The organism is Rubrivivax sp. A210 (assembly GCF_904426505.1).
Lineage (GTDB): Bacteria > Pseudomonadota > Gammaproteobacteria > Burkholderiales > Burkholderiaceae_C > Rubrivivax.
Window position 1 is genome coordinate 386,618 of the sequence record NZ_CAJGBN010000012.1, and the last position, 57,671, is coordinate 444,288.

Sequence of the window (57,671 nt, forward strand, 5' to 3'; positions counted from 1 at the left end):
CTCGATCACCGCCAGGCGTTCGCCCGCCTGCACCTTCTGGCCCGGCTTGACGGTCACGTCGACGAGCAGGCCCGGCATCGGCGAGAGCAGGAAGCGGCTCATGTCGGGCGGTGCCTTGAAAGGCATCACGCGCAGCAGCTCGGCGGCGCGTGCGCTCATCACCTGGGCCTCGATGCGCAGGCCGTTGTGCTCGACGCGCATCCACAGGCCATGGCGCTCGACCTGGGCCGTGAAGCTGCGGCCATTGCAGTTGCCCTGGGCGCGGATGCCGCCGAACTGCCAGTCGTTGTTGATGGCGTAGCGCTTTTCGCCCATCTCGACCGTGATGACGCCGTTGGCAGTGACGTGTACCGGCACATAGGTGTGCAGGCCCTGCTGGCCCTTGACGACGACGACGAAGTACTCGCCCACCACGGCGCGGTGGCCGGCGAGCTGGCCGCTGATGCCGGCGGCGCGCTCGCGGTAGCGGCGGTAGGCGGCTGCGGCCAGCGCGACCAGGAAGTCGGGGTCGTCGTGGGGCACGTCCTCGGCGCGGAAGCCGGGGCCGTAGTGCTCGGCGATGAAGCCGGTGTTGAAGTCGCCCGCGACGAACTTGGGGTGGGCCAGCAGCGCCGCCTGGAAGGGGATGTTGCTGGAGACACCGCGGATCACGAAGGCATTGAGCGCCTCGCGCATGCGGGCGATGGCCTCGGTGCGGTCCTTCCCATGCACGATGAGCTTGGCGATCATCGAGTCGTACTGCATCGGAATCTCGCCGCCCTCGTAGACGCCGGTGTCGACGCGCACGCCGCCATCGGCCGGCATCGGCTTGGAGGCTTCCATGGTCTGCGTGGGCGGCAGGTAGCGCACCAGGCGGCCGGTGGAAGGCAGGAAGCCGCGGAACGGGTCTTCGGCGTTGATGCGGCACTCGATGGCCCAGCCGTTGCGGGGGATGTCCTTCTGCTCGAAGGGCAGCTTCTCGCCGGCGGCCACACGGATCATCTGCTCGACCAGGTCGACGCCGGTGATGCTCTCGGTGACCGGGTGCTCCACCTGCAGTCGCGTGTTCATCTCCAGGAAGTAGAAGCTCTGGTCCTTGCCGACCACGAACTCCACCGTGCCCGCGCTCTGGTACTTCACGGCCTTGGCCAGTTGCACCGCCTGCTCGCCCATGGCCTTGCGCGTGTCGTCGCTGATGAAGGGCGAAGGTGCCTCTTCGATGACCTTCTGGTGGCGGCGCTGGATGCTGCACTCGCGCTCGTGCAGGTAGACGGTGTTGCCGTGCGAATCGGCCAGCACCTGGATCTCGATGTGGCGCGGGCTCTCGACGAACTTCTCGATGAAGACGCGGTCGTCGCCGAAGCTGTTGCGCGCCTCGTTGCGGCAGGTCGAGAAGCCCTCGTGCGCCTCCTTGTCGTTGTAGGCCACGCGCAGGCCCTTGCCGCCGCCGCCGGCGCTGGCCTTGATCATCACCGGGTAGCCGATGTCCTGGGCGATCTTCACCGCCTGCTCGGGCGTGTCAATGGCCGCGTTCCAGCCCGGGATGGTGTTGACCTTGGCTTCGATCGCGAGCTTCTTGGATGCGATCTTGTCGCCCATGGCCGAGATGCTGTAGTGCTTGGGGCCGATGAAGACGATGCCTTCTTCCTCGAGCCGCTTGCAGAAGCCGGCGTTCTCGCTCAGGAAGCCGTAGCCCGGGTGCACGGCCTCGGCGCCGGTGCTCTTGCAGGCGGCGATGATCTTGTCGGCCACCAGGTAGCTCTCGCGGCTGGGCGCCGGGCCAATGAAGACGGCCTCGTCGGCCAGCGCGACATGGCGAGCGTCGCGGTCGGCGTCGGAATAGACGGCGACGGTGGCGATGCCCATCTTCTTGGCCGTCTTGATGACGCGGCAAGCGATCTCACCGCGGTTGGCGATCAGGATTTTCTTGAACATGGTGTCGATCTCCGGCCCGATCAAAGAGGAATGTTCCCGTGCTTGCGCCACGGGTTCTCGAGCTTCTTGTCCTTGAGCATGGCCAGGCTGCGGCAGATCCGCTTGCGCGTCTCGTGCGGCTGGATCACGTCGTCGATGAAGCCGCGTGCGCCGGCCACGAAGGGATTGGCGAAGCGCGCCTTGTATTCGGCTTCCTTGGCCGCGAGCTTGGCCGGGTCGCCCTTGTCTTCGCGGAAGATGATCTCCACCGCGCCCTTGGCGCCCATCACCGCAATTTCTGCGTTGGGCCAGGCGAAGTTGACGTCGCCGCGCAGGTGCTTGGAGCTCATCACGTCGTAGGCGCCACCGTAGGCCTTGCGCGTGATCACCGTGACCTTGGGCACCGTGCATTCGGCATAGGCATAGAGCAGCTTGGCGCCGTGCTTGATGATGCCGCCGTACTCCTGCGCGGTGCCGGGCATGAAGCCGGGCACGTCTACGAAGGTCACGACCGGGATGTTGAAGGCGTCGCAGAAACGCACGAAGCGCGCCGCCTTGATGCTGCTCTTGATGTCCAGGCAGCCGGCCATCACCATGGGGTTGTTGGCCACGATGCCCACGCTCTGGCCATCCAGCCGCGCGAAGCCGATGACGATGTTCCTGGCGTGCTCGCGCTGCAGCTCGAAGAAATCGCCGTCGTCGACCACCTTGTAGATCAGCTCCTTGATGTCATAGGGCTTGTTGGGGTTGTCGGGCACCAGGGTGTCGAGCGACATGTCCAGGCGCTCGGCGGCGTCGCCGCTCATGCGCACCGGCGGCTTTTCCTTGTTGTTGAGCGGCAGGTAGTTGAAGAAGCGGCGCAGCATCGCGATCGCCTCGACGTCGTTCTCGAAGGCGAGGTCGGCGACGCCGCTCTTGCCGGTGTGGGCCAGCGCGCCGCCCAGTTCCTCGGCCGTCACTTCCTCGTGCGTCACGGTCTTCACGACCTCGGGGCCGGTGACGAACATGTAGGACGAATCCTTCACCATGAAGATGAAGTCGGTCATGGCCGGGCTGTACACCGCACCGCCGGCGCAGGGGCCCATGATCATGCTGATCTGCGGGATCACGCCGCTGGCCATGACATTGCGCTGGAAGACCTCGGCATAGCCGCCCAGCGACGCCACGCCCTCCTGGATGCGCGCGCCGCCGCTGTCGTTGAGGCCGATCACCGGCGCGCCCACGCGCATGGCCTGGTCCATCACCTTGCAGATCTTCTCGGCATGCGATTCGCTGAGCGCGCCGCCGAAGACGGTGAAGTCCTGGCTGAAGACGAAGACCAGGCGGCCGTTGATCATGCCGTAGCCGGTGACCACGCCGTCGCCCGGGATCTTGTTGTCGGCCATGCCGAAGTCGGCACAGCGGTGCTCGACGAACATGTCCCATTCCTCGAAGGTGCCTTCGTCGAGCAGCAGCTCAATGCGCTCGCGCGCCGACAGCTTGCCCTTGGCATGCTGGGCGTCGATACGGCGTTGGCCGCCACCCAGGCGCGCCGCGGCGCGCTTCTTTTCGAGCTGTTCGATGATGTCGTGCATGGGGGCTCTCCTCTCGTCCTCGATCAAACCGTCAGATCCAGCAGCCGCCGTGCGGCCACCGATGCGGCCAGGCGGCCGGCGGCCACCTCGCCCGTGATGGCCGGCAGTGCTTCGCGCACTGCCGGGTGTTGCCTGAAGCGCTGGCGCAGGCCGGCCTCGATGCGCTCCCACATCCAGGCCTGGTCCTGGCCGTGGCGGCGCGCCGCAAGGCGGCCGCTGCTTTGCTGTGCTTCGCGAAAGCGGCTCACCGCCTGCCAGAACTCGTCCAGACCGCTGCCCTTGAGCGCGCTGAGCTGGATGACCTGGGCCGCCGGCGCCGCATCGGCATGGCCGTGGAAGCCGAAGATGCGCAGCGCGCTGGTGATCTGGGCGCGCGCCCGCGTCGCCGCGTGTACGTCGATGTCGGCCTTGTTGATGACCACCAGGTCGGCCAGCTCCATCACGCCCTTCTTGATGGCCTGCAGGTCGTCGCCGGCGTTGGGCAGTTGCAGCAGCACGAACATGTCGGTCATGGCGGCCACCGCGGTCTCGCTCTGGCCGACACCCACGGTCTCGACGATCACCGTGTCGTAGCCGGCCGCCTCGCACACCAGAAGGGCCTCGCGCGTCTTCTCGGCCACGCCGCCCAGGGTGCCGCCGGCCGGACTGGGGCGGATGTAGGCGGCCTCCTGCACGCTGAGCTGCTCCATGCGCGTCTTGTCACCCAGGATGGAGCCGCCGCCCAGGCTGGACGAGGGGTCGACCGCCAGCACCGCCACGCGCTGGCCGCGGGCGATGAGGAACATGCCCAGGGCCTCGATGAAGGTGCTCTTGCCGACGCCAGGCACGCCGCTGATGCCCAGGCGGAAGGCGCGGCCGGTGGCCGGCAGCAGGGCATTGAGCAGGGCATCGGCGCGCAGGCGGTGGTCGGCGCGCGTGGATTCGAGCAGGGTGATGGTCTTGGCCAGCGCGCGGCGCTGGGCCATGCCGGGGCCCGCCAGCACGGCCTGGGCGAGCTGTTGGTCAGTGGCTGGCAAGGTGTCTGCGCTCACGGCTGGCGCGCCCTGGCGTCGTCGCGCGGGGCAATGGCGGTGAGGCCGGCAAAGGCCTGCGGCGTGCGCCAGGCCGGCGGCGCCTCCACCGTGGCCCAGTACTCCTCGACGGCGGCGATGCAGCCGTCGTCGACGCGGAAGAAGGAGGTCGCAAAGTAGGTGGCTTCGCCGTGGTCCACCCGCACCAGCGACATCACGCGGCCATCCTGCAGATGGGCCAGTTCGATGAGGTGGATGGTCCAGCCTTCGGGATAGCCGGCCTGCAGCGCGATGAAGGCATCGGCGCCGGCGATGTGTTCGCCGCTGCTCCACCACACGGCTTCCAGGTCATCGAACAGCAGCGCCCTTGCGGCCTTCCAGTCGCGCCGCTGGAAGGCGGCCCACAGCGAACGCACTGCGCGCAGGCTGGGCGAGGTGGGCATGCGCAGGTAGTCGTGGTCCCAGTCGCCGTCGCCCGTCATCGCGAAGCCGTGGTGCAGGTAGAAGCGGTTGGCCGCGCTGCCCTTGAGTGCGCACAGTTCCACCGGCAGCAGCTGCGCGTCGGCCTGGTCGCAGACCCAGCGCAGCACCGCGCTGCCGATGCCGCGGCGCTGGGCCGGCGGGTCGATGTAGAAGTGGTCCAGCCGCAGCGCGTGCGAAAGCTGCTTGAGCACGATGAAGCCGACGCGCGCACCGTCCACCACGATGTGCTGCGTGTGCTCGGGCACGAAACCGGCGGCCAGGCGCTCGCGCGCCCGCGCCTCGTCGTAGCGGCCGATCTGGGCCAGGCTGTCGTGCATGGCGCGCAGGCGCAGCGCGAGCAGCGACTCGAAGTCGCCCGCGCTTGCCGGCTGCAGCGCAAAGGCGGCGGCTTTCTGCGGCTTCACGGCTTCAGCGTGACGGGGCTATCAGGCGGGGCTCAGGGCTGGGCGGCGCGGATGTGCTCGAGCACATCCTTGGCGCTGGCCGGGATGGGCGTGCCGGGGCCGTAGATGCCCTTGACGCCGGCGGCATAGAGGAAGTCGTAGTCCTGGGCCGGGATCACGCCGCCGACGAACACGATGATGTCGTCGGCGCCCTGGCGCTTCAACTCGGCAATGATGGCCGGCACCAGGGTCTTGTGGCCGGCGGCCAGCGTGCTGACACCCACCGCATGCACGTCGTTCTCTATGGCCTGGCGCGCACATTCCTCGGGGGTCTGGAACAACGGGCCCATGTCGACGTCGAAGCCGAGATCGGCAAAGGCCGTGGCCACCACCTTGGCGCCGCGGTCGTGGCCGTCCTGGCCCAGCTTGGCGATCATCACGCGCGGGCGCCGTCCTTGCGCCTCGCCGAAGCCGGCGATCTCGCCCTTGAGCTTGTCCCAGCCCTCGGCGCTGTCGTAGGCGGCGGCGTAGACGCCGGTGACCTTCTGGATGTCGGCGCGGTGGCGGCCGTAGACCTTCTCCAGCGCGTCGCTGATCTCGCCCACGGTGGCGCGCAGGCGCACGGCGGCGATGGCCAGCGCGAGCAGGTTGCCCTGGCCGCTGCTCGCCGCATCGGTGAGCGCGTCCAGCGCCGCCGCGACCGCCTTGCCATCGCGGCTGGCGCGGATCTGCGTCAGCCTGGCGATCTGGCCTTCGCGCACCTTGACGTTGTCGACCTCGCGGATCTCCAGCGCGTCGGCCTTGGCCAGCTTGTACTTGTTGACGCCGACGATGACGTCCTTGCCCGAATCGATGCGCGCCTGCTTCTCGGCCGCGCTGGCCTCGATCTTGAGCTTGGCCCAGCCGCTGTCCACGGCCTTGGTCATGCCGCCCAGCGCATCGACCTCCTCGATGATGGCCCATGCCTTGGCCGCCATCTCCTGGGTCAGGCTCTCCATCATGTAGCTGCCGGCCCAGGGGTCGACGACGTTGGTGATGTGGGTCTCTTCCTGGATGATGAGCTGGGTGTTGCGGGCGATGCGAGAGCTGAACTCGGTGGGCAGCGCGATGGCCTCGTCGAAGCTGTTGGTGTGCAGGCTCTGCGTGCCGCCGAAGACTGCCGCCATGGCCTCGATGGCGGTGCGCACGACGTTGTTGTAGGGGTCCTGCTCGGTCAGGCTCCAGCCGCTGGTCTGGCAGTGGGTGCGCAGCATCAGGCTCTTGGGCGCCTTGGCGTCGAAGCCCTGCATGATGCGGGTCCACAGCAGGCGGGCCGCGCGCATCTTGGCGATCTCGAGATAGAAGTTCATCCCGATGGCCCAGAAGAAGCTCAGGCGACCGGCGAATTCATCGACATCCAGGCCCTTGGCGATGGCCGTCTTCACGTACTCCTTGCCATCGGCCAGCGTGAAAGCCAGCTCCAGCGCCTGGTTGGCGCCGGCTTCCTGCATGTGGTAGCCCGAGATGCTGATCGAGTTGAACTTGGGCATGTTCTGCGCCGTGTACTCGATGATGTCGGCCACGATGCGCATGCTGGGCTCGGGCGGGTAGATGTAGGTGTTGCGGACCATGAACTCCTTGAGGATGTCGTTCTGGATGGTTCCGCTCAGCTTGTCCTGCGCCACGCCCTGCTCTTCGGCCGCCACCACGTAGCCGGCCAGCACCGGCAGCACGGCGCCGTTCATGGTCATGCTCACGCTCACCTTGTCCAGCGGGATGCCGTCGAAGAGGATCTTCATGTCCTCGACGCTGTCGATGGCCACGCCGGCCTTGCCCACGTCGCCGGTGACGCGCGGATGGTCGCTGTCATAGCCGCGGTGGGTGGCCAGGTCGAAGGCCACGCTCACGCCCTGCCCGCCCGCGGCCAGGGCCTGACGGTAGAAGGCATTGCTTTCCTCGGCGGTCGAGAAGCCGGCGTACTGGCGGATGGTCCAGGGCCGCACCGCGTACATCGTGGCCTGGGGGCCGCGGATGTAGGGCTCGAAGCCAGGCAGCGTGTCGGCGTGCGCCAGCGCGGCGGTGTCGGCCGCGGTGTAGAGCGGCTTGACCGTGATGCCCTCGGGCGTGACCCAGTTCAGCGCCGCCACATCGCCAGCGGGCGCCGACTTGGCGGCGGCCTTGGCCCATTGCTCGAGGCTGGCGGTCTTGAACTCGGGGGTCTGGCTCATGGTGTTTCTCCTCGTGCGGTGCCGGTCATCGCCGAGCTTGCCGGCAACCTTTGAACTGGATCAACGGCGCTGGGCTTGCCGCCGATCTCACATTATGCATAATTATGAATTCAAAACCAACGCCCACCTGACAGCTTGAGTCTCCTGGCCGACCCCGCCCAACCGCTGGCCCGCCGCGCCCTGTACCAGGACGTGGCCGACCGGCTGCGCCAACAGATTTTCGCGCGCCGGCTCGAGCCGGGCAGCTGGATCGACGAGATGAAGCTGGCCGCCGAATACGGCATCAGCCGCACGCCCATGCGCGAGGCGCTCAAGGTGCTGGCGGTGGAAGGGCTGGTGACCATGAAGCTGCGCCGCGGCGCCTATGTCACGGAAGTCTCGGGTGACGACGTGACGCAGGTTTACCACCTGTTGGCGCTGCTGGAAAGCGATGCCGCGGGTGCCGTGGCGGCGCGCGCCAGCGCGGCCGAGCGCGCCCGCCTGGCCGAGTTGCACGAGCGTCTGGAGCAGCAGGCTGGCCAACGCGACGCCTTCTTCGCCACCAACGAGCAATTCCACATGGCCCTGCTCGAGATCGCCGGCAACCGCTGGGCCCTGCACATCGCCACCGACCTGCGCAAGGTGATGAAGCTCAACCGCCACCACTCGCTGTTCAAGGCGGGGCGGCTGGATGAGTCGCTGCAGGAGCATCGCGCGCTGATGAAGGCCATCGCCGCCAGCGACACGGCGGGCGCGACACGGCTGATGCGCGAGCATTTCCAGAGCGGGCTCGAAGCAGCGTCCTGATAGGGCCCGCGCGCCGCGCTTGCTATGCTTGGCCCATGAGGCCGCCCGCAACGTCACAGCACACCCGGCGGCGTATCGCCGGTCTGCTGCTGGGCGGCCTGCTCCTGCTGCTGGCCCAGTCACTGGGCCTGCTGCATGGCTACAGCCACGGGCATGGCGCGGCATCAGTTGCACTGACCCCGGCGGTCAGCGCTGACGATCTCGCTGCGCACGGCCACCGTGCGCCGGGCTTGTTCGACGGCCACGAGGACGACAGCGCCGAGTGCCGGCTCTTCGACCAGTTGCTGCACGCCGACAGCCTGCTGACCGACGCCACGGCCCTGGCCGAGCCCCCTGCGGCGGCGCCGCCGCAGCCCTCACGCCATGGCGTACGGCTCGCTTCCCAGGCCGCGGGTTATCTGGCGCGAGGCCCGCCGGCAGGCTGAGACCCGGCGGCCCGCTACACAGGTCCACGCGGCCCTGGCCCCGGTCGCCCACCCCTGACGCCCCGACTGCGCACCGCCGGTCCGTGACCGCGCGGCGCGCAAACCTCTTTTCGTCCACCCCTGCCCGCAGCGCGCTGCGCTGGGCTCGTGTGGGCCCGTGCTAGGACTTTGTCATGGACACCCCCCTTCCCTCCTCCTGCTCAAGTACGCACCACGCCGGGCCGCCCCTGCTGCTCTGGGCCCTGGCCTGGGGCCTGTGCCAGCCCGCCTTCGCGCAGACCCCGGCAGCTTCGCCGACCCCAGCGGCCGAGGCCATCGTGGTCATCACCGGCAACCCGCTGGGCAGCCCGCGCATCGCCGCGCCGGTGTCGGTGCTGAGCGGCGACGCCCTGGTGCAGCGCCGCGCCGCCACCCTGGGCGAGACGCTGGACGGCCTGCCCGGCGTCTCGTCCACCCGCTTCGGCCCCAACGCCAACCGGCCGGTGATCCGGGGCCTGGACGGCGACCGCGTGCGCATCCTCACCAATGCCGGGGCCTCGCTCGACGCCTCGGCGCTGAGCTACGACCACGCGCTGCCGCTGGACCCGCTAATCCTGACCCGCATCGAGGTGCTGCGCGGGCCCGGCGCGCTGTTCTACGGCGGCAGCGCGGTCGGCGGCGTGGTCAACGCCATCGACAACCGCATCCCCAGCGCACCACTCCTGCAGTTCGGCGGCAGCACCGAACTGCGCCTGGGCGGCGCGGCGCGGGAGCGCGGCGGGGCGGCGGTGCTGGAATCCGGCAACGGCACGCTGGCCTGGCATGCCGACGCCTTTGCCCGCGACACCAGCGACCTGCGCGTGCCTCAGCACACGCCGGTGGCCGACGGCGAGGCCTTGCCGCCCACCCACACCGTGCGCAACTCGGCCAGCCGCACGCGCGGCGGGGCGCTGGGCGGCACGCTGTTCCTGGGTGCCGGCCGCATCGGCCTGTCGCTGGACACCTACGACAGCCGCTACGGCGTCGTCGCCGAGCCCGACATCACCATCAGCATGCGGCGCCACCGCCTGGGCCTGGCCGGTGAACTGCGCGATCTGGGCGGGCCGCTGAAGGCACTGCGCTTCAACGCCAACCACAGCGATTACCAACACCAGGAGATCGAGGGCGACGGTGCGGTGGGCACGGTGTTCACCAGCCAGGGCAGCGAGCTGCGGATCGAGGCCGAGCACGGGGCGCTGGGCCCGCTGCGCGGCGTGATTGGCTTGCAGCTGGAGGACTTCGACTTCTCGGCGCTGGGCGATGAGGCCTTCGTACCCGACACGCGCACACGCAAGTCTGCGTTGTTCGCACTGGAGGAAATGTCATTGGCCGGCGGCACGCTGTCGCTGGGCGCACGATTGGAGCGCGCCCGCGTCGACTCCGGCGGCGACGCCGACCCGGCGGCCCCCAAGTTCGGCACCGCGCAGCACCGCAGTTTCGACTTGCGCAGCCTGTCGCTGGCCTACATACAACCCTTGAACGCCGCATGGACACTGTCGGGCAGCCTGGGGTCCAGCGAGCGCGCGCCCAGCTATTTCGAGCTGTATGCCAACGGCGTACACGCAGCCACCGCCGCCTTCGAACGCGGTGACGCGGCGCTGCAGCATGAACGGGGCAACCAGGCCGAACTGGCGCTGCAGCTGAAGACGGAGAAGAGCCAGCTGCGCGTGGGCGTCTTTGGCACGCGCTTTTCACGTTTCATCTCGCTGCAGGCCAGCGGCGACGAGGTCGACGACAGCGGCACCGTGGTCGCGCCCGGCACGCCGGAGTCGGTGCCGCTTTACCTGTTTCAGGCGGTGCGGGCGCGCCTGCAAGGCTGGGAGATCGAGGGCCGCAGCCGCCTGCTGGAGCGACCCTGGGCGCTGGACGCCACTTTGCGTTTCGACACCACCCGCGCCAGCAACAGCGACACCGGCGAGCCCCTGCCGCGTGTCGCCCCCTGGCGCCTGGCGCTGGGCCTGGAAGCCGAAAAAGGTCCCTGGAGCCTTCGCGCCGAAGTCGACCACGCCGCGCGCCAGAGCCGCGTGCCGATCAATGACCAGCCCACCACCGGCTGGACCCAGCTGCACCTGGCGCTGGCCTGGCGCTTTGCCCTCGGGTCAGCCGATGGGCTGTGGAGCCTGAAACTGGGCAATGTGGGTGACCGCCTGGCCTACAGCGCCACTGCTATCCAGACGCTGCGCGGGCTCTCACCCTTGCCCGGCAGGGCCTTGAGCACCGCGTTGCGCTTGAACTGGTAAGGCCGCAGGGAAGCGAAAAGGCCACCCGAAGGTGGCCTTGCGTCACGGCGCCCGGGGGGCGTGCGGCGGGGATCAGCGCTGCCCGATAGGCTTCACGTCGCGGGCCGGCGAGCCCACGAAGAGCTGGCGCGGACGGCCGATCTTGTACTCGGGGTCGGCGATCATCTCGTTGAGTTGGGCGATCCAGCCCACCGTGCGGGCGAGCGCGAAGATGGCGGTGAACAGGCTCACCGGGATGCCCAGCGCGCGCTGCACGATGCCGGAGTAGAAGTCGACGTTCGGGTAGAGCTTGCGGGCGACGAAGTAGTCGTCTTCCAGCGCGATCTTCTCCAGAGCCATCGCCAGCTTGAAAAGCGGGTCGTCGTGCAGGCCCAGGGCGGTGAGCACCTCGTGGCAGGTCTCGCGCATCAGCTTGGCGCGCGGGTCGTAGTTCTTGTAGACGCGGTGGCCGAAGCCCATCAGCTTGACGGTGGAGTTCTTGTCCTTCACCTGCTTGATGAACTCGCCGATCTTCTCGACGCCGCCGTTCTTCTGGATGTCGTTGAGCATGCTCAACGCCGCCTCGTTGGCGCCGCCGTGCGCCGGGCCCCACAGGCAGGCCACGCCGGCCGCAATCGCCGCGAACGGGTTGGTGCCCGACGAACCGCACAGGCGCACGGTGGAGGTGCTGGCGTTCTGCTCGTGGTCGGCGTGCAGGATGAAGATGCGGTCGATGGCGCGCACCAGCACGTCGTTGCTCTCGTACTCCTCGCAGGGGTTCGCGAACATCATGCGCATGAAGTTCGCGCTGTAGCTGAGGCTGTTCTTCGGGTAGATAAAGGGCTGGCCGATGCCGTACTTGTAGGCCATGGCCACCAGCGTGGGCATCTTGGCGATCAGGCGGATGGCGGCGATCTCGCGGTGCTGCGCGTTGTTGATGTCGGTGCTGTCGTGGTAGAAGGCCGACAGCGCGCCGACCAGGCCGGTCATCACCGCCATCGGGTGCGCGTCGCGGCGGAAACCACGCAGGAAGTACTGCATCTGGTCGTTGACCATCGTGTGGTTGCTCACCAGCTTCACGAAGTCGCCCTTCTGCGTCTGGTTGGGCAGGTCGCCCTTGAGCAGCAGGTAGCAGGTCTCGAGGAAGTCGCACTTCTGCGCCAGCTGCTCGATGGGGTAGCCGCGGTACAGCAGTTCGCCCTTGTCACCGTCGATGTAGGTGATGGTGCTGTTGCACGAGGCCGTGCTCAGGAAGCCGGGGTCATAGGTGAACTTGCCGGTCTGGCCGTAGAGCTTGCGGATGTCGATCACATCGGGGCCGATGCTGCCCTTGTAGATCGGCAGATCCATGCTCGGGCTGCCGTCCGAGAAGGACAGGGTGGCTTTCACGTCGGAGGGGGTCATGTCGCGGGCCTTTCGTCGGTTCTGGATGTTTGGTTCGGGCGCACTGAACCGCCCGGCACGGTCCTCAGCATCGCCAGCACCTCGTGGACTTCAGGAATGTCTATCTCGCCTTCGGGCTCCCGGCGGGCCAGGAAAAGATCCAGCAGGTCGTTGTCTGCAAGGTCCATCAGGGCTTGCAACCCCGTGGCCTGCCTTGTCGTGAGCGTGTCTTCGTGTTGACGGAAGAAGCGCTCGATGAACAAATCGTTTTCTAGCAGACCGCGGCGGCAGCGCCACTTGAGCCGGCTCAATGAACGTTCATCGATGCGCACGGTGCTCAGATGGCCCGGCGGACCATCAGCTCCTTGATCTTGCCGATGGCCTTGGTCGGGTTCAGGCTCTTCGGGCACACATCCACGCAGTTCATGATGGTGTGGCAGCGGAACAGCCGGTAGGGGTCTTCCAGGTTGTCCAGGCGGCCCGCCGTGTCCTGGTCGCGGCTGTCGGCGATGAAGCGGTAGGCCTGCAGCAGGCCGGCCGGGCCGACGAACTTGTCCGGGTTCCACCAGAAGCTGGGGCAGCTGGTGGAACAGCTGGCGCACAGGATGCACTCGTAGAGACCGTTGAGCTCGTCGCGCTCCTCGGGGCTCTGCAGGCGCTCCTTCTCGGGCGGCTGGCTGTCATTGACGAGGTAGGGCTTGATGCTGTTGTACTGCTTGAAGAACAGCGTCATGTCGACGATGAGGTCGCGGATGACCGGCAGGCCCGGCAGCGGCTTGAGCACGATGGTGCCCGGCAGCGTGAGCATATTGGTCAGGCAGGCGAGGCCGTTCTTGCCGTTGATGTTCATCGCGTCCGAGCCGCACACGCCCTCGCGGCAGCTGCGACGGAAGCTCAAGCTCGGATCGACCGCCTTGAGCTTCATCAGCGCATCGAGCAGCATGCGCTCGTGGCCGTCGAGCTCGACCTGCAGCGTCTGCATGCGCGGCTTTTCGTCGGTGTCGGGGTCGTAGCGGTAGATCTGGAAGGTACGGAGCGTCATGTGCGGGAGCCTCGGCGACGACGGGTGATCAGAACGTGCGGACCTTGGGCGGGACCGATTCGACGGTGAGCGGCTTCAGCTGCACCGGCTTGTATTCGAGGCGGTTGCCTTCGGAATACCACAGCGTGTGCTTGAGCCAGACGTCGTCGTTGCGGCCATTGGGGTACTTCGGCGAGTCGCCGTAGTCGTTGACGGTGTGGGCGCCGCGGCTCTCGTGGCGCGCGGCGGCCGAGATCATCGTGGCCTGGGCCGCCTCGATCAGGTTGTCGACCTCGAGCGCCTCGATGCGCGCGGTGTTGAAAACCTTGCTCTTGTCCTTGAGGCCGATGTGCTTGACGCGCTCGGCCACCGCCGCGACCTTCTTGACGCCCTGGTCCATGATGGCCTGGGTGCGGAAGACGCTGGCGTGCTGCTGCATGGTGTTGCGCAGGTCATTGGCCACGTCTTGCGAATACTCGCCGTCCGTGGCGTTGTCCAGGCGCGCCAGGCGCGACAGCGAGCGGTCGGCGGCGTCGGCCGGCAGCGCGCGGTGGGCGTGGTCGTCCTTCTTGAAGGCATTGACGATGTGGTTGCCCGCAGCGCGGCCGAAGACCAGCAGGTCGAGCAGCGAATTGGTGCCGAGGCGGTTGGCGCCATGAACGCTGACACAGGAGCACTCACCCACCGCGTAGAGGCCGGGAATGACCTCGTTGGGGTTGCCGTTCTTGGGTGCGACGACCTGGCCGTTGATGTTGGTGGGGATGCCACCCATCTGGTAGTGAATGGTCGGCACCACCGGAATCGGTTCCTTGGCGATGTCGACGTTGGCGAAGTTGTGACCGATCTCGAACACGCTGGGCAGGCGCTTGAGGATGGTTTCGACGCCCAGGTGGGTCATGTCGAGGTTGATGTAGTCCTTGTTGGGACCGCAGCCGCGACCTTCCTTGATCTCCTGGTCCATGCAGCGCGAGACGAAATCGCGCGGCGCCAGATCCTTCAGCGTGGGCGCATAGCGCTCCATGAAACGCTCGCCATTGGCGTTGCGCAGAATCGCGCCCTCGCCGCGGCAACCCTCGGTCAGCAACACGCCGGCGTTGTGTACGCCGGTGGGGTGGAACTGCCAGAACTCCATGTCTTCGAGCGGGATGCCGGCGCGTGCCGCCATGCCAAGGCCGTCGCCGGTGTTGATGAAGGCATTGGTGCTGGCGGCGAAGATGCGGCCGGCGCCGCCGGTGGCCAGCAACGTGGTCTTGGCCTCGAGGATGTGGACCTCGCCGGTCTCCATCTCGATGGCGGTGACGCCGACGACGCTGCCTTCGGCGTCGCGGATGAGGTCGAGCGCCATCCACTCAACGAAGAAGTTGGTGCGCGCCTTCACGTTCTGCTGGTAAAGCGTGTGCAGCATGGCGTGGCCGGTGCGGTCGGCCGCGGCACAGGCGCGCTGCACCGGCTTCTCGCCGTAGTTGGCGGTATGGCCGCCGAAGGGGCGCTGGTAGATGGTGCCGTCCGGGTTGCGGTCGAAGGGCATGCCGAAGTGCTCGAGCTCGTACACCACCTTGGGTGCTTCGCGGCACATGAACTCGATGGCGTCCTGATCGCCGAGCCAGTCGGAGCCCTTGACGGTGTCGTAGAAGTGGTAGTGCCAGTTGTCCTCGGCCATGTTGCCCAGGCTGGCGCCGATGCCGCCCTGGGCCGCCACCGTGTGCGAGCGCGTCGGGAAGACCTTGGACAGCACCGCGACGTTGAGGCCGGCCAGCGCCAGTTGCAACGAGGCACGCATGCCGGAACCGCCGGCGCCGACGATGACGACGTCGAACTTGCGCCGCGGAAGAGAACCGATAGCCATGAGTGAATTCCTTGCGAGCGAGCGCGCGTTTACAGACGCCACAGCACCTGGATCGCCCAGCCGATGCAGCCGACGAGCCAGACGATGGAGGCCACTTGCAGCACCAGGCGGAGGGCCGCCGGCTTGACGTAATCCATCCAGATGTCGCGCACCCCGACCCAGGCATGCCAGCCAAGTGCGATGAAGACGACGAAGGTCAGCACCTTCATCCACTGTGCCGAGAAGATGGCGGCCCAGCGGTCGTAGCCGAGCGGCCCGCCGAAGAGCAACTGAGCCAGCAGCACCACCGTGAACAGCGCCATCAGCACCGCGGTGACGCGCTGGCTGAGCCAGTCGCGCATGCCGTAATGGGCGCCGACGACGACGCGCTTGGAACCGTAGTTGACCGTCATGGGGCTAGCCTCAGTACAGACCGAAGAGCTTGGCGCCGAGCGCCAGCGTGAGAACCGCGCTGGACGCCAGCGTGAACAGCGCCGACTGGTGGCCCTGCTCCTTGCTGACGCTGTGCGTGGCATCCATCCAGAGGTGGCGCACACCGGCGATGAAGTGGTGCAGGTAGCCCCAGATCAGGCCCAGCACCGCCAGCTTGACGAGGCCGCCGGGCACGAAGCCTATGCCCGCGGTGAAGGCCGCCGCGAAGCGCTCGAAGGAGATCTCCGAGGTGACGCTGGTGTCGAACATCCAGATGATGAACGGCAGCAACACGAACATGATCACGCCACTGACGCGGTGCAGGATGGACACCACGCCGGCGGGGGGCAGCCGGTACTGGGTGGCGTCGGCCAGCCGCATCGTGCCGGGTCTTTGCTTCTTGATTTCGGGCATCGTCTCGCTCTCGGAACCGGGTGTAACCCAGTGAGTTTATTGCAACGCAACAGGCTTACGCGGAACTGGTGGGCGCGCACTCCGTCACCGGCCGGCCCGCCTCAGCTCAGCACATTGCGGTAGTGGTGGGCCGCCGTGTGGTAAAGGCCGCGCCGCAGTTCGACAGGCCGCTCGCCATAGGTGTGGGTGAGGCGCTCCACCGACAGCAGCGGCGCGCCCGGCGCCACCTCAAGCAGCGCGGCCTCTTCGGCGCTGGCCGCGACGGCACGTATCTTCTCTTCGGCGCCTATGGTCTGCACCGCGAACTCGGCTTCGAAGAGGCGATAGAGCGGCCCCCGCCATGCCGCCAGGCGCTCGGCGGTGAGGCCCTTGAACAGCGTGCCGGGCAGCCAGAGGTCGTCCAGCACCACCGGGCGCGGCGCTGCTGCCGCCTCGGCCGGCGCCAGCAGCAGGCGGCGCACCTGCACCGCGGGCTCGCCGGCCTTGAGGTCGAGCAGCCGCGCCACCTCGGCCGGCGCGCGCATGCGGCGGCAGTCAAGCAGACGGCGCTGCAGCGGCGTGGCGCTGCCGTCGTCGGGCTGCAGGCGCAGGAATCGGTACTGCGTGGCCTGCTCGGCATGGCTGGCGACGAAAGTGCCCTTGCCCTGGCGCCGCACCAGCAGGTTGTCGGTGGCCATCTCGTCGATGGCCTTGCGCACCGTGCCCTGGCTGACGCGGAATCGCGCCGCCAGCACGAGCTCGCTGGGAATCGCCTGGCCGGGCAGCCACTCGCCCTCCTGGAGTCCGCGCACCAGCAAAGCCTTGATCTGGCGGTACAGCGGGCTGAACGACGGCGTGGCCTCGACAGCCGTGCCGGCACCCGCCTCGGTGGCGGGCAGGTCGGAGAGGGTGGCGCTGGCGGACATGCGCCCATTCCACCACGGCCGCGCCCGCCGCGTCCATAGCTGCGCTGTCTTATATAAGACAAAAGAGCAATCGCCGAGACCCGGCGCTGTCAGGCTGGCGCCAAGAAGCTGCCGCTAAACTGCCCGTTGCCGTTCCCGCACCACCCCCATACCCAGGAGATCGTCCATGAGCAAGAAGCCCGTTCGCGTGGCCGTTACCGGCGCCGCCGGCCAGATCGGATATGCCCTGCTGTTCCGCATCGCCAGTGGCGAAATGCTCGGCAAGGACCAGCCGGTGATCCTGCAGTTGCTGGAAGTGCCGGTCGAAGGCCCGCAGAAGGCGCTGCAAGGCGTGATGATGGAACTGGAAGACTGCGCCTTCCCGCTGCTGGCCGGCATGGAAGCCCACAGCGACCCGGTCCAGGCCTTCAAGGGCACGGACTACGCCCTGCTCGTCGGCGCCCGCCCGCGCGGCCCCGGCATGGAGCGCGCCGACCTGCTGGCCGCCAACGCCCAGATCTTCACCGCCCAAGGCAAGGCCCTGAATGCCAGCGCCAGCCGCGACGTCAAGGTGCTGGTGGTCGGCAACCCGGCCAACACCAATGCCTATATCGCGATGAAGAGCGCGCCCGACCTCAAGCGCGAGAACTTCACCGCCATGCTGCGCCTGGACCACAACCGCGCCGCCAGCCAGATCGCGGCCAAGACCGGCAAGCCGGTGTCGTCCATCAAGAAGCTGGCCGTCTGGGGCAACCACTCGCCCACGATGTACGCCGACTACCGCTTCGCCACCATCGATGGCGCCGGCGTGAAGGACATGATCAACGACCAGGTCTGGAACAAGGACACCTTCCTGCCCACCGTGGGCAAGCGCGGCGCCGCCATCATCGCGGCGCGTGGCGTGTCGTCGGCGGCCAGCGCCGCCAACGCCGCCATCGATCACATGCACGACTGGGCCCTGGGCACCGGCGGCGAGTGGGTCACGATGGGCGTGCCCAGCAACGGCGAGTACGGCATCCCCAAGGACGTGATGTTCGGCTACCCGGTCACCTGCGAAGGCGGCAAGTACAAGATCGTCGAGGGCCTGCCCATCGACGAGTTCAGCCAAAGCTGCATCGACAAGACCCTCGCCGAACTCACCGGCGAGCAGGACGGCGTCAAGCACCTGCTGTGATCCTGTGACCACCTCGCCGCGCAGCGTGCTCTTCGGCGCCGGCGAGGCGCCGCCGGCCTTGCCGGTGTGCGACCACTATGCCGGCGTCGAGCCGCGCATGACCAAGAGCCTGCAGCTGCAGGCCGAGCTGGGGCCCGTCTTCGATGTCACGCTGGACAACGAGGACGGCGCGCCGGTGGGCGGCGAGATCGAGCAGGCCCACCTCATCGTTTCGCTGCTGAACGGGCCGGACAACCGCTTCGGCCGCGTCGGCGTGCGCCTGCTGCCGGTGGAACATCCGCGCTTCGGCGACGTGGCCGCCATCGTGCTCAAGAGCCCGCGCGTCCCAGCCTACCTGATGCTGCCCAAGCCCGAGGGCCTGCCCGACGTGGAACGCGCGGCCCTGGCCATCGATCAGATGGGCGGCGGCGCCATCCCGCTGCACGCCCTGGTCGAGACCCACGGCGCACTGCGCGAGGTGGCGGCCATCGCGGCCCACCCGCGCCTCGAATCACTGTCCTTCGGGCTGATGGACTTCGTCTCGGCCCACCGCGGCGCCATCCCGCAGTCGGCGATGGGCGCGCTTGGGCAGTTCGAGCATCCGCTGGTGCTGCGCGCCAAGCTCGAGATCGCCGCCGCCTGCCATGCCTGGGCGAAGACGCCGTCGCACTGCGTTGTGACCGAGTTCAAGGACGTGCAGGCACTGCAGGCCAGCGCCGAGCAGGCCTGCCGACGCCTGGGCTATACGCGCATGTGGAGCATCCACCCGGCGCAGATCCGCCCCATCGTCGCCGCCTTCTCGCCCAGCGCGGCCGAGATCGAGCAGGCGCTCGAGATCATCGTCGCCGCCCAGGCGGCGCAGTGGGCGCCCATCCAGCACCGCCACACCTTGCATGACCGCGCCAGCTACCGCTATTTCTGGCACGTCGTCGAGCGCGCGCAGCGCACCGCCCCCGACAGCCTGCCGGCCGACCTGCGCGCCGCCTGGTTCGGCTGAAGCGCCAACTGTTCACGCTGGCGCCTGCGTCAGGGCGGCGCGGTTTGCGCCTGGTTGCACTCGCCTACGCCTGCACACCCCGGGGTTTCGAACAATGGCGTCATCGTCAGCCCCCGAAGATCAGGATCACGCCATGCGCCGCACTTCCATCGCCCTCGCCTTCATCGCCACCCTGGCTGCCCTGCCGGCCCTGGCCGCCGATCCGCAACTCAGCGCTGCCCAGCTTGAAGCCGCCGAACGCGTCTTCACCGGCACCGCCGCCTGCGAGCTGAACAACTCGGTCAAGCTGGCGCCCATCGAAGGCAAGCCGGGCCACTTCAAGCTCGAGCACAAGAAGGTCAGCTACACCATGGTGTCGCAGGAAACCAGCACCGGCGCCGTGCGGCTGGAAGACGCCAAGTCGGGCATGGTCTGGCTGCAGATCCCGAGCAAGTCGATGCTGATGAACGCCAAGCGCGGCCAACGCGTCGCCGATGCCTGCCTGATGGACCCGCAGCGCGAGGTTGCTTCGCGCTGACAGGCCCCGGCGCCTTCAGGGCGCCATCATGAAGCCTCGGGCGCGATGCCCTCGGCGTAGTCGTAAAGCGCCTCCAGCAGGGCCTGGCCGCGCTCGTCGGCGGTTTCGGCCAGCGCATCAATGCGCTCGAAGAAGGCCGCCAGCGTCGTTGCCCCACCGGCGCCGCCATGCAGGCGCTCGGTGCAATGCTGCTGCCAGCGCTGGCGATCGGCCTCGTCCAGCAGTTCATTGAAGTTGCGCGCACGGTAGCGGAACAGCAGTTCCTCCAGCCGCCCGTCGTGAAAAGCCGGCCGCCTGGCCACCAGCTGATCCGGCGCCAGTTCGCGCAGGCGCTGCAGCGTGCGACGGTCCTCGTTGCCGACGAAGCCGCCGTAGAGATCCTCGTCGACATCCGGCGTGCCTGCTTCGGCCTCGCGCGCATAGACGGCGGGCCACAGCGGCTGCATTACCCGCGCCACAGCGGCGGCGCCGGTGGCATGGCGCTGGGCCGCGGCCAGATCGATCTGCCAGCGCTCGGCGGCCGCACCCAGGGTGCGCAGATTGCCGATCACGATGGGCGACTTGTTGATGTGGATGGTCTTGATGGGCAGGCGCTGCTCGCCCTCGGGCAGCTCGGCCTGGCGCGTGAAGATGCGCCGCCGCAGCGTGGCCGCATCCAGCCCCGCCAGTTCAGCCGGGTCGTGCGCCAGATCCCAGACGATGAGCTCGTTCTTGTTCACCGGATGCGGCGCCAGCGGCCACACCACGGCCAGGCAGCCGCGCTCCACCGGGTACATGCCCGACAGATGCAGGAAGGGGCGGGCCACGCCGATCTCGGCCATCACCGCGTCCTTGCGGCGCAGGCCCAGGCAGAAATCCCACAGCCGCGGCTGGCGTGACTTGATCAGGCGCGCCAGCGCCAGCGTCGCGCGCACGTCCGACAGCGCGTCGTGCGCCGCCTCGTGAGCCAGGCCGTTGGCGGCCGTCAGCTGCTCGAGCCTGAACGACGGCCGGCCGGCCATCTCGCCCGCCTCGTGCCGCGGCCAGGCGATGCCCTCGGGCCGCAGCGACCAGGTGCAGCGCACCACATCGAGCAAGTCCCAGCGCCCGCAGCCGTTCTGCCATTCGCGCGCATAGGGGTCGATGAGGTTGCGCCAGAAGAGAAAGCGTGTGACTTCGTCGTCGAAGCGGATGCTGTTGTAGCCGACGCCGATGGTGCCGTCCTGCCCCAGCGCCTGCTCCACCGCGGCGGCGAAGGCGTGCTCGGGCAGGCCCTGCTGCAGCGCGTGCTGGGGCAGGATGCCGGTGAGCAGCACGCTTTCGGGGTCGGGCAGGAAATCGGGCACCGGGCGGCAGTGGATCATCAACGGCTCGCCCACCTCGTTGAGGTCCATGTCGGTGCGCACGCCGGCAAACTGCGCCGGACGGTCGCGCCGCGGCACGCGGCCAAAGGTCTCGTAGTCGTGCCAGAAGAAGGTGGTTTCAGCCATCCACCGCACGATAGCGCAGCCCTCGTCAGGCGGATGCGGGGGCGGCGCGGGTATCGTCTCCCTCCCCTGTCATCTTCCTGTCGCCGCCCCATGCGTGATTCCGCCCGCCGCCTCGGCGCCTTGCTGGCCGCCTGCACCCTGGTCGGCGCAGCGCGGGCCGAAGGCTTGGGCGCCTGCAGCGATTTCGACGCCCATGTCAACGGTCGCTGGCTGGCCGGCGCCGAGCTGCCGGACAGCCGTGCCCGCGTCGGCAGCTTCGACACGCTGCGCATCGCCGCCGACCGCCTGCTCGAATCGGCCCTGGCCGAGCTGGTGCAGGAGCCGGCGCGCCAGACCAGCCCAGGGCTGCGCCTGCTGGCCAGCTATTACCGCAGCGGCATGGACGTGGTCAGCATCGAGGCCCGCGGCCTGGCGGCGCAAAAGCCGCTGCTGGCGCAGATGGCGGCGCTCACGCGCGACAAGCTGCCGGCGTTGCTGGGCGAGCTGGCGCGGCTGCAGATTGCCGCACCGCTGACGCTGGCTGTGGGCACCGATGCCAAGGACGCGACCCGCCATGTGCTGGCCGTCTCGCAGGCCGGCCTTGGCCTGCCCGACCGCGACGACTATTTCCGCGACGACGATCTCGCGCGCCGCATCCGAAAGGCCTACCGCGACTACGCGCGCAGCCTGTTGGCCGCCGCCGAAACCCCGTCCGACGAGGCCACGCTGGATGCGCTGATGGCGCTGGAAGCCGAGATGGCGCGCGCCTCGCCGCCGCGCGTGGAGCGCCGCGACCCCATCGCGCAATACAACCCGATGGATGCCGCCGCGCTGCAGGCACGCGCGCCCGGCATCGACTGGCGCGCCCTGCTCGCCGCCTACACCGGCGGCGGCGCCGGCGTAGAAGCCCTGCCCCTGGTGGTGGGCCAGCCGGCCTTTGCGCAGGCCCTGGCCCGGCTGGCCCAGCACACGCCGCTCGAGGCCTGGCGGGCTTACCTGCGCCTGCGCCTGCTCGACGCCACCGCCGAGCACGGCCCGGAGACGCTGTCACAGGCCCACTACGAGTACTACCGGGTCGCCATCCGCGGCCTCAAGGCGCCGCCCTCGCGCTCGGAGCGCGTGATCCTGGCCATCGGCGGCTCGCGCGGCTCGGCCCCCATGGGCGAAGCCCTGGGCGAACTCTACGTGGCCCGGGCCTTCTCGCCGCTGGCGCAGGCGCGAGCACGCCAGATGTTCGACGACATCCGTGTCGCCATGCGCCAGCGCATCGCCGTGCTGGACTGGATGAGCGCGCCCACACGCCGGCTGGCGCTGGCCAAGCTCGACGCCATGGTGGCCAAGATCGGCGCGCCAGCACGCTGGCGCAGCTGGGACGGCCTGGTGCTCAAGGCCGACGACTACACCGGCAACCTGCTGCGCGTGAACGCCTGGCACACCGCGCTGCGCCTGGCCGACCTGGGCCGGCCGGTCGACCGCGAGCGCTGGTTCACGAGCCCGCACATCGTCAACGCCTTCGCTGCCAGCGGCAACCAGATCGTCTTCCCGGCCGCCATCCTGCAGCCCCCCTTCTTCGACGCCGCGGCCGACGACGCCAGCAACTACGGCGGCATAGGCGCTGTGATCGGCCACGAGATCACCCACCACTTCGACGACCGCGGTCGCCAGTTCGACGCCCTCGGCAATCTCCAGGACTGGTGGGCACCGGAAGACGCCGCCGCCTACCGCGTGCGGGCCCAGCGCGTGGCCCAGCTCTACAGCGGCTACGAGCCGGTGCCGGGCGTGCGCATCAACGGCGAGCTGACGCTGGGCGAGAACATCTCGGATTTCGGCGGCCTGCAGATCGCCTACGACGGCCTGCAGTTGGCGCTGGGGCGCCAGCGCGCCGCCGGCAAGACGCCGGCCCTGGTGGACGGGCTCACGGCGGAACAGCGCTTCTTCACGGCCAACGCCATCGTGTGGCGCAGCAAGATGCGCATCGAGGCGCTGGTGGACCAGTTGCGCACCGACAGCCACTCGCCCACGCGCTGGCGCGTGCTGGCGCCCATGAGCCACATGCCGGCCTTTGCGCAGGCCTTTGGTTGCAAGGCCGGCGACGCCATGGTGGCGGCCGACCCCATCCGCATCTGGTAGGCGTCCGGTAGCGGGCCGCTGCGCCAATGCACCGGCGCAGCGACCGCGAGGCCGGCTTACTTGCCGCGCGCAGCCTTCTTGGCCGGGGCGGCCGACTGCAGCGCCTCGCTCATGCCCAGCAGCACGCCGCTGACCAGGGCCGTGTAGCTCTCGGCCATGGCCTGGGCGGCGCGCATCGAGGCCGCACGCGACGAACGCACCGCCGTCTGCACCTGCTCGGTGAACTGCTCGACCGTGGCATTGGCCTGGGCGCCCGAGAGCGTGCCGCCGGCCTGAATCTTCTCGAGCACCTGGCCCCAGGCGCCAGCCATGGGCGCACCGGCACCGGCGCCGGCAGCGGTCTTCTTGAGCGTCGCGAAGAGGGTGTCTTCCATCTTCTCGAGATCGGCGAGCGCCTTGGCCAGGTGCTTCTCGCGCAGATCGGCACCCTGGGCCGCCAGCGTGGCCAGCGCGGTGCGGTTGGCCTCCACCGCCTTGAGAAGCGCGTCGTCCATGCCGGCCACGGCCTGATCGAGCAGGTTCTCGGGGTCCAGGCCCGCGGTGAGGTTCTTGGCCGCGCCGGCACTGGCCGCCTCGGCCACCGCCTTGAGCGCGGCACGGATGTTCTTGAGCGTCAGCTCGCGGCCCTGCAGCGAAGCCAGGGTGGCGTCGCTGGCGGCCTTCTTGAGCTGCGCACCCTGGCTGGCGGTGGCGCTCTCGAACATGGTGATCAGGGCATCGGCATCGAACATGGGTTTGGGCATCGTCGTCTCCTCCGTTGGGGTGGCCGCGATGCTCTCATTGCCGCGGGCGGCCGGCAAGTGCGAAGGCCGCCCGGCGCCCCATTTCGTGGCCGCCGGCATGGCCGAGCGCCCGCCGGCGCCGCACCGCCATCCCCAGCCCACCGGCCAGCAGCAGCAAGGCCGAGGCCGGCTCGGGCACGGCCGCCGGCGCCAGGTGCAGGCCGAAGCGGCCGCCGTCCAGACGGAAGTCGAGGCCGGTGAAACTGCCGCCACCGGCATCCACCAGTTGCAGCTGGCTGAACCAGGCGGGGCCGCCGGCGCCGTCGGCCGCCAACGAACCGAAGCGCAGGAATTCGTAGCTGCCGCCGGCGTCGAAGCCGGGCAACAGGTGGATCTCGAGCACTGCGTGCGCGCCCAGTGCCAGCTGGCCGCTCACCTCCAGCAGGTCGTAGCCCTGGCCCGGCGCCGTGGCCTCGCCCAGCTCGATGAGCAGGGTGCCGGCGCCGAAGCCGTCTTGCTCGCCAATGCGCAGGTCGCCGGCGATGCGCAGATGGCCCGGCGAGAACCCGGGCGCCACCGTACCCCCGTTGACTTCAACCGTGCCCAGCACCGTGCCGCTGCCCGCCAGCCGGGTGTCGGTGTTGAGCACCAGCGCACCCGAGGTCTGCAGCGTGGCGCCGGCCTCCAGCACCACGTCAGCGCGCAGCTGGCCATTGGGCGTGCCGCCAAAGGAAGAGCCCGCCAGCACACTGCCGTTGACCTGCAGCACGCCGCCCTGCTCCACCGTCAGCCTGGGCAGGGCGCCGGAGCCGGTGGTCGATTCGCCGATCGCGACATCGCCATGCACCAGGCCCTGGCCGGCAAGGATCCACTCGCCACGGCCGTAGATCGATACCGTGGGCGGGCCGGCCGCGACCATGGCCAGGGCCGGCACCGCCGCCTGACCCAAGGTCAGGCGGCCGCCGGCCTCCACCAGCAAGAGCGGGCTGACATTGCTGTCGCGGTAGGTGCCCAGTTCCAAGCCGCCGGTGATGTCGAGCACGCCGCCGGAGACGATCTGCAGCACCTGGCTCTGGCCTGGATTGCCACCCTGCACGCCCATGCCGATGCTGCCCAGCACCGTGCCCTGGCCGCCGTGTACCCAGTCGGCACGGCCTTCCATGGACACGCCGCCACCCGCAAAGGCGCTATTCGGATCGCCCACCAGCAGGTCGCCCCGGGTCTCGAGCCGGCCGCTGCCGGCGGCATAGCTGCGCCCGATCTGGATGCTGCCGGCGCTGACCGCGCCGCCGAGCAGGGCCACGCCCACGCCGCCGCCGCCCACACTGAGGCGGTCCTCGACCGCCAGCGTCGTGTCGGGGCCGGTGGTCAGGGTGCCGCGCATGCCGCTGCCGCCGCCCACCGAGTCGGTGCCCACGTCCAGCGTGCCGCCGACCGGAAACGAAAAGAAGCCGCCGGATACCGTGCGCCGCAGAAAGCGTGCGCTGCTGCCGCTGGCCACCTGCACATTGGCGCCAAAGGCCGAGGCCAGGTGGCCGATGCTGCCGCTGCTGGCCTCGAACTGAGCGCCAGAGGAGATGTCGACCAGGCCGCCCTGGCCGCGGTCGACGCGAAAGTCCTCGAGCACGCGCACGACCGACTGGATGCCGGAAATGCTCAGGCTGCCGCGCCCCTGCTCGCCGCCCACCGTCAGCACATGAGTTTCGAGCAATGCGCTGGCGCCGCCACCGCCCACGGATAGCACGCCGGGCGAGACCGAGCCGGCCACGATCTCCAGGCGCCCGCCCAGCGTCGGCACCAGGCTGCCACCCCACAGGTTGAGACCGGCGTAGCGCAGAGGTGGGGCGCCATCGGCCGGCGCACTGGCACCGAACACGATGCTGCCGTCGTGCGCCCAGAGGGTCTGGCCCCGCAGGGCCAGGGTGCCGCCCGCATGCACCAGCGCCGTGCCCTGGCTGGTGAGCCGCAGATCCTCGAAGGCCACGGGCGACAGGCTGCTGAAGCTGGAACCGCCGCCGGCCGCGCCCACGACCAGGGGCGCGCCGGGCAGGCCGGTGAGGCTGAGCGTCGCCGGGCTGCCGGGCAGGCCGCGGATGACGCGGTCAGGCGGCTGGTTGGGAACGGCCGCGCCGTTGTAGGCCAGCAGGTGCAGGCTGCCCAACACGGTGTCGCGGTCGACCACCGCCGGCATGTTCAGCGAGCCGGCCTGGAAGTGGTGGCCGTTGATCATGGCCCCGTGCATCCGCGCCGTCACCATGGGGCCCAGCGCCGCGGCCACCGCGGGAATCGAATTGATGCCGCCTTCGCACACCGGGCAGGCGAAATCCTGCATGTAGACCCAGTGGCCGGGCTCGCCCAGGTAGGCGGTCTGGATGTCCAGCGACGGGTACCAGTCATAGACCTCGACCGCCTGCACCGCGCCACCCACGGCCAGCAAGAGGCCGGCCAGGAACGGGCCAACACGTCGGCCGCTGGGCCGGCTTCGAAAGCCGGAATCGGAGAACCTCATCGCACGGACTCCCGGATACCCGACCAGGCATCCCGACGGCGACTTTATATCCAGGATAGCGTCATGGACATAGCATGAACGCGGGGTCGGCGGCACACGCCGTGGTCGGGCGGAGTGCCGCCTGCAGGCGGCCAGGGCGGGCGAGACTGGTTCGTGAAATTTGTCACACCTTTGGCACTTGCGCCGGCAGATGACCCCACAGTTGTTCGCTGGCAAGTCCGAAGTAGTTCGTAGGAAAACTTCATCCCATTGCGCGCTGGGCAGCTGGTCACGGCCAGGCCCGATGCCGGCGCAGCCGGCCCCGCGCTCGGCCCGCAAGGCTCACCCGCCGACGATCTCCGGCCCCAACCCACCGTTCGCCCTGCCCTGAGGCCGCTCCATGACCGCCAAAGCATCCATGACCGTTGGCCGCAGCCTGGCGCTGGGCGTCGGCCTTCTCATCGCCCTGACCCTGTTCGTTTCCCTTCTGGGTGCCTGGGGCTTGCGGCAGAGCGACGCGGCGCTGCATGCCATCGCCGAAGGTTCGGTCAAGCCGCTCGGGCAGTTGGGCGAGATCAAGTACCTCGTCACCCGCAACCGCATCCTGATCATGGACGTGGCGATGCACGCCACACCCGACGTGATCGCCAAACGAAGCAAGGAGTACGGCGAGAACAAGGCCAAGACCGCTGCGCTGTGGTCCGCCTACATGGCCGCGCCGATGAACGATCAGGAAAGGGCACTGGCATCGAATGCCGAGCAGGCCCGCAAGGCGCTGACGGAGCAGGGGCTGGATGTCGTGCTTGCCCACGAGCAGGCCGGACGCATCGAGGACGGCTGGCGGCAGATCGACGTCGTCAGCAAGCTGGCGCCCGCCTTCGCGCAGGCCATGGACAAGCTCACCGAGCAGCAGGTCCAGTCCGCCGAGGAAAGCTTCCAGGCCAGTCAGGCCTCGAACGACAGGCTGCTGCTGATCGCCGTGGTGGCAACCCTCGGTGCCTTGGTCGCTGGCGTCTGGATCGGCGTGGGCATGACGCGCAGCTTGAAGCGGTCTCTCGGCGCCGAGCCCGCCGACCTCGCGGCGGTGGCGGGCCGCATCGCGCAAGGCTCGCTGGCCAACGACGGCAGTGCGCCGGCGCCGCACGGCAGCGTGATGGCGTCGATGCAGGCCATGCGCACCGCCCTGGTCGATCTGGTGGGCAGCGTGCGCACCGGTGTCGACAACGTGTCCACCGCCAGCGCCGAGATCGCCCAGGGCAACGCCGACCTCTCCAGCCGCACCGAGCAGCAGGCATCCAGCCTGCAAGAGACAGCGGCCTCGATGGAACAGCTCACCGGCACCGTCCGCTCCAGCGCCGACACCGCCTTGCAGGCCAATCAGTTGGCAAAGGGCGCCAGCGCCGCCGCGGCACGCGGCGGCGACGCCGTGGCCAAGGTGGTGCGCACGATGAGCGAGATCCAGTCGTCCAGCCATCGCATTGCCGACATCACCTCGGTCATCGACGGCATCGCGTTCCAGACCAATATCCTGGCCTTGAATGCGGCCGTGGAAGCCGCCCGCGCCGGCGAACAGGGGCGCGGCTTTGCCGTGGTGGCCAGCGAGGTGCGCACGCTGGCCCAACGCAGCGCCGATGCCGCCCGGCAGATCAAGACGCTGATCAACGACTCGGTCCAGAAGGTCCAAGCTGGCGACGCCCTGGTCCAGGAAGCGGGCACCACGATGAACGACGTCGTGGCCCAGGTGCAAAGCGTCTCCAGCCTCATGGCCGAGATCACCGGCGCCGCCGCCGAACAGCGCCAGGGCATCGAGCAGGTCGGCAATGCCGTCACCCTGCTGGACCAGACCACCCAGCAGAACGCGGCACTGGTCGAACAATCTGCGGCCGCCGCCGAAAGCCTCGAACAACAGGCGCGGAGACTGGCCGATGCGGTGTCGGTGTTCCGGCTTTAGACCGCCGCGCCCGCTGCCGATGCACAAAGGTGCGCCGATGCCAGCCCCGCCCCTCCCCGATCAGATTCGCTGATCCGGCGATCCTGGCCGTGGAGCAGCCCGGCCAACCCAACCCTTGGAGCCCTGCCATGCAAACGTCGACCCGAAGCCTCCTCGTCCTTCTTGGCGCCCTCCTCGTGCCTGGCGCCGCCCTGGCATCACCCGCCCTTGCCGAAAAGGCGGGCTGCGGGGCCTGCCACAAGGTCGACGTGAAGCTCGTCGGCCCGTCCTACAAGGACGTCGCGGCCAAGTACAAGACGCGCTCCGACGCGGTTCCGTACCTGTCCACCCGGGTTCGCCAAGGTGGCCCCGGCAACTGGGGCGTCGTACCGATGATGGCCAACGATGTGAGCCGGATCTCGGACGCAGACCTCAAGAGCCTGATCGAGTGGATCCTGAAGACCAAGTGAACGGCCTTCGCAGCAGATCCCCACGCCGCCGGACCGCTCGTCAGCCGCACTGCCCCACGTAGCCGCAGGCGGTGCAGAAGTCGCAGCCGTCCTTGTGGATGACGCTGGCGCTGCCGCACTCAGGGCAGACCTTGCCGGCCATGGGCTGGATCTCTCCGGCCTCGCGCCGGCTGGCCGTGGGCACGGCCAGCACGCCCATCTGCTGCAGCGGCAGACCGCCTTCATCCAGCACGCCCAGCATGGCGTAGCGGTGGATGACCAGGCGCGCGATGTAGGCCACCGTCGAGGGCCAGGTCTGCTGGCGCCGCGCACCCGGCACGAAGGCCATGAACTGGCCCAACGGCTCGGCATAGTTGAGCAGCTTGCGCAGCTTCATGCCTATCCAGGCCGGGTCGACGACGCGCATGTCCAGGCTCAGCACGCGCGCCAGGCCATCGAGCGCGCGTGGGTAGTTGCCCGAAAAGCCGACGGCGCAGGGCCGGGTGACGGTGCCGCCATCGGGGGTGGGCAGAGTCACTTCCTTGAGCGTGAGCGTGAAGGCCTCGCCGGTGGCCGGGTTGTCGATGTCCACCGCCCAGGCCAGCGTGCCGCTGGTGCCGGTGCGCGGCTCGTCGCGGCTGAACATGGCGTCGATCACCGGCGTCGGCCCTTGCGCGTCGAGCGCGCCCAGTTCCTTGCAGCGCCAGCGGATCACCGCCGCCATCGCCGCCACCACACCGGGGAAGGGGCGGCGGTCGCCGGCGGGCGGGAAGGGCATCTCGAAGGGCCGCTCCTCGGCCACCGTGGCCAGGGCGTCGAGCTTCAGGCGCAGCCAGGCGGCGTCGTTGCTGCGCAGGTCCATCGACAGCGTCTTGGCCAGCGCGCCCAGGCCGCGCGGCTGCTCGGCGCCGTTGACCCACACCTCGAAAGGCCGCGGCGGCGTGCCCTCCTCGCCGACGAAGAGCGCGAAGTCGCCAAAGGGGTGCTGGACCATGAAGGTCCAGGCCGCGTTGCCGGCCGGCAGCTCGGGCCGGCCGGGCCAGCGCAGGCTCGAGAGCACCGGCGCCGGCAGGCGGTCCAGCGCCAGGCGGCGGTTGGCGGCGTCGATGGTGAGCGGCGCCGCCGGCTCGGGCGTGACGCTGAGCACCGAGCCGAGCACCGCATTCGGCCGGTAGGTGGCCAGGCCCTTGAGCCCCGAGCGCCAGGCCTGCAGGTAGAGATCCTGGAAGTCGGCATAAGGGTAGTCGGCCGGCACGTTGACGGTCTTGCTGATGGCGCTGTCCACGAACGGCGCCACCGCCGCCACCATGGCCGCGTGGGCCTGGGCCGACATCTCCAGCGCCGTCACGAAGGCCGGCGTGAGCGGGGCGTCCGTGCCCTTGAGGTGGCGGTACAGGCGCCAGGCGTGGTCTTCGACCGCGTATTCCTTGAGCGTGCCGTCGGCCTGGCGCTTCTTGCGCGTGTAGCTCCAGCTGAAGGCCGGCTCGACGCCATTGCTGGCGTTGTCGGCAAAGGCCAGGCTGATGGTGCCGGTGGGCGCGATGGACAGCAGGTGCGAGTTGCGCAGGCCGTGGGCGCGGATGCGCTCGCGCAGGCCCGCCGGCAGCCGGCTGGCAAAGCGATTGCCCGAGAGCAGCAGGTCGGCATTGAAGAGCGGGAAGGCGCCGCGCTCCTGCGCCAGATCGCAGGAGGCTTCATAGGCCGCGTCACGCAGCCACTCGGCGATGCGCCCGGCCTGGGTGCGCGCCGCGGGCTCGTCGTAGCGCAGGCCCAGCATCACCAGGGCGTCGCCCAGGCCGGTGAAGCCCAGGCCCACGCGGCGCTTGCGGCGCGCCTCTTCCTGCTGCTGGGCCAGCGGCCAGACGGTGGCGTCGAGCACGTTGTCGAGCATGCGCACGGCCACCGCGGCCACGGCCTTGAAACCGGCTTCGTCGAAGCGCGCCGCCGGCTCGAAGGCGTCGCGCACGAAGCGCGTGAGGTCGATCGAGCCCAGGCAGCAGCAGCCGTAGGCCGGCAACGGCTGCTCGCCGCAGGGGTTGCAGGTGGCGATGGCCTCGCAGTAACCGAGGTTGTTGTCGCGGTTGATGGCGTCCAGGAAGAGCACGCCGGGCTCGGCGTGGTCGTAGGTGGAGCGCATGACCTGGTCCCACAGCAGCCGCGCCGGCAGCCGGCGGTAGACCCAGATGCCGTCCTCGCGCTGGCGCGCGCCGGCCGCCTTGTGGGCGGCGCCGGGTTCGGCGCGATGCACCAGCTCGACCTCGCCGTCAGCCTCCACCGCCTGCATGAAGGCGTCGCTGAGGCCGATGGAGAGGTTGAAGTTCTTCAGCTCGCCGCTGTCCTTGGCGTGGATGAATTCCTCGATGTCGGGGTGGTCGCAGCGCAGCACGCCCATCTGGGCGCCGCGGCGCGCGCCGGCCGATTCCACCGTCTCGCAGGAGCGGTCGAAGACGCGCATGTAGCTCACCGGGCCGCTGGCGCTGCTCTGCGTGCTGCCCACCCAGGCCCCGCGCGGGCGGATGCGGCTGAAGTCGTAGCCGACGCCGCCGCCGCGGCGCATGGTTTCGGCGGCCTCGGCCAGCGCGGTGTAGATGCCGGGGTGGCCGTCGTCGGGGGTGGAGATGCTGTCACCCACCGGCTGCACGAAGCAGTTGATCAGCGTGGCCGCCAGGCCCGTGCCGGCGGCCGACTGGATGCGCCCGGCCGGCACGAAGCCTGCCGCCAGGGCCTCGGCAAAGCGCGCCTCCCAGTGGGCGCGGCGCTCTGGGGCCTCAACCCCGGCCAGGGCCTGGGCGACGCGGCGATGCACGTCGGCGATGCTGGCCTCGCCGCCCTTGGCGTACTTTTCGATCAGCACCTCGGCGCTGATGGCCTGGGCGGGCAACGCACGGGCGGCGCTGGCAGCGGCCGCGCTGGCGGCGGTCTTGACTCGGTTCATGGCGGGCTTTCGGCAGCGGCTGCCGGGGGCCCGGGTCAGACGCGAGAAAAAACTCAGGTGGCCTGCGCAGGCAGGGGGGTCAACAGACGTTCGAACAGCTCGCGCACGCTGCGGATCTGGGCGCCGAAGGGCAGCGCACCGGCGCCGCGGAAGAACAGACCCTTCTTGACGTCACCGCGCAGCGCGGCCGCGAGCTGGTTGTCGATGCAGAACTGGCCCCAGCCCGGCGTGCCGTCGCGCAGCCCGCATTGTTCCAGGCAATCGAAAGACTTGGTGCAACGGCTCTTGGCGTGGGCCACGGCCTGCAGCCGGTGCTCGATCTTGAGGTAGGCGCGCATCCAGGGCGTGGCCACGGCGCGCGCCGGCAGGCCGGCGACGCTGGTGAATTCCACCATGTCGGTGTCGGCCGCCTCGGCCAGCACGCGCTTGAACTCGGGGTGGGCGTCGCATTCCTCGGTCACCGCGAAGGGCGTGCCCAGTTGCACCCCGGCCGCGCCCAGGTCTTGCAGCCGCAAGATGTCGGCATGGCTGCGGATGCCGCCGGCGGCGATGAGCGGAATCTCGCGCTCAACGCCGGCAGAGCGGAAAAAGGCCAGGGCCTGGGGGATGACGTTCTCGAAATCGAAGCGCGGGTCTTGCAGATCGGCGATGCGGGCCGCGCCCAGGTGGCCGCCGGCCAGGCGCGGGTGCTCGATGACGATGGCGTCCGGCAGGCGCTTCTTGCGCTCCCACTTCTTCACCAGCAGCTGCACGCCACGGGCGTCGCTGAGGATGGGGATGAGGGCGGCCTTGGGGTGGTCTTTCGCCAGCTCCGGCAGGTCCAGCGGCAGGCCGGCGCCGACGACGACGGCGTCGATGCCAGCCTCGAGCGCTCGCTTCACCGAGGCCGCGTAGGAACTGACCGCGCGCATCACATTGATGGCCAGCAGGCCCTGGCCGCCAGAGCGCAGCCGCGCGGCGGCGATCTCGCGGTCAATGGCTTCCAGATTGGCGGCGTCGATGGCCTCGCGGGCGCCCTCGCCGGCCGGCAGGGCGCGCGTGCGCTCCATCAGATCAGGATGGTGGCGGCGCAGGTCGACGCTGGAGAGCGTACCCACGGCGCCCTGGGCGGCCACCGTGCCGGCCAGGCCCTGGGCCGAGACGCCGACGCCCATGCCGCCCTGCACCACCGGCAGCAGGCTGCGGCCGGCCAGTTGCAGCGGGCGCAGGCCGCTGGCAGCCAGCAGGGCGTCCAGGCCCATGGCGACGGCAGCCATCAGCGCAGCACCAGCAGCGGCAGCTTGCTGCGTGCCAGCACGTTCTTGGTGTGCGAGCCGAACAGCAGTTCGCCAAAGGTGCCGCGGCCGTGGGTGACCATCACGATGAGATCGCAGCCGAGTTCCTCGGCGGCATCGACGATGGCCTGGTCGACCGCCTCGCTGCGCACGAACTTGCCCTCGAAACCGACGCCGACCTCGGCGGCACGGTTGCCGAAGCGGCCGAGCACGGTCCAGGCATGGGCCTCGGTGCGGGCCAGGTGGGTGTCAGCCTCGCGCGCATAGGAAGCCGGCGTGGCCCCCATGGCGGGCAGCGGCGGCATCGGCTCGGCCACGAAGGCGGTGATGCGGGCGCCCAGACGCTTGGCGAGCTCGAGGCTGGTTTCGACCGCGCGCTCGGCCAGATCGCTGCCGTCCACCGGGACGAGGATGTGCTTGAACATGCTGGGGCCTTCTGATGGCAAGGGTTGGCCAGGGCACCGATACCGCGTCGGGTGCCGCGGGCGGGCAGCGGGCAAATGTAGTTTTGCAGGCGGCGCCCGGCCTTGACAGGGGTCAAGCCCGCACCCGGGGCCGCCGCGCCTGCGCCGATAATGCGCCCCCCGCCCCCCGCATGGAGACTGCCCCGATGACGCGCGTATTCAACTTCAGCGCCGGCCCCGCCGCCCTGCCGGAAACGGTGTTGCGCCAGGCCGCCGAGGAAATGCTGGACTGGCAGGGCTCGGGCATGTCGGTGATGGAGATGAGCCACCGCGGCCGCGAGTTCATGTCCATCGCCGCCGAGGCCGAGACTTTGCTGCGCCGCCTGCTCGCCGTGCCGGCCGGCTACAAGGTGCTGTTCATGCAGGGCGGCGCCATCGCCGAGAACGCCATCGTGCCGATGAACCTGCTGCGCGGCCACGCCAGCGCCGACTACATCGACACCGGCGAGTGGAGCAAGAAGTCCATCAAGGAGGCCAAGAAATACGGCCGCGTCAATGTCGCCGCCAGCGCCGCCGACAGCGGCTACACCACGATCCCGGCGCGCGAGACCTGGAAGCTCGACCCCGAGGCGGCCTATGTCCACATCTGCAGCAACGAGACCATAGGCGGCGTCGAATACCACTTCACGCCCGAGGTCGGCAGCGTGCCCCTGGTGGCCGACATGTCGAGCAGCATCCTCTCGCGCCCGGTCGACGTCTCGAAGTACGGCGCCATTTACGGCGGCGCGCAGAAGAACATCGGCCCCGCCGGGCTGACCATCGTGATCGTGCGCGACGACCTGCTCGGCGGCGCCCTGCCCGTCACGCCCTCGGCCTTCGACTACAAGACCGTGGCCGACAACGAGAGCATGTACAACACGCCGCCCACCTATGCGATCTACATCGCCGGCCTGGTGTTCAAGTGGCTCGAGGCCCAGGGCGGCCTGGCCGCCATCGAGGCCCACAACCGCCAGAAGGCGGCGCTGCTCTACGACTACCTCGACACCACCCGCTTCTACAGTGCGCCGGTGGCGCGCGACTGCCGCAGCCTGATGAACGTGCCCTTCAAGCTGCACGACGAGGCGCTGGACGGCGCCTTCCTCAAGGGCGCCGAGGCGCGCGGCATGATGCAGTTGAAGGGCCACCGCTCGGTGGGCGGCATGCGCGCCTCGATCTACAACGCCATGCCGCTGGCCGGCGTGCAGGCGCTGGTGGCCTACATGAAGGAGTTCGAGGCGAAAAATGGCTGACGCGGGGGCTGACCGCCTCGCGGTCCTGGTGCTCAACGCCATCTCGGCCAGCGGCCTGTCGCGCCTGCCGCCCGAGATCTACCGCGTCGGCAAGGACATCACCGAGCCCGACGCCATCCTGGTGCGCAGCGCCGACCTGCACGCCATGGCCATCCCGGCCGGCGTGCGCGCCATCGGCCGCGCCGGCGCCGGCACCAACAACATCCCCATCCCTCCGCTCAGCGCACGCGGCGTGCCGGTCTTCAACACCCCCGGCGCCAACGCCAATGCGGTGAAGGAACTGGTGCTGGCCGGCATGCTGATCGCGGCGCGCCAGATCGCCCCGGCGCTGCGCTACGTCTCGGCGCTGGATGTCACCGCGGCCGACCTCGACGCCGTGGTCGAGAACGGCAAGAAGGCCTTTGGCGGCTACGAGCTGCAGGGCCAGACCCTGGGCATCGTGGGCTTGGGCAAGATCGGCTGCCTGGTGGCGGAAGCCGCCATCAAGCTGGGCATGACGGTGCTCGGCTTCGACCCCGAGATCACGGTCGACGCGGCCTGGAGCCTGCCCTCGCAGGTGCGGCGCGCCGCCAGCGTCAACGAAGTGCTGCGCGGGGCCCAGTTCGTGAGCCTGCATGTGCCGCTGGTGGAGGCCACGCGCCACCTCGTCAACGACGGCAATGTCGGCCTCATGCGGCCGGGCGCGGTGCTGCTCAATTTCAGCCGCGACGGCGTGGTCAGCAATGCGGCGGTGCTGGACGCGCTGGCGGCCGAGCGGCTTTCGGCCTATGTCTGCGATTTCCCCAGCGCCGAGTTGCACGGCCATCCGCGCGTCGTCGCCCTGCCCCATCTGGGCGCGAGCACGCGCGAGGCCGAGGAGAACTGCGCCGTGATGGTGGTCGACCAGCTGCGCGACTACCTGGAGCACGGCCAGATCACCAACGCGGTGAACTTCCCCGCGGTGCAGATGGCGCGCGAATCGGCCTGGCGCGTGGCCATCGCCAACAGCAATGTGCCCAATATGCTGGGCCAGATCTCCACCGCGATGGCGCGCGCCGGGCTCAACATCCACAACATGGTCAACAAGTCGCGCGGCGAGATGGCCTACACCCTGGTCGACGTCGAGGCGCCGGTGGCACCGGCGGTGCTGGACGAGTTGCGCGCCATTCACGGCGTGCTGGCGGTGCGCTACCTGCCCCAGCGCTGAGCATGGGCCTGCACACGGGCGCGGTCGAAGGCCCGCCGCGGCTGGAGTTCGACGCCGCCGGGCGCGCCACGGTGACGCTGGCCCGCCCGCGCCACCACAACCGCCTGCACCGCGAAGACCTTCTCGCGCTGCAGGACCACTTCAAGACCGTCGCCGCCGCCCCCGCGGCACGCCTGCTGGTGCTGACGGCGCGCGGCCCCAGCTTCTGCGCCGGCTTCCACCTCGGTGAGCTGGGCGCGGGCGACGGCAGCGCCGAGCCCCAGCTCTTCGAGCGCACGGTGGACGCGCTCGAAGCCCTGCCCCTGCCCACGGTGGCGCGCCTGAACGGCAGCGTCTACGGCGGTGCCACCGACCTCGCCCTGGCCTGTGATTTCCGCATCGGCGTGGCCGGGATGGAACTGCGCATGCCAGCCGCGCGCCTGGGCCTGCACTACTACCCGGGCGGCCTGCGCCGCTATGTCTCGCGCCTGGGCCTGGGCGCGGCCAAGCGGCTCTTTCTGTTGGCGGAGGCGGTGGCGGCCGACGAACTGCTGCGCATCGGCTACCTCGACGAATGCGTGGGCGCCGAGGCGCTGGACGCGCGCATCGCCGCCTACGCTGCCGCGCTGGAGGCCGGCGCGCCGCTGGCCGTGAAAGGCATGAAGGCCTCGCTGGACGAGATCGCCCGCGGCGACTTCGATCTGCCCCGCCTGCGCGAGCGCGAGGCGCTGTGCGCAGGCAGCGCCGACTTGCGCGAGGGCTTGGCTGCCTACGCCGCCAAGCGCGCGCCGCACTTCAGCGGCAGCTAGGGTCCGCGACGAATCACGCTAGGTGGCGCCGCCGCCCATCTGCGTCTGCAGGTAGTTGGGCTCGCCCACCTTGGCCACCAGCTCGATCTGGGTCTCGAGGTGATCGATATGCTCCTCGGTGTCCTCAAGGATTTCTTCCAGCAGTTCGCGGCTCACATAGTCGCGCACGCTCTCGCAGTGGGCGATGGCCTCTTTCAGGTGTACCTGCGAGGCCAGCTCGATCTTGAGATCGCAGTGCATCGTCTCGACGGCGTTCTCGCCGATCAGCAGCTTGCCCAGATCCTGCAAGTTGGGCAGGCCGTCGATCATCAGCACGCGCTCGACCAGCTTGTCGGCATGCTTCATCTCCTCGATCGATTCCTCGTACTCGTGCTTGGCCATGCGCTCGAACCCCCAGTTCTTGAGCATGCGGGCATGCAGGAAGTACTGGTTGATGGCGGTGAGCTCGAGCTTGAGCTGGGCGTTGAGATAAGCAATGACCTTGGCGTCGCCTTGCATGGGGGCTCCCGGAGTGGCTGGTTCGCACTGATTATGGGAGGCGACCCGACTATTGCGCTTGCGCGTCAAAGACAATTGCTAACGCGAACTATTCGCATTATGATTGGCGCATGATCATCTGCGTCTGCCACCGCGTCAGTGACCGCGACATCAACCGTGCCGTGCAGGCCGGTTGCGACAGCTTTGCCGAGCTTCAGCAGCACACCCGGGTCGGCACTGCCTGCGGCCGCTGCATCGAACACGCGCAAGACAGCTTTGCTGAGCTTGGCGGCGGCGGTGGCTGCGGCCACTGCGCCGGCGCCGGGCGCTGCGGCGCCAGCCCTGCGCAGCTGAGCGCCTGAACCGGCGCGCGGCTCTGGCCCACGCCCACGCAGCAGGCGCCAGCAGTAAGAAACCGCCCGCCTAGGCGACTCAACCCTCATGATCATCACCCGACGCCGCTGGTTGCTGGCCACCTTGTCGACCGGCCTGTTGCTCCCTGGCGCGGCTGGTGCGCAGGGCGCCACGGCCACCGTGACGCTGAGCGGACGCACGCTGGACGGCCAGCCCTTCAACCTGGCATGGCTCCGCAGCCATGTGGTGATGGTGGTGATGTGGCGCACCGATTGCGCCGTGTGCCTGGACAAGATGCCCGAGTTGCGCGCCAACGCCCGCGGCTGGCGCGACAAGCCTTTCGACATCGTGCTCGTCAACCTCGACGGCCAGCGCGCCGATGCCCAGGCCTACGACCAGCTGCGCCGGCTGGCGGCAGAAAGCGGGGGCTCGATTTACAGCCTGTGGCACGGCGAGGTGGACATGCCGGCCTCGTGGCGGGGCAGTTCACGGCTGCCGCTGACGCTGGTGTTCGACCGCGCCGGGCAGGTGGTGGGCGGCCACGAAGGCCGCATCCCGCCTCAGGCCTGGGACCAGGTGGCCGACCTGCTGCCCTGAATGAAAAACGGACGGCTGTGCCGTCCGTCGAAGCGCGAGTGCCGGGTGCCGACACCGCCCGCGGCGGCATCGGTCCGGCAGGCCTGGCTTACAGGCGCTCGAACACCACGGCGATGCCCTGGCCACCGCCGATGCACATCGTCGCCAGCGCGTACTTGCCGCCGGTGCGCTGCAGTTCGTAGATGGCCTTGGTGGCGATGAAGGCGCCCGAGCAGCCGATGGGGTGGCCCAGGGCGATGGCGCCGCCGTTGGGGTTGACCTTGGACATGTCGTACTCAAGGCCGCGCGCAACCGCGATGGCCTGGGCCGCGAAGGCCTCGTTGCTCTCGATCACGTCCATCTGGTCCAGCGTCAGGCCGGCCTTCTTGAGCGCCAGTTTGACGGCCGGGATCGGGCCTTCGCCCATCACGTCATTCGGCACGCCGGCCAGCGCATAGCTGACGATGCGCGCCATCGGCTTGTGGCCGGCGGCGGCGGCCACGGCGGCGTCGGCCAGCACGAAGAAAGCGGCGCCGTCATTGATGCCCGAGGCGTTGCCGGCCGTCACCGAGCCGTCCTTCTTGAAGGCCGGCTTCATCTTGGCCAGCGATTCCAGCGTCGTGCCGGCCTTGACGTGCTCGTCGGTGTCGAACACGACCTCGCCCTTCTTGGTCTGCTTGACGATGGCGACGATCTGGCTCTTGAAGCGGCCCTCGGCGATGGCGGCTGCCGCCTTGCGGTGCGAATCCACCGCCAGCTGGTCCTGCTCCTGGCGGGTGATGCCCCACTTGGTGACCAGGTTCTCGGCCGTGATGCCCATGTGGCCGACACCGAAGGGGTCGGTCAGCGTGGCGACCATCGTGTCGATGAGCTTGGTGTCACCCATGCGTGCGCCGGTGCGCATGGCCGGGCTGAGGTAGCCGCCGCGGCTCATCACCTCAACGCCGCCGCCGACGCCGTAGTCACAGTCGCCGAGCAGGATGTTCTGCGTCGTCGTGACGATGGCCTGCAGGCCGCTGCTGCAGAGGCGGTTCACGGCCATGGCCACGCTGTCCATCGGCAGGCCGGCCTGGATGCTGGCCACGCGCGCCACATAGGCGAAGCGGCCTTCGGTGGGAATGGTGTTGCCCACCGTCACGTAGTTGATGGCCTTGGGGTCGACGCCCGAACGGACCACGGCTTCCTTCATCACGGTGCCGGCCAGTTCCGCCGGCTCGATGTCGGCCAGCGAACCCCCGAAGGTGCCGATTGCCGACCGGGCCGCGCCCAGAACCACCACATCACGCTTGCTCATGTTCAGGTCTCCTTGCACTAAAAGAATGAGTTTGTACCCCAAGTGGGCCTGCGCCGGCTGGCGGCGGGCTTACGCCCCGGCACGGCGCCCTCAGCCGAGCGGTGGCAGGCCGTCGTCGATCGAGAAGGCCAGGCCGGCGTGGGCCTGCAGCCGGCGCACCAGGGCCAGCCCCATGGCCGCGCCGGCGGTCCACACGCCGCCGGGGGTGGCGATGCGGTCGATGTCCTGCATCAGGCACAGGGCACTGGCCGCCACCATGCGCGCGGTGGAGCCGTAGCCGGGGTCGCGGTCGCCGGTGACGGTGGCGCCCAGGCTGCGGCCGTCGGCGGTCTCGCCGCTGAAGACAATCTCGTAGTGGCCGGCCTCGCGCTCCTGGGCGCTCGGCCCCTCGCCCGGCCGCGGCAGCGCAAAGCGGCGCAGCATGGCCCGCGTCGGCGCAAAGGCCAGCAGCGCGTTCTGGATGCGCAGCTGGCGGGCGAGCCGGCGCGCCCGCATCTCGCCCAGCTGGCCGGTGCCCGCCAGCATGCGCTCGTCGTAGACGAAATCGCGGCCCCAGGGATGGCCGCGCAGCGCATTGGTGCGGTGTACGTTCTTGGTGTTGATGGGCGCCATCACGAAGGGCGCCGTCCAGGCCCCGCCGCGCTCGTCGCAGGCCGCGCCTTCGTCGTCGGGCTGGGGCGGGCCGAAGAAGCCCGGCGTGAGCGCAAACGGATCGGCCATGGTGCGGGCGGTGGCCGGGTCGCGCCGCATCTGCTCCATTGTCGCCAGCAGGCTTTCGACGGTGCCGCCCGAGGGCCCGCCCTTCATCGTGCGCACGCGGCAGCGCAGGCGCTGCAGCGGCACGCCCAGGCGCTGCAGCGCCTCGTCCTGCAGATAGACCACGCCCAGGTCGAAGGGCACGGAATCGAAGCCGCAGGAGAACACGATGCGGGCACCCGAGGCCCGCGCCAGCGGCTCCAGGCGCGGGATCATGCGCGCCATCCAGCCGGGCTCGCCGCAGAGATCGACATAGTCGACGCCGGCCTCGGCGCAGGCTGTGACCAGGGGCTCGCCGTGCTGCTGGTAGGGGCCGACGGTGCTGATCACCACATCCGCCTGGCGCACCAGCTTGGCCAGCGCCGGGCCATCGGCAGCGTCGGCGGCCAGCAGCGGCAGGTGGTCGGCCTGGGGCAGGCCGTCGCGCACCCGGCCCAGGCGGCCGACGTCGCGACCCGCCAGGGCCCAGCTCAGGCCAGCGCCCGCCACGCTGCCCTGCTGCAGCACCTCGGCGACGAGGCGCCCGGTGTAGCCGCTGGCGCCGAAAAGGATGAGATCGAAAGGCTTTCTCATGCACTATCGTCGCACAGCCCGGGGCGGGCGCCCCAGGGCTCAACGCGCCGGCACCTGCAGCAGCAGTTGCGCCACCACCGCCAGCGCGATGACCTCGGGCTCCTTGCCGGTGATCCCTGGCAGTCCTATGGGGCAGGTCATGCGCGCCAGCAGTTCCGGCGCGCAGCCGCGCTCGCGCAGACGGGCTTCGAAGCGGGCGCGCTTGCTGCGCGAGCCTATGAGGCCGAACCAGGCGAAATCGCCGCGCGCCAGGATGGCCTGGGCCAGCGCCAGGTCGAGCGCATGGCTGTGCGTCAGCACCAGGAAGCAGGCGCCCGGCGGCGCCTGCGCCACCTCGGCCTGCACCGGCTCGACGCAGATGCGCTCGATATGGGGCGGCAGCGGGCCCGGCGGAAATTCCTCTTCGCGCTCGTCGATCCACCCGACGCGGCAGGGGAGATCGGCCAGCAGGCGCACGATGGCGCGGCCGACGTGGCCGGCGCCATACAGCTGAAGTTCAAAGCGCGGCAATGGCAACGGCCAGGCGGCGGGGTCGTCGTCGGCGAGCAGGCCGTAGCGCAGGTCGAGCGCGCCGCCGCAGCACTGGCCCAGGCCGGGGCCGAGGGCGATGTGCTGGTCGCGCGGCGCCGGCACTGGCGCGGCCAGCAGCGTGCGCGCCTGGGCAATGGCCTGCAGTTCGAGATGGCCGCCGCCTATGCTGCCGCACACCGCATCGGCCGCCACCAGCATGCGCGTGCCGGTCTCGCGCGGCACCGAGCCGGCCGTGCGGGCTACCTCCACCACCACCGCCGGCCGCCCGGCTGCGCGCCAGCGCCGCGCGGTGTCGCGCAGAGCCCCGTTCACGCGACGAACTGCACCGCCGCGGCTGACGACACCGCCTGGACGGCGGTGATGGCGTGCAGCACCGCCTCGGGCGTGGCCGGTGCCTGCAGCGGCGGGTCGACGCGGTGGCCGCCCACGGCCGAGACGGCGTCGCGGAGGGCGAAGAAGACCGAGAAGGGCAGCAGCAGCGGCGGCTCGCCCACCGCCTTGCTGCGGTGGATGCTGTCCTGGGCATTGGCGTGCTCGAACAGCCGCGTATGAAAGAGCGCCGGGCAGTCGTTGGCCGTGGGAATCTTGTAGGTGCTGGGCGCGTGGGTACTGAGCATGCCGGTCTGCGGGTGCCAGACCAGCTCTTCCATCGTCAGCCAGCCCATGCCCTGGATGAAGGCACCCTCGACCTGGCCGATGTCGATGGCCGGATTGAGCGATCGGCCGGCGTCGTGCAGGATGTCGGCGCGCAGCAGGCGGTGCTCGCCAGTGAGGGTGTCGACGATGACCTCGCTCACCGCCGCGCCCCAGGCGAAGTAATAGAAGGGCCGGCCCTGCAGGGTCTGGCGGTCCCAGCTCAGGCCGGGCGTGGCGTAGAAGCCGTCGCTCCAGAGCTGCACGCGCGCCAGATAGGCCAGGTTGACGAGCTCGGCAAAGCTCATCGTCAAGCCGGCCACCGCCACCTCGCCTTCGGAGAAGCCCACCTCGTGCGCGCTGCCGCCCCAGCGGCCGGCGGCAAAGGCGGCCAGGCGTTCGCGCAGGCGGCGCGCGGCGTCCTGGGCTGCCTTGCCGTTGAGATCGCTGCCGGTGGAGGCCGCGGTGGCCGAGGTGTTGGCCACCTTGGCGGTGTCGGTGGCACTGCAGCGCACGCGCGCCAGCGGCAGGCCCAGCTCGTGCGCCACCACCTGGGCCACCTTGGTGTTGAGGCCCTGGCCCATCTCGGTGCCGCCATGGTTCACCAGCACCGAGCCGTCGGTGTAGATGTGGACGAGGGCACCGGCCTGGTTGAGGTGGACGACGTTGAAGGAGATGCCGAACTTCAGCGGCGTGAGCGCAATGCCGCGCTTGAGCACCGGGCTCGTGGCATTGAAGGCGGCGATGGCGGCGCGGCGCGCGGCGTAGTCGCTGCTGACCTCCAGTTCGGCCACGAGGGCGTGGACGATGTTGTCCTCCACCGGCTGGCCATAGGGCGTGAGGTGGCGGCCCGCGGCCGGGTCAGGCGCGTAGAAGTTGGCGCGCCTGACTTCCAGCGGGTCGCGCCCGAGCCGCCGTGCCACCGAGTCGAGCAGGTATTCGACGGCGATGGCGCCCTGCGGCCCGCCGAAGCCGCGAAAGGCGGTGTTGCTCTGGGTGTTGGTGCGGCCCGAATACCCGTGCAGGGCCACATGGGGCAGCCAGTAGGCGTTGTCGAAGTGGCACAGCGCCCGCGTCATCACCGGGCCCGAGAGATCGGCCGAATGGCCGGCGCGCGAGACCATCGTCACCTCGGCGCCGAGGATGCGGCCGGCGTCGTCGTAGCCGGCCTGCAGCTCGTAGTGGAAGCAGTGGCGGCGCCCGGTGATCAGAAAGTCGTCGTCGCGGTCCAGGCGCAGCTTGACCGGACGCTGCAGCCGAAAGGCAGCGATGGCGGCGACACAGGCGAACAAGCCCGACTGCGACTCCTTGCCGCCGAAGCCGCCGCCCATGCGCCGGCATTCGACCTGCACCGCGTGTGCCGGCCGCTGCAGCGCATGCGCCACCAGGTGCTGCATCTCGCTGGGGTGCTGGGTCGAGCACCAGACCTTCATGCCGCGATCCTCCAGCGGCACGGCATAGGCGATCTGGCCTTCCAGGTAGAACTGCTCCTGGCCGCCGATATCGAAGGCCAGGCTCAGGCGATGCGGTGCCGCCGCGATGGCCGTTGCCGCGTCGCCCCGCGCCAGGTGCATGGGCGGTACCACGTACTGGCCGGCGGCATGGGCTTCTTGCGGCGTCAGGATGGGCGGCAGCGGCTGGGCCTTCACGGCCGTCTTGGCCAGCGCCGCCGCGCGCCGCGCCGCGTCGCGCGTGGTGGCGATCACCGCGAACACCGGCTGGCCCCGGTAGCGCAAGGTGTCGCCGGCCTCGCCGGCCAGGATGGGGTCGTCGTGGACCAGGGCGCCGCAGTCGTTGGCGCCCGGGAGGTCGCGCGCCGTGAACACGTCCACCACACCGGGCTGGGCGCGGATCAGCGCCACGTCGATGGCCTCGATCACGCCATGGGCCAGCGGCGACAGACCCAGCGCGGCATGCAGGGTGCCGGCCAGTTCGGGCAGGTCGTCGGTATAGGGCGCGGCGCCGGCGACGTGCAGATGGGCCGATTCGTGCGGGCGTGCGACGCCGACCTCGGCGTGGGCTTGCACGTCGGCAGCCACTGGGGGCAATTCGACGGGCTTGTTCATGGGGCCTCCGTGCGCGCCCAGACGCTGATGGCCGTGGCCGGCAGCGCGCCTTCGGCCCGCGTCTCGAGCCAGCAGCGGCGCAACAGGTTCTGCGCCACCTGCAGGCGGTAGCCGGCGCTGGCGCGCATGTCGCTCAGCGGCTGGAAGTCCTGCGCCAGCGCCGCCTGCGCCGCCAGCAGCGCGGCCTCGTCCCAGGGCCGGCCGACGAGCACCGCCTCGGCCGCGGCGGCGCGCTTGACCGTGGCCGCGAGCCCCCCCCAGGCCAGGCGTGCGGCGGTGATGCGGCCCTCGACCACGGTGAGCGACAGCGCGGCGCAGACGGCCGAGATGTCGCTGTCGAAGCGCTTGCTGATCTTGTAGACGCGCAGCAGCGCGGCCCCGGCGCGGGGAACGCGCAACGCGTACACGAACTCACCCGCCTCCAGCCGGTTCTGCATATAGCCGGTGTAGAAATCCTCCAGCGCCAGGCTGCGCTCGACGGCGCCGCGCCGCAGCACGATTCGCGCGCCCAGGGCGATCAGCACCGGCGCCGCATCGCCGATGGGCGAGCCGTTGGCGACATTGCCGCCCATCGTGCCGGCGTGGCGCACCGGCGGCGAGGCAAAGCGCAGCCAGACCTCGCGCAGCACTGGCCACTCGGCGGCCAGTGCAGCCCAGGCGTCTTCCAGCGTTGCGGCGGCGCCGATCTCGATGGCGCCAGCATCGGTGGCGATGCGGCGCAGCTCGGCCACGTCGCCGAGGTAGATGATCTCGCCCAGCTCGCGCATCTGCTTGGTGACCCAGAGCGCCGCATCGGTGCCGCCGGCCAGCAGCCGCGCCGCGGGCCGGGCCAGGCGCAGCGCGGCCAGTTCGTCCAGCGTGCGCGGCGCGTGATAAGTGGCGGCATCGCCTGCGCCGCCCAGCGGCGCATGGCCGGCCAGTTGGCGCAGCGCGGCAGCCACCGGCGCCAGGTCCACACGCCGCGGCGACGCCTCGAACATGGCCTGGCCGGCATCCAGGATGGGCCGGTAGCCGGTGCAGCGGCAGAGATTGCCCGCCAGATCGTCGGCCAGCTGCTGGCGCGTCGGCCGCGTGCCGCCAGCCTGGTGGCGCTCGTAGCAGGCCCACAGCGACATCACGAAGCCAGGCGTGCAGAAGCCGCACTGCGAGCCGTGGGCGTCGACCAGGGCCTGCTGCACCGGGTGCAGGCTGCCGTCGGGCGCGGCCACGTCTTCCACCGTGAACAACGCCTTGCCGTCCAGCGTGGGCAGGAAACGGATGCAGGCGTTGACTGGCGCCAGCGCAACGCCGCCGCGGCCGTCAAGCTCGCCAACGACCACGGTGCAGGCGCCGCAATCGCCCTCGGCACAGCCTTCCTTGCTGCCGCTGCAGCGCGCGTCCTCGCGCAGCCACTGCAGCACGGTGCGGGTGGCGGGGGCGCCCGTCACCTCGACGACGGCCCCGCGGTGAAAAAAGCGGATTGCGCGCTCTGTCATGTCCTGCGCCTGGGCGTCAAAGCGTTGAGTGGCCGGCCCGGCTCTTGCACGCCACCGCTGGCCGGGTATACGCCACGGTACACACTTCAGCATACCGCTCTATCCTCGAAACCATGCCGCAGCGCCGTTTTCCCATGCCCCCCGGCTTGCAATTGCCGGGCCCGGCCACAGCGGCACCCTGAGCCGATGTTCGCCATCCGCGCCGACCTGCTGGACTTCACGGCCGCACCGTCCTGGGGCACGCCAACGCTGCAAGGCGTGCGCTGGCGCCCCGATCACTGGCTGCTGGTGGGCGACGACGGCCGCATCGCCGGCGCCCAGACCGCCGACCCCGGCCCCGACTGGCAGCGGCACGACCACCGCGGCCGCCTGCTGATGCCGGGCTTCATCGACACCCACGTCCACGCGCCCCAGCTCGACGTGATCGCCAGCTACGGCACCGGCCTGCTCGACTGGCTGGCCAACTACACCTTCCCGGCCGAGCAGCGCCATGCCGACCCGGCGCTCACCGCGGCGGCGGCGGCCGAATTCCTGGATGCCCTGCTCGCCCACGGCAGCACGGCGGCGGTGGTCTTCCCCACCGTACACAAGGCCTCGGCCGAGGCGCTGTTCGCGGCCGCCGCGGCGCGCGGCATGCGCCTCATCGCCGGCAAGGTGCTGATGGACCGCCACGCGCCGCCCGCCCTCTGCGACGACGTGGAGGGCGCCGAGCGCGACTGCGAAGACCTGATCCAGCGCTGGCACGGCCAGGGCCGCAACGCCTATGCGGTGACGGTGCGCTTTGCCGTCACCAGCACGCCACGGCAGTTGGCGATGGCAGGCGCGCTGGGCCAGCGCCACGCCGGCCTCTACATGCAGACCCATGTGGCCGAGAACCGCGACGAGGTGGCCCTGGTCGCCAGCCTCTTTCCGGACGCACGCAGCTACCTCGATGTCTATGCCCGCCACGGCCTGCTGCACGAGCGCGCCGTGCTGGCCCACGGCATCTGGCTCGACGCCACCGACCGCGCGCTGCTGCGCGACAGCGGCGCCCAGATCGCCCACAGCCCGAGCAGCAATCTCTTTCTCGGCAGCGGCCTGTTCGACTGGCAGGCCGCCATCGACGCCGGCCACCGCGTCTCCATCGCCAGCGACGTGGGCGGCGGCACCAGCCTGTCCCTGCTGCGCACCCTGGCCGAGGCCTACAAGGTGCAGGCACTGCGCGGCGCCCGGCTCAATGCCTGGACGGCGCTGCACGCAGCCACGCGGGGCGCGGCCGAGGGCCTGGGCCTGGGCGGCGAGATCGGGCACCTGGGGGCCGGCGCGATGGCCGACCTGGTGCTGTGGGACTGGGCCTGCGGCCCGGTGGCCCGCCACCGCGACGCGGTGGCGCGCGGCGCCCTGCCTGGCTGCACCGAGCAAGGCCTGCACGCCCGCGTCTTCGCCTGGATGACGCTGGCCGACGAGCGCAATCTCGCCGCCGCCTGGGTGGCCGGGCGGCCGGCCTACCGGCGCGAAACTGGCCCATGATCGACGCACCGACCCGTGGAATGGAAATTGCGCGCGGGAACGGCGGAGTTGCTGCCGTCCGTTCCCTTCCCAACCCGCAACCCAACCCACCAGAGGAGCCTCATGCAAGCCCATCCCATTTCCTGCCGCGCGGCCCTGGCCGTGGCCGCCCTGGCCGCCAGCTTCGCCACCGCCAGCCATGCCGCCGACTGGAGCGACACCTCGATAGGCTGGCGCACCGGCAGCAAGTTCGCCGAGCCCTTCAACCCCGAGGACATCAAGAAGAACATCCTCAACCTCACGCATGTGAGCGGCTACAAGTACGGCACGAACTTCTTCAACGTCGACTACCTGCTGTCGGACAAGAAGGATCCGGCCTTCGCCGGATCGAACAACGGCGCGACCGAGGTCTACATCGTCTACCGCCACACGCTGGACATCGAGAAGGTTTCGGGCATGTCGTTCAAGATGGGGCCCATGCGCAGCCTGGGCTTCACCGCGGGCTTCGACGTCAACACCAAGACCGACGCCGGCTACAACTCGAAGAAACGCATGCTGGTGCTGGGGCCGACCGTCTCGCTGGACGTGCCGGGCTTCCTCAATGTGAGCCTGCTGCAGCTGTGGGAGAGCAATGCGCCCTACAGCACCTTGCCGCCCGCCGGCGGCGTGCCGCGCTACCAGTACAAGGCGCACCCGATGCTGACGGCGGCCTGGGGCATCCCGCTGGGCAAGACGGGCCTCTCGTTCGAGGGCTTCATGAACTACATCGCCGCCAAGGGAGCCGACGAATTCGGCAATGGCACGGCGCCGGAGACCAATTTCGACGCCCAGATCATGTACGACCTGGGCAGCCTGATGGGCGCCGGGGGCAAGTTCAAGGTCGGCATCGAGTACCAGTACTGGAAGAACAAGTTCGGCAACAGCCACAAGGGCCCGGCCGGCAACGGTGCCTTCGCCAAGACGCCGATGCTGCGCGCCGAATACCATTTCTGACCGGCGCCCACGCCGTCGCAGCCTGCCCGGCCGCGGCGGCGCCCGCCTCACCTTTGATCACCGCGCCCGCGTGGCGCGGCTAGGGCCATGCTCCGCCTGCAACTCACCGGCATCAGCAAGCAATACCCCGCGGTGCGTGCCAACGACCGCGTGAACCTCGCCGTCAAGCCGGGCGAGATCCACGCCGTGCTGGGCGAGAACGGCGCCGGCAAGAGCACGCTGATGAAGATCATCTACGGCGCGGTGCAACCCGACGAGGGCGAGCTGCGCTGGAACGGCGAGCCGGTGAAAATCGCCAGCCCGGCGCAGGCGCGGCGCCTGGGCATCAGCATGGTCTACCAGCACTTTTCGCTGTTCGACACGCTGACGGCGGCCGAAAACGTCTGGCTCGGCCTGGACGGCAGGATGACACTGCCCGAGGTGGCCAAGCGCATAGACGAGGTGGCGCACAGCTACGGCCTGGACGTGGACGCGGCGCGCCCGGTACACACGCTGAGCGTGGGCGAGCGCCAGCGCGTCGAGATCGTGCGCGCGCTGCTGACGGCGCCGCAACTGCTGATCCTCGATGAGCCGACCTCGGTGCTCACGCCGCAGGCCGTGGACAAGCTCTTCGTCACGCTGCGCCAGCTGGCCGCCAGCGGCTGCAGCATCCTCTACATCAGCCACAAGCTCGACGAGATCCGCGCCCTGTGCCACCACTGCACGGTGCTGCGCGGCGGCAAGGTCACGGGCGAGGTCGACCCCACGCAGGAGAGCAATGCCAGCCTGTCGCGCCTGATGATCGGTGCCGAGCCACCGCCGCTGCGCCACCAGGCCCGCAGCGCCGGCGAGGTGGTGCTGCAGGTGCGCAACCTGAGCCTGGCGCGGCCCTCGCCCTTCGGCGCCGACCTGCACGACATCGGCTTCGAGCTGCGCGCCGGCGAGATCGTCGGCATCGCCGGCGTCTCGGGCAATGGCCAGCAGGAGCTGATGGCGGCGCTTTCGGGCGAAGACCCGCGCGGCGGGCCTGGCAGCATCGTGCTGGGCGGCGAGGACATCGCGCGTGCCGGCCCGCGCCGCCGCCGCGCGCTCGGCCTGCATTTCGTGCCCGAGGAGCGCCTGGGCCGCGGCGCCGTGCCGACGCTGGCGCTGGCCCAGAACACGCTGCTCACAAGGCTGCAGGGCGTGTCGCCGCGCGGCTGGATCAAGCCCGGCCGCGTACAGCGCCTGGCCGAGGACATCATCGCGCGCTTCCATGTGCGCGCCGGCGGCGCCGGTGCCAGCGCACGCAGCCTGTCGGGGGGCAATCTGCAGAAATTCATCGTCGGGCGCGAGATCAGCGCCGCGCCCAAGGTGCTGATCGTCTCGCAGCCGACCTGGGGCGTGGACGTCGGCGCCGCGGCCCAGATCCGCGGCGAACTGCTGGCGCTGCGTGACCAGGGTTGCGCCGTGCTGGTGGTGAGCGAGGAGCTCGACGAGCTGTTCGAGATCAGCGACCGCCTGCTCGTCATCGCCAAGGGGCGGCTGTCACCCAGCGTGCCGGTGGGCGATGCCACGGTGCCGCAGATCGGCGAATGGATGTCGGGGCTGTGGGCGGCGCCTGTCACTCCGACGGTCCAGGGGGCGGCGGCATGATGCGCCTGGAGGTCCGCCCCCAGCCGTCGCGGCTGATGTCGCTGGCGAGCCCGCTGCTGGCGCTGGCGCTGACGGTGGCCGTGGGCGTGCTGCTCTTCGTGCTGCTGGGCAAGGATCCTCTGCGCGGCCTGCAGATGTTCTTCGTCGAGCCGGTGAAGAACCTCTACCAGCTCAGCGAGCTGTCGGTGAAGGCCACGCCGCTGATCCTGATCGCGCTCGGCCTGGCGGTGTGCTTTCGCGCCAATGTCTGGAACATCGGTGCCGAAGGCCAGTTCGTGATGGGCGCGCTGGCCGCCGGCTGGGTGGCCATGCAGGCCGGGCCCGAGACTGCCTGGATGGGCCGCGCCATCGTGCTGCCCATCGTCGCCGCCGGCGTGCTGGGCGGCATGGCCTGGGCGGCCATCGTGGCGCTGCTGCGCGACCGCTTCAATGCCAACGAGATCCTGGTCAGCCTGATGCTGGTCTACGTGGCCGAGATGATCCTCGGCTGGCTGGTCTACGGGCCCTGGAAAGACCCCAAGGGCTACAACTTTCCGCAGAGCATCACCTTCCTGCCCGTGACCCAGGTGCCGCGCCTGGTGGACGGGCTGCGCGCCCACGTCGGCGTGCTCGTCGCGCTGGCCGGCGTGGGCCTGTTCTGGGCCTTTCTCTTTCGCACCTACCGCGGCTTCGCGCTGCAGGTGGGCGGGCTGGCGCCGGCGGCGGCGCGCTACGCCGGCTTCTCGTCGCGCGGCGCCATCTGGCTGGCGCTGCTGCTCAGCGGCGGCATGGCCGGCCTGGCGGGCGGGCTCGAGGCCGCCGGGCCGCTGGGCCAGCTCACGCCCTATGTGCCGGCCGGCTACGGCTTCGCCGCCATCATCGTGGCCTACGTCGGCCGCCTGCACCCGGTGGGCATCGTGTTCTCGGGCGTGCTGATGAGCATGTTCTACATCGGCGGCGAGCTGGCGCAGTCGCGCATGGGCCTGCCGAAATCGCTCACCGGCGTGTTCCAGGGCCTGCTGCTGTTCTCGCTGCTGGCCTGCGACACGCTGATCCATTTCCGGGTGCGCCTGCGCCGTCCCGCGCCCGGCGCGACTTCCAAGGGGGCTTGAGATGGACAGCTTCGCACTGCTGCTGGCCGCCACGCTCAACGCCGGCACCGTGCTGGCCATCGCCGGCCTGGGCCTCCTGATCAACGAGCGCGCCGGCGTCGTCAACCTCGGCGCCGAGGGCCTGATGCTGGTGGCCGCCATTGCCGGCTTCGCCACCGCGGTGGCCAGCGGCAGCGACTGGCTGGCCTTTGCCGCGGGCGCCGCCGCCGGCGCCGGGCTGGCGGCGGTGTTCGGCCTGCTGGTGATCTGGCTCAACACCAACCAGGTTGCCACCGGCCTGGCGCTCAGCCTCTTCGGCGGCGGCTTCTCGGCCTTCGTCGGCATCGGCTTCGTGCAGGAGAAGCTGGGCGAGAGGGTGCAGTTCCGCATCCCGCTGCTGGCCGACATCCCGCTGCTCGGGCCAGCGCTGTTCCGCCAGCATCCCATGGTTTATGCGGCGATGGTGCTGACGCTGGCCCTGGCCTGGTTTCTCTACCGCTCGCGCGCCGGCCTGGTGCTGCGCGCAGTGGGCGAATCGCCCGAGGCGGCGCACGCCCTGGGCTACCCGGTGCGGCGCATCCGCCTGGCCGCGGTGGTGGCTGGCGGCGCGCTCTGCGGCGTGGCCGGCGCCTACCTCTCGGTGGTCTACACGCCGCTGTGGGTGGAGGGCATGGTGGCCGGCAAGGGCTGGATCGCCCTGGCGCTCACCACCTTCGCCACCTGGCGCCCGCTGCGCCTGCTGCTGGGCGCCTACCTCTTCGGCGGCGTCACCATGCTGCAGTTCCACCTGCAGGGCCAGGGCGTGCAGATCGCGAGCCAGTTCCTGAGCATGCTGCCCTATGTGGCCACCATCGTCGTGCTGGTGCTGATCTCGCGCAACGCGGCCTGGATTCGCATCAACATGCCGGCCTCGCTGGGCAAGCCCTTTGTCCCCAACGGCTGATAATTTCCGTTTGACCTTCGCACACCCCCAGGAGAGAGAAGCCCATGACCCATCCCACCAAGCGCACGATGTTGAAGCTGGCCAGCTGGTCGGCCGTGGCCGTAGCCGCGGCCCTGGCCGGCTGCGGCAAGAAGGAAGAAGCGGCGCCGCCGCAGGCCGCCGCGCCGGCCTCGGCCGCCTCGGCACCGGCCAAGGCCGAGCCGCTGAAGATCGCCTTTGCCTATGTCGGCCCGGTGGGCGACGGCGGCTGGACCTTCGCCCACGACAACGGCCGCAAGGCGGTCGAGAAGGAGTTCGGCGACAAGGTCGTCACCAGCTTCGTCGAGAAGGTGCCCGAGAGCGCCGACGCCGAGCGCGTCTTCCGCGATCTCGTGGGCCAGGGCAACAAGCTCATCTTCGGCACCACCTTCGGCTATATGGAACCGATGCTCAAGGTGGCCTCGGACGCCATGGGCACCAAGGGCGTGATGTTCGAGCACGCCACCGGCTACAAGCAGGCTGCCAATATGCGCACCTACGACAGCCGCACCTACGAGGGCGCCTACATGGCCGGGGTCATCGCCGGCGCCATGACCAAGAGCAACACGCTGGGCGTGGTGGGCTCCATCCCCATCCCCGAGGTGATGCGCAACATCAACTCCTTCACGCTGGGCGCGCAGAGCGTCAACCCCAAGATCAAGACCAAGGTCGTGTGGGTCAACGAGTGGTTCAACCCGCCCAAGGAGACCGAGGCGGCGCAAAGCCTGGTCAACGGCGGCGCCGACGTGCTGTTCCAGAACACCGACAGCTCGGCCGTGCTGCAGACCGCGGCCAAGAACAAGAAGTACGCCTTCGGCTGGGACAGCGACATGACGGCCTATGCGCCCGAGGCCCACCTGGCCAGCGCCATCATCAACTGGGGCCCCTACTACATCAAGGCCACGCGCGACGCGCTCGAAGGCAAGTGGGCCGGCGGCGGCGCGGTCTGGTGGGGTGTCAAGGAAGGCGCCATCGACATTGTCTCCATCAACGACAAGGTGCCGGCCGAGGCCAAGGCCAAGGTCGAGGCCGTCAAGGCCGGCCTCAAGGACGGCAGCTTCGTGATCTGGAAGGGCCCCATCGTCGGCCAGGACGGCAAGGAAGTGCTGAAGAAGGACGAGGTCGCCGACGACAAGTTCATGGGCGGCATCAACTTCTACGTCAAGGGCGTGGACAGCAAGCTGCCTTCGGGCAAGTAAGCCACCACCCGGCAACCCCGCCCCCCAAGCCGCCGCGGCCCACGCCCCGGCGGCTTTTTCGTATCCGCGTGCAACTCGGTGCTCAAGTCGGCGGCGCCGGCGCCGAAACCCCCTTCAGAGACAGGCCAGAACCCGACACGCCCCGCCCGGGCGCCGCAACGGCACACGCCGGCGGCCAACCCGTGACAGCGGCCCGGCGCGCAACGCGCCGGCGCCGAGGGTGTGCTTGCGTGTGCGGCCTCGCGCCTGCGGCCACCGCGGCCGCACCGAGCCGGGCCGCGGCTGGCCTTTCCGGCCGAAATGCTCGACCAACACCCGCCAGATCGCTTGCAGCCTCAAGTTCGGCCTGGGCCGCACCGATAGACCGTGGACATGCCCCGGTAAGCGGTCCGCCTGCACGTGCAGGGCGGCGCTTTTTACCCGAGCCTTCCAGAAGGACAGCACCATGGCCTCCCTGATCCTCAACTTCACCTCGTCGCAGATCGCAGTCATGAGCACGGCGCAGATCGCCGCGCTGACCACCGAGGACTGGGCTGCATTCAGCACGGACAAGATTGCCGCGCTGACCGCGCAGCAGATCCCGGCAATCTCGCTCACGGGGCTGGGGTCGTTGAACACCACCCAGTTGGCGGCCTTCGAGACGGCGGACGTGACGAGGTTCACGACCACCCAGGTCCAGGCCTTCACCACGGTGCAGGTACGGGCCCTGACCAGCGAGCAGGTCGGCGCCCTGCAGACCCACCAGGTGCGCACCTTCAACACGACCCAGGTGGCGGCCATCGAAACCGCCGACCTCGCCCAGATGGGCACGTCGGCGGTCGGCGCCCTCACGTCGGTGCAGGTGGCGGCCCTGAGCACGGCCCAGATCAGCGCCCTGGAGTCGAACCAGATCGCCGCCCTGTCGACGGCGGCCGTGCGCAACATGAGCACGGCGCAGATCGACGCCCTGTCCGGCACCGACATCGATGCACTGGGTTCGTCCCAGATCGCCGCCCTGACCACCTTGCAGTTGCGGGCCCTGGGCACGGCCGAGATCCAGGCCATAGGCAGTGCCGAGATGGCCGTGCTGGGCACCACCGGGGTAGCAGCCCTGACGACGGCCCAGTTCGCGGCGCTCACGACCGACCAGTTCCGATCCCTCACGACCCAGCAGATCGCCGGCCTGAGCACGGCCCAGGTGGCGGCGCTCACTTCGGCCCGTGTGGATGTGATGGACTCCGCTGACCTGGCCAGCCTGTCCACCACCCAGATCCGCGCGCTGGGCACGGCGGCCATCGCCGGGCTCGACAGCGCCAACATCCAGGGCCTGAGCGCGACCCAGTTGGCCGCGCTGTCGACCCAGCAACTGGCCGCCATCGAATCGGCCGACTTCGCCGCCCTGACGACGGCACAGTTCGCGACCCTGGGCACGGCCCAGCTGTCGCGCCTGAGTTCCGACCAGGCACGGGCACTGGAGACGGCCGACCTGGCCGCTCTGGGCACCGCACAGATCCGTTCACTCAGCACCTCCGCCATCGACATGCTGGGCAGCGCCCAGCTCGAGGCACTGGGCACCGCCCAGGTGGCGGCCATGACAACCAGCCAGCTGGGACACCTGGCGAGCATCACCGACGAGCAACTGGCAGCCCTGAGCACCGCCCAGGTGGCATCGCTCGGCCTGGCCTACGGCGCCACGCTGACCTCGGCCGACCTGGCCGCCCTGACCAGCACCCAGCTCCGCCTGCTGAGCACGGGCGCCATCGCCGGCCTCGACAGCGGCGACATCCTCTCCCTGGGCACCGAGCAGCTGGCCGCGCTGACCACCAGCCAGCTGGGCGCCATCTCCACCGCCGCCCTGGCCGGCCTTGAAAGCGCCGACCTGGCCGGGCTGGGCACCTCGCGCATCACCAGCCTCACGAGCACGCAGATCGGCGCCTTGAGCAGCGCCCAGCTCAATGAACTGGACACGCGCCAGATCCGCTCGCTCACGGCCACCCAGCTCGACGGCCTGAGTTCCGGTGATCTGGCCTCGCTGAGCAGCGAGCGCCTCGCCGTGCTGACCACGACGCAGATTGCCAGCCTGAACGCCAGCCAGGTGCCCGGCCTGGATGTGCTGACCACGGCCCAGCTCAACGCCGTGAGCGTGACAGCCGTCTCCGCCCTGGACAGCACCAGCCTGCCGGTGGCCGACATCGCCAAGCTGACCTCGCCCCAGATGGCCGGCCTGACCTCCGCCCAGCTCTCGGGCATCAGCACCACCACGCTGGCCAGCCTGAGCACGTCCCAGCTCGCCAACCTGACCACGGCAGCCATCGCGTCGCTGGACAGCACCAGCATCGGCGCGCTGAGTTCCGGCCAGGTCCGCGCCCTCACCGCCGGGCAGATCAGCGCCCTGGCCGACGACATCGCCGCCTTCAGCACCACCGACGTGGCGGGCATGACGGCCAGCCAGGTCGCGGCCCTGTCCACGGCCCAGGTCGATGCACTTGTCCAGGGCAGCCTGCTCGCCTCCATCGCCACCTCGGCGATCACCAGCCTGACCTCGGCCCAGCTGGTCAGCCTGGGGACGGCCGGCTTCAACGACCTCTCCACCGCCCAGATCGCGGCCTTGACGGTGACGCAGATCACCAAGCTGACGACCGACCAGATCGACCAGATGGCGTCCGATGACTTCGGCGCCCTGACCTCGCGCCACATCGCGGCCATCTCGACCGAGTCCATCCGCAACCTGGGCTCGGCCGACTTCCAGGCCATGAGCACGTCGCAGATCCAAGGCCTCACCGCCGCCCAGCTGCAGCAGATTGCCACCGACGAATTCCTCGCCTTCGAGACCGCCGACCTCGCCGCCCTGACGACCGCGCAGATCCGCGCGCTGAGCACGGCGATGGTGGACGCCCTGTCGACCGATTCCAGCCAGGTCGCCGCCCTCACGGGCACGCAGATCGCGGCCATGACCACCTCGCAGCTGCAGGCGTTGAACTTCGGCACCGACGACATCGGCAGCATCTCCGGCAACCAGATCTCCGGGCTGAGCACCACCGTCATCGCCGGCATGTCCACCGCCGACGCCGCCGGGCTGACATCGGCCCAGGTCGCCGGCCTGAGCACGACGCAGATCCGCGCCCTGGCGATCGACGATCTCCAGGTTCTGGCCACAGACCGCATCGCCGCCCTGAGCTCCGCGCAGATCGCGGCACTGACGACCCTGCAGCTCGCGGCCCTGGACAGCACCGACCTTGCCGCCATCGCGTCCACGGCCATCCGCGGGCTCACCTCGGTGCAGATCGCCAGCCTGGGATCCGACCGTCTCAACATGCTGAGCACGGCCCAGTTCGACGGCCTCACCTCCGGGCAGATCGCCAAGCTCACCACGGGCCAGGTTGCCGGCCTCGAGACGGCCGACCTCGTGGCCATCGGCAGCGCCGAATTCCAGGCCCTGAGCACGGCCGGCGTGACCGCGCTGAGCGTCGAGGGCGCCGCCGCCCTCACCAGCGACCAGTTGCGCGCCCTGGGCACGACCCAGTTGCGCGCCCTGGGCGTCGATGACATCGCCGCCCTGTCGACCGGCACACTGAGCCAGCTCGCTTCGAGCCGCATCGCCGCGCTCACCACCTCGCAGATCGACGCTCTCACCACCAGCCAGCTCACGGCCTTGAGCACCGACCACATCCGCGCGCTCACCAGCGCGCAGGTGGCCAGCCTGAGCCCGGCCGACCTGGCCATCCTCGGCACGGCGGCCTTCGCGGCGCTGAGCACCAGCCAGGTGCGCGGCATCACGGCCGAACAGATGGCCGCCATGGAAACCGCTGACCTGGTGCAGATCGGCAGCGCCCAGTTCGGCGCCCTGAGCACGCAGGCCATCGTGGCCATGGATGTGGCCCAGGTCGAGGTTCTCACCTCCGGCCAGGTCAGGGCCATGAGCACCAGCCAGCTTCGCGCCATGGAGGTGGACGACCTGGCCGCCCTGAGCAGCGGCAACATCGCCGTGCTCGGCACCACCCAGCTGCGGGCGCTGACCACCGCCCAGATCGAGGCGCTGACGGCGACCCAGCTCGACGGCGTGACGAGCGCCCAGCTCAATGCGCTGACCAGCCAGCAGATCGCCAGCCTCGAGCCCGCCGATCTGGCCTCGCTGACCTCGACCCAGCTCGACGGACTCTCGGCAGCCCAGATCGCCGCACTGACCAGCGCCCAGGTGGCCAACCTTGGCGCCACCGCCGTGGCCTCGCTGTCCAGCACGCAGTTGGCCGCCTTGACCACGACCCACCTGAGCACGCTCGACGGCGTCCAGGTGGGCGCACTCGCCTCCGACCAGATCAGGGGCCTGACTGCGGCGCAGATTCGCGCCATTGACGCCGAAGACATGTCTGCCCTGGCCACCGCGACCGTGGCCGGCCTGAGCACGGTACAGATCGCCGCCCTCACCACCGGCCAGCTTGCGGCACTGACCGAAGAGCAGTTCTCCAAGCTCGGCGCCAGCCAGCTGGCCGCGCTGTCCACCACCCAGCTGGCGAGCGTCGATCCGGCCCTGCTGGCCGGCATGGCCACCTCGCAGCTGGCCGGGCTGAGCACGAGCCAGATCGCGCTGCTGAGCACCGACCAGGTCGCGCAACTCGATGCCGCCGACCTGGCCGCCCTCACGACGACGCAGATCGTGGCGCTGCGCACAGCGCAGATCGAGGCGCTGCAGGCCGACGCCCTGCAGGGGTTGACCACCTCCCAGGCCGCCGTGCTGTCGTCGGCCCAGGTGATGGCGATCGAATCCGCCGACTTGTCGTCCCTGGAAACGGCCGACCTGGCCGCGCTGCAGACGGTGGCCGTGGCCGCCCTGAGCGAGGCGCAGATCGACGCCCTGAGCGCCGAACAGCTGGCCGCGCTCACCACCTCACAGGTCCGCGCCCTCACGACGGCCCAGCTCGCGCGGCTCGACGGCGATGACATCACCGCGATGGGCACGGCCCAGTT

At 69.8% G+C, this 57,671-nt stretch carries 45 protein-coding genes (2 of these 45 running past the window's edge); 21 read left to right on the forward strand and 24 right to left on the reverse strand.

Going from position 1 to position 57,671, the window contains the following annotated elements:
- The 5 genes in view from accC to scpA are tightly spaced (at most 32 nt apart) and all read right to left on the reverse strand, a layout consistent with a single transcriptional unit that may run on beyond the window.
- On the reverse strand, positions 1 to 1,914 hold the 5' portion of the coding sequence (gene accC / locus JMV16_RS10575) for an acetyl-CoA carboxylase biotin carboxylase subunit (protein ID WP_201494198.1). 114 nt of this gene lie to the left of the window's left edge; only the first 1,914 of its 2,028 coding nucleotides appear in the window; its start codon is at positions 1,912 to 1,914; its stop codon lies off the left edge, out of view.
- Positions 1,915 to 1,934: 20 nt separating this feature from the next.
- Positions 1,935 to 3,467, reverse strand: a complete 1,533-nt coding sequence (locus tag JMV16_RS10580; RefSeq protein WP_201494199.1) for an acyl-CoA carboxylase subunit beta — start codon at positions 3,465 to 3,467, stop codon at positions 1,935 to 1,937.
- A 23-nt stretch (positions 3,468 to 3,490) separates the two neighbouring features.
- The gene (gene meaB, locus JMV16_RS10585; protein WP_255511418.1) at positions 3,491 to 4,483 is read right to left on the reverse strand and encodes a methylmalonyl Co-A mutase-associated GTPase MeaB; all 993 of its coding nucleotides are present in this window, start codon (positions 4,481 to 4,483) and stop codon (positions 3,491 to 3,493) included.
- Between the two features lie 11 nt (positions 4,484 to 4,494).
- Complete coding sequence (locus JMV16_RS10590; RefSeq protein WP_236580456.1) at positions 4,495 to 5,364, reverse strand: GNAT family N-acetyltransferase; 870 nt, start codon at positions 5,362 to 5,364, stop codon at positions 4,495 to 4,497.
- A 32-nt stretch (positions 5,365 to 5,396) separates the two neighbouring features.
- Positions 5,397 to 7,550 carry a methylmalonyl-CoA mutase gene (gene scpA / locus JMV16_RS10595; protein WP_201494200.1) on the reverse strand — a complete coding sequence of 718 codons (2,154 nt, stop codon included), beginning with the start codon at positions 7,548 to 7,550 and terminating at the stop codon, positions 5,397 to 5,399.
- Positions 7,551 to 7,694: 144 nt separating this feature from the next.
- Here scpA and JMV16_RS10600 point away from each other — a divergent pair, with 144 nt between their 5' ends.
- The 3 genes from JMV16_RS10600 (at position 7,695) to JMV16_RS10610 (ending at position 11,019) form a co-directional block, all read left to right on the forward strand.
- Complete coding sequence (locus JMV16_RS10600; RefSeq protein WP_201494421.1) at positions 7,695 to 8,336, forward strand: GntR family transcriptional regulator; 642 nt, start codon at positions 7,695 to 7,697, stop codon at positions 8,334 to 8,336.
- A gap of 35 nt (positions 8,337 to 8,371) precedes the next feature.
- The gene (locus JMV16_RS10605) at positions 8,372 to 8,761 is read left to right on the forward strand and encodes a hypothetical protein (protein WP_201494201.1); all 390 of its coding nucleotides are present in this window, start codon (positions 8,372 to 8,374) and stop codon (positions 8,759 to 8,761) included.
- Between the two features lie 173 nt (positions 8,762 to 8,934).
- Positions 8,935 to 11,019 carry a TonB-dependent receptor gene (locus JMV16_RS10610; protein ID WP_201494202.1) on the forward strand — a complete coding sequence of 695 codons (2,085 nt, stop codon included), beginning with the start codon at positions 8,935 to 8,937 and terminating at the stop codon, positions 11,017 to 11,019.
- A 72-nt stretch (positions 11,020 to 11,091) separates the two neighbouring features.
- On the opposite strand, the gene gltA is transcribed toward JMV16_RS10610, so the two are convergent.
- From gltA to JMV16_RS10645, 7 genes are all read right to left on the reverse strand, one after another.
- Positions 11,092 to 12,402, reverse strand: coding sequence for a citrate synthase (gene gltA, locus JMV16_RS10615; RefSeq protein WP_201494203.1), 1,311 nt, complete (start codon positions 12,400 to 12,402; stop codon positions 11,092 to 11,094).
- Entirely contained in the window at positions 12,399 to 12,722 is a 324-nt protein-coding gene (locus JMV16_RS10620; RefSeq protein WP_201494422.1) for a succinate dehydrogenase assembly factor 2, read from the reverse strand. Before JMV16_RS10620 ends, gltA begins: the two co-directional genes overlap by 4 nt.
- Positions 12,719 to 13,423: a succinate dehydrogenase iron-sulfur subunit gene (locus JMV16_RS10625; RefSeq protein ID WP_201494204.1), complete on the reverse strand. Its 705-nt coding sequence runs from the start codon at positions 13,421 to 13,423 to the stop codon at positions 12,719 to 12,721. Before JMV16_RS10625 ends, JMV16_RS10620 begins: the two co-directional genes overlap by 4 nt.
- Before the next feature lie 28 nt (positions 13,424 to 13,451).
- Entirely contained in the window at positions 13,452 to 15,248 is a 1,797-nt protein-coding gene (sdhA, locus tag JMV16_RS10630) for a succinate dehydrogenase flavoprotein subunit (protein ID WP_201494205.1), read from the reverse strand.
- 29 nt (positions 15,249 to 15,277) lie between these two features.
- The gene (sdhD, locus tag JMV16_RS10635) at positions 15,278 to 15,640 is read right to left on the reverse strand and encodes a succinate dehydrogenase, hydrophobic membrane anchor protein (RefSeq protein ID WP_201494206.1); all 363 of its coding nucleotides are present in this window, start codon (positions 15,638 to 15,640) and stop codon (positions 15,278 to 15,280) included.
- 10 nt (positions 15,641 to 15,650) lie between these two features.
- Positions 15,651 to 16,073, reverse strand: coding sequence for a succinate dehydrogenase, cytochrome b556 subunit (gene sdhC / locus JMV16_RS10640; protein WP_201494207.1), 423 nt, complete (start codon positions 16,071 to 16,073; stop codon positions 15,651 to 15,653).
- Between the two features lie 101 nt (positions 16,074 to 16,174).
- Positions 16,175 to 16,978: a GntR family transcriptional regulator gene (locus JMV16_RS10645; RefSeq protein ID WP_201494208.1), complete on the reverse strand. Its 804-nt coding sequence runs from the start codon at positions 16,976 to 16,978 to the stop codon at positions 16,175 to 16,177.
- 166 nt (positions 16,979 to 17,144) lie between these two features.
- Here JMV16_RS10645 and JMV16_RS10650 point away from each other — a divergent pair, with 166 nt between their 5' ends.
- The 3 genes from JMV16_RS10650 to JMV16_RS10660 all read left to right on the forward strand — a co-directional run bounded on the left by JMV16_RS10650 (position 17,145) and on the right by JMV16_RS10660 (position 19,624).
- Positions 17,145 to 18,131, forward strand: coding sequence for a malate dehydrogenase (locus tag JMV16_RS10650; RefSeq protein ID WP_201494209.1), 987 nt, complete (start codon positions 17,145 to 17,147; stop codon positions 18,129 to 18,131).
- 4 nt (positions 18,132 to 18,135) lie between these two features.
- Positions 18,136 to 19,107: an HpcH/HpaI aldolase/citrate lyase family protein gene (locus JMV16_RS10655; protein ID WP_411565024.1), complete on the forward strand. Its 972-nt coding sequence runs from the start codon at positions 18,136 to 18,138 to the stop codon at positions 19,105 to 19,107.
- A 133-nt stretch (positions 19,108 to 19,240) separates the two neighbouring features.
- Entirely contained in the window at positions 19,241 to 19,624 is a 384-nt protein-coding gene (locus JMV16_RS10660) for a hypothetical protein (protein ID WP_201494210.1), read from the forward strand.
- Positions 19,625 to 19,650: 26 nt separating this feature from the next.
- Here JMV16_RS10660 and sbcB read toward each other — a convergent pair whose 3' ends face one another.
- Positions 19,651 to 21,093, reverse strand: coding sequence for an exodeoxyribonuclease I (gene sbcB / locus JMV16_RS10665; protein ID WP_201494211.1), 1,443 nt, complete (start codon positions 21,091 to 21,093; stop codon positions 19,651 to 19,653).
- A 90-nt stretch (positions 21,094 to 21,183) separates the two neighbouring features.
- Here sbcB and JMV16_RS10670 point away from each other — a divergent pair, with 90 nt between their 5' ends.
- Positions 21,184 to 23,202 (forward strand): M13 family metallopeptidase, encoded by a 2,019-nt coding sequence (locus JMV16_RS10670; protein ID WP_201494212.1) that lies wholly within the window; start codon positions 21,184 to 21,186, stop codon positions 23,200 to 23,202.
- A 56-nt stretch (positions 23,203 to 23,258) separates the two neighbouring features.
- Here JMV16_RS10670 and JMV16_RS10675 read toward each other — a convergent pair whose 3' ends face one another.
- Together JMV16_RS10675 and JMV16_RS10680 are read right to left on the reverse strand one after the other, a co-directional pair.
- Positions 23,259 to 23,945 (reverse strand): DUF6781 family protein, encoded by a 687-nt coding sequence (locus tag JMV16_RS10675; protein ID WP_201494213.1) that lies wholly within the window; start codon positions 23,943 to 23,945, stop codon positions 23,259 to 23,261.
- Between the two features lie 34 nt (positions 23,946 to 23,979).
- Complete coding sequence (locus JMV16_RS10680; protein ID WP_201494214.1) at positions 23,980 to 26,433, reverse strand: PEP-CTERM sorting domain-containing protein; 2,454 nt, start codon at positions 26,431 to 26,433, stop codon at positions 23,980 to 23,982.
- Positions 26,434 to 26,812: 379 nt separating this feature from the next.
- Between JMV16_RS10680 and JMV16_RS24525 the strand changes: the two genes are divergently transcribed.
- Together JMV16_RS24525 and JMV16_RS10690 are read left to right on the forward strand one after the other, a co-directional pair.
- Positions 26,813 to 28,363: a methyl-accepting chemotaxis protein gene (locus JMV16_RS24525; protein ID WP_310737089.1), complete on the forward strand. Its 1,551-nt coding sequence runs from the start codon at positions 26,813 to 26,815 to the stop codon at positions 28,361 to 28,363.
- 128 nt (positions 28,364 to 28,491) lie between these two features.
- Positions 28,492 to 28,812, forward strand: a complete 321-nt coding sequence (locus JMV16_RS10690) for a c-type cytochrome (protein ID WP_201494215.1) — start codon at positions 28,492 to 28,494, stop codon at positions 28,810 to 28,812.
- Positions 28,813 to 28,852: 40 nt separating this feature from the next.
- Here the strand turns inward: JMV16_RS10690 and JMV16_RS10695 are convergent, their stop codons facing one another.
- From JMV16_RS10695 to JMV16_RS10705, 3 genes are read right to left on the reverse strand one after another with little or no spacing between them, the layout of a single operon-like run.
- Positions 28,853 to 31,726, reverse strand: a complete 2,874-nt coding sequence (locus JMV16_RS10695; protein WP_201494216.1) for an adenosylcobalamin-dependent ribonucleoside-diphosphate reductase — start codon at positions 31,724 to 31,726, stop codon at positions 28,853 to 28,855.
- Positions 31,727 to 31,779: 53 nt separating this feature from the next.
- On the reverse strand, positions 31,780 to 32,982 hold the full coding sequence (locus tag JMV16_RS10700) for an NAD(P)H-dependent flavin oxidoreductase (protein WP_201494217.1): 1,203 nt from the start codon (positions 32,980 to 32,982) through the stop codon (positions 31,780 to 31,782).
- A complete protein-coding gene (locus tag JMV16_RS10705) occupies positions 32,982 to 33,425 on the reverse strand; it encodes a universal stress protein (protein ID WP_201494218.1) in 444 nt (147 codons plus the stop codon). The genes JMV16_RS10700 and JMV16_RS10705 overlap by 1 nt, the downstream gene beginning before the upstream one ends.
- Before the next feature lie 185 nt (positions 33,426 to 33,610).
- On the opposite strand from JMV16_RS10705, the gene serC reads away from it, so the two are divergent.
- From serC to JMV16_RS10720, 3 genes are read left to right on the forward strand one after another with little or no spacing between them, the layout of a single operon-like run.
- A complete protein-coding gene (serC, locus tag JMV16_RS10710) occupies positions 33,611 to 34,693 on the forward strand; it encodes a 3-phosphoserine/phosphohydroxythreonine transaminase (RefSeq protein ID WP_201494219.1) in 1,083 nt (360 codons plus the stop codon).
- Positions 34,686 to 35,879 carry a phosphoglycerate dehydrogenase gene (locus JMV16_RS10715; protein WP_201494220.1) on the forward strand — a complete coding sequence of 398 codons (1,194 nt, stop codon included), beginning with the start codon at positions 34,686 to 34,688 and terminating at the stop codon, positions 35,877 to 35,879. Before serC ends, JMV16_RS10715 begins: the two co-directional genes overlap by 8 nt.
- Positions 35,880 to 35,881: 2 nt before the next feature.
- The gene (locus JMV16_RS10720) at positions 35,882 to 36,667 is read left to right on the forward strand and encodes an enoyl-CoA hydratase/isomerase family protein (protein ID WP_201494221.1); all 786 of its coding nucleotides are present in this window, start codon (positions 35,882 to 35,884) and stop codon (positions 36,665 to 36,667) included.
- 18 nt (positions 36,668 to 36,685) lie between these two features.
- Here JMV16_RS10720 and bfr read toward each other — a convergent pair whose 3' ends face one another.
- The gene (gene bfr / locus JMV16_RS10725; protein WP_201494222.1) at positions 36,686 to 37,165 is read right to left on the reverse strand and encodes a bacterioferritin; all 480 of its coding nucleotides are present in this window, start codon (positions 37,163 to 37,165) and stop codon (positions 36,686 to 36,688) included.
- Between the two features lie 110 nt (positions 37,166 to 37,275).
- On the opposite strand from bfr, the gene JMV16_RS10730 reads away from it, so the two are divergent.
- Positions 37,276 to 37,506 (forward strand): bacterioferritin-associated ferredoxin, encoded by a 231-nt coding sequence (locus tag JMV16_RS10730; protein ID WP_201494223.1) that lies wholly within the window; start codon positions 37,276 to 37,278, stop codon positions 37,504 to 37,506.
- Between the two features lie 79 nt (positions 37,507 to 37,585).
- Positions 37,586 to 38,095, forward strand: coding sequence for a TlpA family protein disulfide reductase (locus JMV16_RS10735; protein ID WP_201494224.1), 510 nt, complete (start codon positions 37,586 to 37,588; stop codon positions 38,093 to 38,095).
- 88 nt (positions 38,096 to 38,183) lie between these two features.
- On the opposite strand, the gene JMV16_RS10740 is transcribed toward JMV16_RS10735, so the two are convergent.
- The 5 genes from JMV16_RS10740 to xdhA form a co-directional block, all read right to left on the reverse strand.
- Positions 38,184 to 39,368 carry an acetyl-CoA C-acyltransferase family protein gene (locus JMV16_RS10740; protein WP_201494225.1) on the reverse strand — a complete coding sequence of 395 codons (1,185 nt, stop codon included), beginning with the start codon at positions 39,366 to 39,368 and terminating at the stop codon, positions 38,184 to 38,186.
- Positions 39,369 to 39,458: 90 nt separating this feature from the next.
- Positions 39,459 to 40,697 carry a saccharopine dehydrogenase family protein gene (locus JMV16_RS10745; protein WP_201494226.1) on the reverse strand — a complete coding sequence of 413 codons (1,239 nt, stop codon included), beginning with the start codon at positions 40,695 to 40,697 and terminating at the stop codon, positions 39,459 to 39,461.
- Between the two features lie 39 nt (positions 40,698 to 40,736).
- Complete coding sequence (gene xdhC, locus JMV16_RS10750) at positions 40,737 to 41,540, reverse strand: xanthine dehydrogenase accessory protein XdhC (protein WP_201494227.1); 804 nt, start codon at positions 41,538 to 41,540, stop codon at positions 40,737 to 40,739.
- On the reverse strand, positions 41,537 to 43,927 hold the full coding sequence (gene xdhB / locus JMV16_RS10755) for a xanthine dehydrogenase molybdopterin binding subunit (RefSeq protein WP_201494228.1): 2,391 nt from the start codon (positions 43,925 to 43,927) through the stop codon (positions 41,537 to 41,539). The genes xdhC and xdhB overlap by 4 nt, the downstream gene beginning before the upstream one ends.
- Entirely contained in the window at positions 43,924 to 45,402 is a 1,479-nt protein-coding gene (xdhA, locus tag JMV16_RS10760) for a xanthine dehydrogenase small subunit (RefSeq protein ID WP_201494229.1), read from the reverse strand. Before xdhA ends, xdhB begins: the two co-directional genes overlap by 4 nt.
- Before the next feature lie 186 nt (positions 45,403 to 45,588).
- Between xdhA and guaD the strand changes: the two genes are divergently transcribed.
- The 7 genes from guaD to JMV16_RS10795 form a co-directional block, all read left to right on the forward strand.
- The gene (gene guaD / locus JMV16_RS10765) at positions 45,589 to 46,911 is read left to right on the forward strand and encodes a guanine deaminase (protein WP_201494230.1); all 1,323 of its coding nucleotides are present in this window, start codon (positions 45,589 to 45,591) and stop codon (positions 46,909 to 46,911) included.
- A 102-nt stretch (positions 46,912 to 47,013) separates the two neighbouring features.
- On the forward strand, positions 47,014 to 47,883 hold the full coding sequence (locus JMV16_RS10770) for an outer envelope protein (RefSeq protein ID WP_201494231.1): 870 nt from the start codon (positions 47,014 to 47,016) through the stop codon (positions 47,881 to 47,883).
- 87 nt (positions 47,884 to 47,970) lie between these two features.
- Positions 47,971 to 49,497, forward strand: coding sequence for an ABC transporter ATP-binding protein (locus tag JMV16_RS10775; protein ID WP_201494232.1), 1,527 nt, complete (start codon positions 47,971 to 47,973; stop codon positions 49,495 to 49,497).
- Positions 49,494 to 50,588, forward strand: a complete 1,095-nt coding sequence (locus JMV16_RS10780) for an ABC transporter permease (protein WP_201494233.1) — start codon at positions 49,494 to 49,496, stop codon at positions 50,586 to 50,588. The genes JMV16_RS10775 and JMV16_RS10780 overlap by 4 nt, the downstream gene beginning before the upstream one ends.
- Before the next feature lies 1 nt (position 50,589).
- Positions 50,590 to 51,510: an ABC transporter permease gene (locus JMV16_RS10785; protein WP_201494234.1), complete on the forward strand. Its 921-nt coding sequence runs from the start codon at positions 50,590 to 50,592 to the stop codon at positions 51,508 to 51,510.
- 44 nt (positions 51,511 to 51,554) lie between these two features.
- On the forward strand, positions 51,555 to 52,727 hold the full coding sequence (locus tag JMV16_RS10790) for a BMP family ABC transporter substrate-binding protein (RefSeq protein WP_201494235.1): 1,173 nt from the start codon (positions 51,555 to 51,557) through the stop codon (positions 52,725 to 52,727).
- 445 nt (positions 52,728 to 53,172) lie between these two features.
- A protein-coding gene (locus JMV16_RS10795; protein ID WP_201494236.1) for a hypothetical protein crosses the window boundary here: on the forward strand, positions 53,173 to 57,671 show its start. The gene runs 8,842 nt beyond the window's last position; 4,499 of the gene's 13,341 nt are visible here — the first part of the coding sequence; the start codon lies at positions 53,173 to 53,175; its stop codon lies off the right edge, out of view.

Bases quoted from the DNA above. Each gene is read 5' to 3' on its own strand.
- JMV16_RS10580 (WP_201494199.1), bottom strand. From the start codon at position 3,467: ATGCACGACATCATCGAACAGCTCGAAAAGAAGCGCGCCGCGGCGCGC.
- scpA (WP_201494200.1), bottom strand. From the start codon at position 7,550: ATGAGCCAGACCCCCGAGTTCAAGACCGCCAGCCTCGAGCAATGGGCC.
- JMV16_RS10605 (WP_201494201.1), top strand. From the start codon at position 8,372: ATGAGGCCGCCCGCAACGTCACAGCACACCCGGCGGCGTATCGCCGGT.
- JMV16_RS10610 (WP_201494202.1), top strand. From the start codon at position 8,935: ATGGACACCCCCCTTCCCTCCTCCTGCTCAAGTACGCACCACGCCGGG.
- gltA (WP_201494203.1), bottom strand. From the start codon at position 12,402: ATGACCCCCTCCGACGTGAAAGCCACCCTGTCCTTCTCGGACGGCAGC.
- JMV16_RS10625 (WP_201494204.1), bottom strand. From the start codon at position 13,423: ATGACGCTCCGTACCTTCCAGATCTACCGCTACGACCCCGACACCGAC.
- sdhA (WP_201494205.1), bottom strand. From the start codon at position 15,248: ATGGCTATCGGTTCTCTTCCGCGGCGCAAGTTCGACGTCGTCATCGTC.
- sdhD (WP_201494206.1), bottom strand. From the start codon at position 15,640: ATGACGGTCAACTACGGTTCCAAGCGCGTCGTCGTCGGCGCCCATTAC.
- sdhC (WP_201494207.1), bottom strand. From the start codon at position 16,073: ATGCCCGAAATCAAGAAGCAAAGACCCGGCACGATGCGGCTGGCCGAC.
- JMV16_RS10645 (WP_201494208.1), bottom strand. From the start codon at position 16,978: ATGTCCGCCAGCGCCACCCTCTCCGACCTGCCCGCCACCGAGGCGGGT.
- JMV16_RS10650 (WP_201494209.1), top strand. From the start codon at position 17,145: ATGAGCAAGAAGCCCGTTCGCGTGGCCGTTACCGGCGCCGCCGGCCAG.
- JMV16_RS10660 (WP_201494210.1), top strand. From the start codon at position 19,241: ATGCGCCGCACTTCCATCGCCCTCGCCTTCATCGCCACCCTGGCTGCC.
- sbcB (WP_201494211.1), bottom strand. From the start codon at position 21,093: ATGGCTGAAACCACCTTCTTCTGGCACGACTACGAGACCTTTGGCCGC.
- JMV16_RS10670 (WP_201494212.1), top strand. From the start codon at position 21,184: ATGCGTGATTCCGCCCGCCGCCTCGGCGCCTTGCTGGCCGCCTGCACC.
- JMV16_RS10675 (WP_201494213.1), bottom strand. From the start codon at position 23,945: ATGCCCAAACCCATGTTCGATGCCGATGCCCTGATCACCATGTTCGAG.
- JMV16_RS10680 (WP_201494214.1), bottom strand. From the start codon at position 26,433: ATGAGGTTCTCCGATTCCGGCTTTCGAAGCCGGCCCAGCGGCCGACGT.
- JMV16_RS24525 (WP_310737089.1), top strand. From the start codon at position 26,813: ATGACCGCCAAAGCATCCATGACCGTTGGCCGCAGCCTGGCGCTGGGC.
- JMV16_RS10690 (WP_201494215.1), top strand. From the start codon at position 28,492: ATGCAAACGTCGACCCGAAGCCTCCTCGTCCTTCTTGGCGCCCTCCTC.
- JMV16_RS10695 (WP_201494216.1), bottom strand. From the start codon at position 31,726: ATGAACCGAGTCAAGACCGCCGCCAGCGCGGCCGCTGCCAGCGCCGCC.
- JMV16_RS10700 (WP_201494217.1), bottom strand. From the start codon at position 32,982: ATGGCTGCCGTCGCCATGGGCCTGGACGCCCTGCTGGCTGCCAGCGGC.
- JMV16_RS10705 (WP_201494218.1), bottom strand. From the start codon at position 33,425: ATGTTCAAGCACATCCTCGTCCCGGTGGACGGCAGCGATCTGGCCGAG.
- serC (WP_201494219.1), top strand. From the start codon at position 33,611: ATGACGCGCGTATTCAACTTCAGCGCCGGCCCCGCCGCCCTGCCGGAA.
- JMV16_RS10715 (WP_201494220.1), top strand. From the start codon at position 34,686: ATGGCTGACGCGGGGGCTGACCGCCTCGCGGTCCTGGTGCTCAACGCC.
- JMV16_RS10720 (WP_201494221.1), top strand. From the start codon at position 35,882: ATGGGCCTGCACACGGGCGCGGTCGAAGGCCCGCCGCGGCTGGAGTTC.
- bfr (WP_201494222.1), bottom strand. From the start codon at position 37,165: ATGCAAGGCGACGCCAAGGTCATTGCTTATCTCAACGCCCAGCTCAAG.
- JMV16_RS10730 (WP_201494223.1), top strand. From the start codon at position 37,276: ATGATCATCTGCGTCTGCCACCGCGTCAGTGACCGCGACATCAACCGT.
- JMV16_RS10735 (WP_201494224.1), top strand. From the start codon at position 37,586: ATGATCATCACCCGACGCCGCTGGTTGCTGGCCACCTTGTCGACCGGC.
- JMV16_RS10740 (WP_201494225.1), bottom strand. From the start codon at position 39,368: ATGAGCAAGCGTGATGTGGTGGTTCTGGGCGCGGCCCGGTCGGCAATC.
- JMV16_RS10745 (WP_201494226.1), bottom strand. From the start codon at position 40,697: ATGAGAAAGCCTTTCGATCTCATCCTTTTCGGCGCCAGCGGCTACACC.
- xdhB (WP_201494228.1), bottom strand. From the start codon at position 43,927: ATGAACAAGCCCGTCGAATTGCCCCCAGTGGCTGCCGACGTGCAAGCC.
- xdhA (WP_201494229.1), bottom strand. From the start codon at position 45,402: ATGACAGAGCGCGCAATCCGCTTTTTTCACCGCGGGGCCGTCGTCGAG.
- guaD (WP_201494230.1), top strand. From the start codon at position 45,589: ATGTTCGCCATCCGCGCCGACCTGCTGGACTTCACGGCCGCACCGTCC.
- JMV16_RS10770 (WP_201494231.1), top strand. From the start codon at position 47,014: ATGCAAGCCCATCCCATTTCCTGCCGCGCGGCCCTGGCCGTGGCCGCC.
- JMV16_RS10775 (WP_201494232.1), top strand. From the start codon at position 47,971: ATGCTCCGCCTGCAACTCACCGGCATCAGCAAGCAATACCCCGCGGTG.
- JMV16_RS10780 (WP_201494233.1), top strand. From the start codon at position 49,494: ATGATGCGCCTGGAGGTCCGCCCCCAGCCGTCGCGGCTGATGTCGCTG.
- JMV16_RS10785 (WP_201494234.1), top strand. From the start codon at position 50,590: ATGGACAGCTTCGCACTGCTGCTGGCCGCCACGCTCAACGCCGGCACC.
- JMV16_RS10790 (WP_201494235.1), top strand. From the start codon at position 51,555: ATGACCCATCCCACCAAGCGCACGATGTTGAAGCTGGCCAGCTGGTCG.